Below are 57,671 nucleotides of genomic sequence, written 5' to 3'. Positions count from 1 at the left end.
GAGACCCCATGACCGACACCAAGCCTTCCGTCCTGTTCGTCTGCGTGCACAACGCGGGTCGATCTCAGATGGCCGCGGGTTTCCTCCGCGACATCGCCGGCGACCGCATCGAGGTGCGTTCGGCCGGCTCCATGCCCGCGGATCAGATCAACCCGATCGCCGTCGACGCGATGGCCGAACTCGGCATCGACATCACCGCCGAATCCCCGAAGGTGCTCACCACCGAAGCGGTGCAGGCATCCGACGTCGTCATCACGATGGGCTGCGGCGACGCGTGCCCGATCTTCCCTGGCAAGCGCTACGAGGACTGGGAACTCGAGGACCCGGCAGGCCAGGGCATCGATTCCGTGCGTCCGATCCGCGATGACATCCGGGCGCGCATCGAAGAGCTGGTGGCGGAGCTGGTCTGAGCAGTCCGCGCATAGATAACCCGCCTAGACTGGGCTCGTGGCAAGAGTACTGATCGTAGGCGGCTTCCTGGCTCTCATCTTCTGGGTGTTCAGCATCGTCGACTGCGCGGTTCAACCGGCAACCAGGCACCGCGGAGTGCCCAAGGGCACCTGGATCGTGATCGTCGTGCTGATTCCCGTGCTCGGCGGGATCCTCTGGTTCGCACTCGGACGTCGAAACCGCAGCGATCAGCAGCAGACACGCAGCATGGCCCCGGATGACAACCCGGACTTCCTGCGCACCCTCGGCAAGAACGAGCAGGACGAGCGCATCCGCCGCCTCGAAGAAGAGCTCGCGCGCCTCGACGACGAAACAGACGGGCCCGCCCCGGACACACGTCCATGACGGCATCGCCGGCAATGGATGCTGCGGCATCTCTGCTCGCAGAACTTGTCGAGCACGGCATCCGTGATGTGGTGATCTCACCGGGGTCTCGTTCGCAGGCTCTCGCGCTCGCCGCCACCCATCTCGCGCGCGAGGGCGCGCTGCGCGTGCATGTGCGCATCGACGAGCGCGTCGCCGGTTTCACTGCTCTCGGCCTTGCCCGTGAGACGCGTGTTCCGACCGTGGTCATCTGCACCTCCGGCACGGCTGCGGCGAACCTGCTGCCCGCGGCGATGGAGGCCTTCCACTCCGGCGTTCCGCTGCTGCTGCTCACCGCCGACCGTCCGCCGGAATTGCGCGGCGTCGGCGCGAATCAGGCGACCACTCAGCCCGGCCTTTTCGCGCCGTGGGTGCGCTTCGCCGAGGATGCTCCGGTTCCCGGTGATGGCTCGTGGACGGGACTGGGTGTCCAGGCGGTTCGCGCCGCGATGGGGGCGGATGCTGCGCCCGGCGCACTCGCCGGCATCGCCGGACCCGTGCACCTGAATCTGCCCTCGCGGGAGCCGCTTTCGGGTGCGCTTCCGGCGGGATTCGCGCTTTCGAGCGGGACGGTACCGACACCGGATGCCGGTGAGCCGCTCGTTCTGGAACGGGGCCTGCGCACCGTCGTGATCGCCGGCGCGGATGCGGGAGCAGCCGCAGAAGAGGTTTCGCATGCGGGCACCTGGCCGCTGGTCGCAGAGATCGTCAGCGGCTCGCGGTTCGGCCGTCACGTTGTGCACGGCTACCGGGAACTACTGCGCGATGCCGCGCTCGGCGGACGGATCGAACGCGCTGTTGTGTTCGGGCATCCGACGCTCAGCCGAGAAGTTGCGGCGCTTCTCAGTCGTGACGATGTCGAGGTGATCGCGGTGCGATCCGGTGGCGAGGCGCTGAATCTGAACGGGCGGACGGTGGCTGCGGCATCCGTTCGTGTCGCCCCGGGGGAGTCTGACCGGGCGTGGATGGGGGAGTGGATGCGGGCATCCGCAGCATCCCTCGTCGATCTGAGCGAGTCGGCACCCGACCAGGACGCGCTCAACTCGAAGGATTTCGCGACCCGCCGCGATGCCGTGCGCGCAGAGCTCGACGCGGTGCGCCGGCCGCTCGATCGCGAACTGCTCGCGGATGCCGTGTGGCGGGCGACCTGGCCGCACGATCGGCTGATGTTCGGGTCGTCGCGCATCGTTCGTGTGGCCGATGCGGTGCTGGCCGGCAAGAAGGTCCCGGTGCACGCGAATCGCGGCTTGGCCGGAATCGACGGCACGATCGCGACGGCAATGGGAATCGCTCTGGCGAGTCAGGCCGAGGGATCGCCCGGCGTCACCCGCGTTCTCCTGGGGGATCTGGCGCTGCTGCACGATGTCGGGGCGATGTTGCTGCCGCCGGATGAGCCGGAGCCGCGCCTGCAGGTCATCGTCGGAAACGACGGCGGCGGCACGATCTTCGACTCGCTCGAAGTCGCCTCTTCCGCGCCGCGCGAGGATCTTGACCGTGCCTTCTATACGCCGCACACGACACAGCTTGAGCAGTTGGCGCTCGCCTACGGCTGGGAATACCAGCGGATCACGACCCGCACGGCCCTTGACCAGGCGCTGACATCTCCGGTTGCCGGTCGGCAGTTGATCGAAGTTCCGCTGCCGCGTTAAAGTTCTGCCGGCGTCGCATGCGGCAGGATGGGCGCATGGCGAAACGTGGCTGGACAAGCGAAGCATCCGACATTCTGCGCGCAGGGGAGGGCTTCCGACTGGCGGACGTCGACCCCGACGCTCACCCGGGGTATGAAGGCGACAAGAAATCTGGCGCCGAGGACCTCGCTGTCGGCATCGAGGCGTTGGGTGAGTTGCAGGAGCGGCTTTTTGCCGCGAGCCGCGCGGGTGTGGCCACGGATGCTGTGCTGCTCGTGCTGCAGGCGATGGATACCGCAGGCAAGGGTGGTGTGGTTCGGCACGTTGTCGGCGGCGTGGATCCGCAGGGTGTGGAGCTGGCCGCGTTCAAGGCGCCGACGGCGGAAGAGCTCGAGCACGACTTCCTCTGGCGCATCGAGAAGCGGCTGCCCGAGCCCGGTTTCATCGGTGTCTTCGACCGCTCGCACTACGAGGATGTGCTGATCGGCAAGGTGCGCTCGCTCGCATCTGCGGACGAGATTGAGCGGCGCTATGACGCGATCAATGCGTTCGAGGCTCAGGTCGCGGCATCCGGTGTCCGCATCATCAAGGTCATGCTGCACATCTCGCCCGACGAGCAGAAGCAACGGCTGACGGAGCGGCTCGACCGGCCCGACAAATACTGGAAGTACAACCCGAGCGACGTCGACGAGCGGCTGGTCTGGCCGGAGTACATGGATGCTTATCAAGCGGTGTTCGATCGGACGTCGACTGCCGTCGCACCCTGGTACGTCGTGCCCGCGAATCACAAATGGTACGCGCGGCTGGCCGTGCAGGAGCTGTTGCTCACGGCGATGGAAGACATCGATCCGCAGTGGCCTGCGGCCGATTTCGACGTCGAGGCCGAGAAGAAGCGGCTCGCTGCGAGCTGAAGTGCCGGCTGACCGTCGCGCATAACTCCTGAAGAACACGGCCGGTGTGGCTGGAATCGCTCGGTTTCCGCGGGATCAGCAGAAGTTTTCAGGAGTTGCGCGCGCGGGGCAGCGGGGCGGCGGCTGGATTTGGGCGGCCTAGGCCAGGGCATCCACCAGCGGGCGGAACTTCACCCGTGTCTCGAGCAGCTCGGTCTCGGGATCGCTGGCCGCCACGATGCCCGCGCCGGCGTACGCGGTGACGGCGATGGCGTCGGAAGACGTCACGCTTGCGCGCACCGGACCTGTCTCGAACTGGGCGCAGCGCAGTGCGATTGCCCACTCGCCGTTGCCGTTGCTGTCGATCCAGCCGACGGGTCCGGCGTAGCGGCCGCGGTCGAAGGGTTCGATCTCCCGGATGGCAGCGACAGCGGCATCGGTCGGGGTGCCGGCGACGGCGGCAGTCGGGTGCAGCGCCCCAACGAGGTCCAGCGCCGAGCTGCCGTCGGAGAGTTCACCCTCGACGTCGGTTGCGAGATGGAACAGGTTCGGCAACTTCAGTAGGAACGGCTGCTCGCTCGAGGCCATCGCCCGCACGTGCGGACGCAGGGACGTCAGCAGGCTCTGCACCGCATACTGGTGCTCGTCGAGGTCTTTGGTGCTGGAGGCCAGGTGTGCTGAGGCTTCGACGTCCTCATCAGCGTCGGCTCCTCGGCCGATGGTGCCCGCCAGAACGCGCGCGGTGACGGTACCGTCATCCACGGTGACGAGGGTCTCGGGGCTTGCGCCGATCAGTCCGTCGACGGCGAAGGTCCAGGTGTCGGGGTATCCGGTCGAAAGCGCTCGCACGAGCCGGCGCAGGTCGGATCCTGCCGGGATGGTGCCGGCAAGGTCACGAGCGAGAACGACCTTGCTGACCTCGCCGGCGCCGATGCGGCCGAGAGCGGCGTGCACCGAAGCCTGGTATCCCTCCGGCGTCTGCGCGCCGGGGCCGAGTGTGCCCGCCCAGTGCGGACCGTATGGCAACGATTCGAGGGTGGCATCCGGCTGGTCCTGGGGGAGGTCTTGCCCTGCCAGCGCGATGCGGGTGATCCAGCCGCGTCCCTGGTGCTTGCCGAGAATGATCGACGGCACGATCAGGACGCTGTCGGCGACCGAGCCCTCGTCGAAGGTCAGCGCACCGAACCCGACCAGGCCGGTGCCGGGCAGGTTCACGGAGTCGTCGATGTCGGCGGCATCCGATAGCGCTCGCCATTCCTCCGCGATGAGCGCGCTGCGCATGGACCCGGACCCTGCCGGAACGCGGATGAACGCAGGCATGCCGTCGCCGACCGCGACGATGCCGTCGCCGCGGCGCAACCACGCGAGGGGAGTGGTGGGGTGCCCATAAGCCAGCAGATCCTCGACCGGGTCGATCTCGCGGGTCTCTACGATCAGTCGCACCTTCCCAGGATAGCGAGTGGCCGCGCGTGGCTCGGTTTTCGCGGTTTCTCGAGCCACGCGCGCCCACTCGCAACGGGCGGGGACGGGCGGGGACGGGCGGGAACCGGCGGGGGAGAGAAGGGACAAGGGGCGGACCCCGCGCTTAGACTTGAAGGGTGACCTCCAATCGCGCCGACCTCGGCAAGAACCCCCAGCGCGTCAGCGGAATGTTCGACCAGGTGGCGGCCGGATACGACCGCACGAACACCGTCATGACGTTCGGCAATGACGCCTTCTGGCGTGCGGCGACGACCCGTGCGGTCGCCCCCCAGCGCGGCGAGCGGATTCTCGATTTGGCCGCGGGCACAGCATCCTCCTCCGCATCACTGGCCGGCAGCGGAGCCGACATCGTCGCGGCCGATTTCTCGCCCGGGATGCTGGCCGAAGGCAAGCGCCGCCACGGCCACCTCGCGAACCTCTCCTTCGTCGAAGCGGATGCCACGAACCTGCCGTTCGCCGACAACGAGTTTGACGCGGTCACGATGTCGTACGGCCTGCGCAACGTGCAGCAGCCGAAAAAGGCGCTGGCCGAGCTGTTCCGGGTGACCAAACCCGGCGGACGCCTCGTCATCAACGAGTTCTCCACCCCGCCCGGCAAGCTGTTCCGCGGCCTGTACCGCTTCTACAACGCCCAGATCCTGCCGCGCGTGGCGCGCGTCGCCGGAACCAACAGCGACGCCTACGACTACCTCAACGAGTCGATCCGCGACTGGCCAGACCAGAAGCAGCTGTCGGCGTGGATCCGCGAGGCCGGATGGACGAACGTCGCCTACCGAAACCTGTCGATGGGCATCGTCGCACTGCACCGTGCTGAGAAACCGCGTGTTGGAAAGCCGCGCGCGGAAAAACCGATGGCACAGCCAGCGGTAGGGTAGAACCCGTGACTTCGAGCCCTGCCGCCCCGGGTTCGCGACTCGCGAACCGGCTCGGCTTCAGCGACCGTGTTTTCATCGGCCGCGCCGCCCGCCGCGTCGCCGACGAGATCGAAAAGGGTCTCGACCTGGTCGAGAGCGGCCTGGCTGTAGACCTCCGCGTCGCCGATTCGATTGCGGATGCCGCGAGCCGCTACCTGTACGAGGCCGGGGGCAAACGCATCCGCCCCGTGCTGACGCTGCTGACCGCGCAGCTCGGTGATGGAAACATCCCGGCGGTCATCGATATCGCCAAGGCGCTGGAGATGACTCACCTCGGTTCGCTCTACCACGACGATGTCATGGACGGCGCCGACCGCCGCCGCGGGGTGCCTGCAGCACACGCCGTGTGGGGCAACAATGTCGCGATTCTCACCGGCGACATCCTCTTCTCCCGTGCCAGCCAGCTCATGTCGCGCTACGGCGACCGCGCGATCCGCCTGCAGGCCGACACCTTCGAGCGTCTCGTCCTGGGGCAGCTGCACGAGACGGTCGGGGCCCAGCCCGGCGACGACCCGATCGAGTTCTATATTCAGGTGCTCGCCGACAAGACCGGCTCACTGATCGCCGCCGCGACGCAGGGCGGGGCGATCTTCTCGAATGCTCCGGCCGAGTACGAAGAGCCGCTGCGCGTTTACGGCGAAAAGGTCGGTGTCGCCTTCCAGTTACTGGATGACGTGATCGACCTGTCGGCGAAGCCGGAGGAGACCGGCAAGGTTCCCGGCACTGATCTGCGCGCCGGCGTGCCGACGATGCCGTATCTGCTGTTGAAGAACGAGTCGGATGCCGCGGCTGCTGAGCTCGCCGCACGCATCGACGACGGGGTAGCGGCGATCGCTGAAGGCGGGGATCCGGCGATCCTCGATGAGCCGTTGGCCGAGCTGCGCGACCACGCCGTGACTGGGCAGACGATGGAGCTCGCGCGCCAGTGGACGCGCGACGCCATTGATGCTCTGAAGCCGTTGCCCAAGGGGCCGGTGCTTGAGGCGCTCACCCGCTTCGCAGAATCTCTCGCTGACCGCAGCAGCTGATCGAACTCTCATCGCTGCAGCTTCCGAAAGGACACTCATGACCAAGCTGAATTTGGCCATCGTCGGGGCCGGCCCCGCGGGCATTTACGCTGCTGACATCCTGCTGAAAACCGAGCGCCCGTTCGAGGTGTCGATCGATCTTTTCGAGCAGCTTCCGGCACCCTATGGTCTGGTTCGGTACGGCGTCGCCCCCGATCACCCGCGCATCAAGGGCGTGATCAATGCGCTGCGTGATGTGCTCGATCGCGGTGACATCCGCATCTTCGGCAATGTGCGCTTCGGCGAGGACATCACCCTCGACGACCTCAAGAAGCATTACAACGCGGTGATCTTCGCCACCGGAGCGGTGCGCGACACGAAGCTCGATATTCCCGGCGCCGATGCCGAGGGGTCGTTCGGTGCGGCTGATTTCGTCAGCTGGTTCGACGGTCACCCGGACGTGCCGCGGGAGTGGCCGCTGGATTCGGAGTCGGTCGCGGTGCTCGGAAACGGCAACGTCGCACTCGATGTGGCACGGATGCTGGCCAAGCACGCCGAAGACCTGCTGCCGACGGAGATTCCAGACAACGTTCATGCCGGACTTGCGGCTTCGCCGGTCACCGATGTGCACATCTTCGGTCGCCGCGGACCGGCGCAGGTGAAGTTCACCCCGCTCGAGCTGCGTGAACTCGGCGATCTGCGTGATGTCGACATGGTCGTGTACGACGAAGACTTCGATTACGACGAGGCCTCGCTGAACGCGATCGCCAGCAACAAGCAGGTCAAGGTGATCGACCGCGTGCTGCAGTCGTGGCGTCAGCTGCCCTCGGCGAATAACGCGGGCGGCACAGCATCCCGTCGCCTTCATTTGCACTTCTGGGCCAAGCCCGTCGAGATCAAGAAGGATGCCGACGGCAAGGTCGCCGCGATCGTGTACGAGCGCACGCGTCCGGACGGCTCGGGCGGGATCGTGAGCACCGGTGAGCTGCGCGAGGTGGCGATCGGTCAGCTGTACCGCGCGGTCGGATACTTCGGTTCGCCGCTGAAGGACGTTCCCTTCGACAAGCGTCATGGTGTGATCCCGAACCACGAGGGGCAGGTGCTCGCGAAGGATTCGAACGAGCGCGTGCCCGGCGTGTACGCGACCGGCTGGATCAAGCGCGGACCGGTCGGCCTGATCGGCCACACGAAGTCTGATGCCATGGAGACCGTGCAGCATCTGGTCAACGATCAGGGTTCGTGGTGGCATCCGGAGAACAGCGCCGAAGAGGCGATTCCTGCTTTGCTCGCGGAACGCGGCGTGAAGTGGACCGATCTTGACGGCTGGCACCGGCTCGACCAGCACGAGCTCGCACTGGGTGAGCCGCACGAGCGTGTGCGCATCAAGGTCGTCCCGCGCGACGAGATGGTGCGGATCTCGCGCGGGGAGTGAGCTTCGCCCTGCATCTCCGACCGACGGCGTCCACCCGACGGCGTCCACCCGACGGCCTCCACCTGACGGCCTCCACCTGACGGCCTCCACCTGACGGCCTCCGCCCGACGCCGTCCGCCCGACGGCCTTCCGGCACACTTGCAGTGCCATCGAACGGATGCAGGGCGACACGCCGTAGTTTCGCCCTGCATCCGTGCATCCGCACTGCAACTGTGCCGGGGCAACAGGCGCTGACTCAGTGAGCGGGCTTGGTCACTTCCACCGTGAAGGTGACGGAGTCGCCACTGGAGGAGTTGTCGAGGGTGACGTCGGTCTCGCCGACGCTCAGTCCCTCGATGCCGGGGTTCGTTGTGAAGTCGCCGTTGTCGCCGCCTGGGGTGAACTTCGCGATCGCTGGGTCCGAGAGCTTGGCGCTCCAATCTGCGAAGGTCTCGTCGTCACCCGTCAGGTCGATGACGTTACCTTCCGCAACCTGCACCGTGGTTCCATCGATCTCGTTGATGTCGGCCAGGACAGGGGCGATCACATGCGTGCCGGTTTCGCCGCCATCGACGGCGCCGTCGTCTGAGCTGGCGCATCCGGCGAGCGTGAATGCGGCGCCAATGACGGCGATTCCGATGACTGTACGAAACGCGAAACTGCGAACCTGCGACATGGATGAACCCCTCCGGTTGTGATGCGCCCAGCATAGGGCCCTTCTCGCCGGATGCACCGGGCAGTCAACGCCGCCGCAGTTCAGTGATGCCTCACCCTGAGTAGGGTGGTCAGTATGGCGCAGTGGGTTCCGGACGTCCTCGGTGACGAGTTCGAGCAGTGCACCCTCCCGCTGGGTGAAGACGATCAGGGCGAGGCCGTTGCGACGCTGGTGCGGGCGCTACCTGAGGCGGCGCAGCCCGTTTCCGGGTGGGAGCGGTTCGTCCGCCGGTTGCGCGGACGGCCGACCACGGATGCTCCGCCGCTGCTCGATGGGGTCGATGTGCTGTACGTGCACGGCTGGTCGGACTACTTCTTCCAGAAGCGGTTGGCGCGGTTCTGGTCATCGCGCGGCGCGCGCTTCTACGCGCTGGATCTGCGCAAGTATGGGCGCAGCATCCGTGACGGTCATACCCCCGGGTACGTTGCTGATCTGCGGACCTACGACGAGGACATCGCCGCGGCGCTGGATGTGATGGCCGAGGACGCCGACACCTCGCGTGGCCCACGCCGTTTGCTGCTGATGGGGCATTCGACGGGCGGACTCGTGCTGAGTCTGTGGGCGAACCGTCATCCGGATGTGGCGGATGCTGTCATATTGAACTCCCCGTGGCTGGAGTTCCAATTAGCGCCGCTGCGTGCCGCGATCGCTCCGGTGGTGGAGTTGCAGGCGCGGCTGCGGCCCTTGGATGCTGCGCCGCAGATCGACCTCGGCTTTTACGCGCGAGCGCAGGCCGAGGTGGCCGATGCGGACGACCTGATGGAACCGAATCCGGCATGGCGGCCGACTCCGGCGATGGTGGTGCATGCCGGGTGGTTGCATGCGATTCTCGACGGACATCGCATGGTGGGCGACGGGCTCGCGATTCCGGTTCCGGTGTGCGTGCTGCTGTCCGCACGTTCGGTGCTGCCCACGCGATGGTCAGAGGAGCTAACTTCGGCCGACACTGTTCTGGTAGTTGACGACATCGCGCGGCGTTCGCTGAAGCTCGGGGCATCCGTCACTGTCGAACGGGTGGACGGCGCCCTGCACGACATATTCCTGTCGCGCAAGCAGGCGCGCGATGATGCCTACGCGCGGTTGGAGCGCTGGGTAACTGGGTGGGTTCGCTCGCGTCCTGCGCCGTAGCGGCCAGAGCAGCACAGGTCAACGGGGTGTTCAACGCGCTGGATGACGGTCAGGATGCCGGTATGTGGACACTACTGATCGTGCTTCTGGTCGTTTGGGCGGGACTGTCGATTCTCGGCTTCGTCGTGAAGGGCCTGCTGTGGCTGGCCATCATCGGCCTGATCCTGTTATTGGTGACCCTCGCCGTCGGCTTCTTCCGTCAGCGCTCGAGCAGAGGTTGACGTCCACCGTTGCCCCCAGCAACGCGTCCCAGCCCCGCATCTCCGTGAACCACGGGGAGGCGGGGCTTTCGCGTGCGGGGTCTGACTAGGTGGTCAGTATGCGGGCGGCTGATCCAGCCCGAATGCCTCACGCAGGCTTCGCCGGACTAAACCGGGAACGTCCAGTTCACCGGGGTGGAGGGCGTCGTACAACTGGAGTCCGTCCCAGGTCGCGATCACGAGCGCCGCTCGTTGCTCAGGGGTGAGGCCATCATCAGGCAGATCATGTTTCGCACGCTGTCGTCGGATCATCAGCGTGAGTATCGTGCGGATCCGGTTGTGCCGCCGTTGGAGTGTGGCTCGTGCCGGGTGCCCCTCTGAGCCGGCCTCTGCCGTCAGCATCGACAGCAGCTGCGTCAGGCCGGGTGTGTTCTGGTTACTCGCCGCAGTGCGCGTGAAGGCGTCGACGAGTGCCTCGGCGCTGAATCTGCGCGGAGTCGCTGCGCGAAGTTGCTGCTGATCGTGCCATTCGATGACAGCGAGCAGGAGGGCGGTCTTGTTTCCGAAGTGGTGCAGAAGGGTGGAGTGATCTACGCCGGCTTCGCGTGCGATGCCTCGAAGAGATGCGCCGTAGAAGCCCCGCTGCGCGAACGCTGCCGCTGCGCTTGCCACGATCGCCTTCTTCGTGGCACGTCCGGTGGCGTAGCCGCTGGTGGAGGCATTTTTCTTCTGTGAGTCGGCGGGCACGTCGTCCATCGTATTCGAATCGAGATGTCCAAACATCCACCACGTGGTGGAGATTCGGGTACACTTCTGGGCATGCCTACTCCAGAGAAGCTCGTCGATCTGCGCGCTGCCATGACGCTCACTGAGAAGGCCTCCTTGATGTCGGGCGAGAATTTCTGGAACACGAAGCCGATCACGCGACTCGGTGTTGCGTCGATCATGCTCACCGACGGACCTCACGGGCTCCGCAAGCAGGGCGGTGCGGCCGATCACCTGGGGCTGAACGCCAGCCTCCCGGCGACGTGCTTTCCGCCAGCAGCCACCCTCGTGAATAGTTGGGACCCGGCGCTGCTTGAACAGGTCGGAGTCGCGCTCGGAACCGAAGCCGCTGCCGCGCAGGTCAGCGTGCTTCTCGGCCCGGGCATGAATATCAAGCGCAACCCTTTGGCAGGTCGAAACTTCGAATACTTCTCGGAGGACCCTGTCGTGTCCGGCAAGATGGCTGCCGCACTGATTCGCGGCATCCAATCTCGTGGCGTTGCCGCCAGCCTCAAGCATTTCGCGGTGAACAGCCAGGAGACGCACCGAATGAGCATCGACGAGATCGTCGACGAGCGTGCGTTGCACGAGATCTACCTGGAAGGGTTTCGGATCGCGGTGACTGAGGGCGAGCCGTGGACGGTGATGAGCTCGTACAACAAAGTTAACGGCACGTACGCGAATGAGAATGTTCAGTTGCTGCATTGCGTTCTGCGCGGTGACTGGGGCTTCGACGGACTTGTGGTCACGGACTGGGGCGGCAACAACGACCGCGTTGCAGGGCTGATCGCCGGCAACGCCTTGGAGATGCCCTCGTCCAGCGGCGTGACCGATCAGCAGATCATCGATGCCATCGAGGCCGGAACCCTCGACGAGCGTGTGCTGGACGCGCGTGTCGACGAGGTTCTCGCCCTGATCGCACGCACCGACGCCAGCGCGCAGCAGACGACGGTCGATCTCGACGCGCATCACGAGTTGGCCGTCGAGGCGGCGCAGCATTCGATCGTCCTGCTGCGCAATGAAAATCATGCGCTGCCGTTGGGCCCGGCCAACGGGAAGGTTGCCGTCATCGGCGACTTCGCTGAAACGCCGCGCTACCAGGGTGCAGGCAGCTCTCTCGTGAACCCGACCCGAGTGGACTCGGCACTGGACGCACTGCGAAGCAGCGACATCGACATCGTCGGCTACGAACGGGGCTTCACTCGGCGAGACACGTCGTCACGGCGGCTTCGGCGTCGTGCGCTGCGCTTGGCGGGCCGTGCTGACACGGTGCTGCTATTTCTGGGGCTCGATGAGTCGGCTGAAGCCGAGGCTGTGGACCGCACCCACATGCGACTGGCAGCGAACCAGCTGCAGCTGACGCGCGAACTGATCGCACTGAATGTTCCGGTCATCGTTGTGCTGGCCGGTGGCGCTCCAGTCGAGCTGCCATTCGCCGACGACGTGGATGCGATCGTGCACAGTTATCTCGCCGGTCAGGGCGGTGGGCGAGCGGTCACCGATGTACTCACCGGACGCGTGAACCCGCGCGGGAAGCTCGCAGAGTCGTATCCGCTGCGCTATCGCGATGTTCCTTCCTCAGCGACATTCGGCCGTACCGAGGCGACGAGCGAGCATCGCGAGAGCATCTACATCGGGTACAGGTACTACGACAAGGTTGGCCTGCCGGTGCGCTATCCCTTCGGGCACGGACTCAGCTACACGCAGTTCGCGTACTCCGATCTCGTGGCAGATCACTCATCGGCCACGGTGACTGTGACGAACACCGGTGATCGGACAGGAGCTGAGATCGTGCAGCTGTACGTCGAGGCTCCGGATGCCGCGGAAGGTCAGTTCCGGGCACCGCGTGAACTGGGCGGCTTTGCGCTGGTGTCACTGCAGCCGGGCGAGAGCGCCACTGCGACGATCGACTACGCCGAGCATGCCTTCGATGTCTTCGACGCGGCAGCATCCGAATGGCGCACGGTCGGCGGGCAGTACACGATCATCGCGGCGGCATCATCACGCGATCTTCGACTGCGCAGCCTGCTGGAAGTGGACGGCGGGCCGGCGCCGGATGCGCCCGCCGAGCTGGACCACTACCGGACCGGTCAGGTGAGTCGGGCGACGGATGCGGAGTACTCCGCGCTGCTCGGCCGCGCGCTGCCCGCTGCGGCGTGGCCGAGGGCTCGACCGCTGACGCGAGACGACATCATCGCGCAGACGAAGGGACGCGGGGGCTTCGCGAGTCTTCTCCACACGGTGATCGATCGCAGCAGCGATCTGTTCCTGCTGCTGGGGCGACCGCACGCGGCCAACAACACTCGATTCGCCCTAGATCTGCCGTTTCGCTCGATCGAGCGCATGTCCGGCGGACTCGTCGATAAGGCGATGCTCGATGCGCTCCTGGTGATGGTGAACGGGCATTTCTGGCGAGGATCGCGGCAGATGCTGTCTGCCTGGCGAGCGCACCGACGCGGGCGTCGTGCGCGCCGCGACATCGATACACAGAACTGACGTGCTGAAAGGGAAGCAACGTGGCAACTCGTAAAGAAATCAAGCAGGATGCTCTCGCACGGGCGGCGGCGGAGAAAGCAGCGCGCCAAGCGCGTCGCGCCGAGCTCAAGGCGATGTCGCCGGCCGACCGCAAGGCGGCAAAGGCCGAGGATCGCGCCCTGGCGAAGGCAGCGAAGAAGCAGGCCAAGGCCGATCGCAGGGCGCGCCGCGCAGAGATGACGCGCGCCGAACGCCGTGAGGACAAGCGTCGCGAGCGCGTCTACCGCAAGGTCGCGCATCGTCCGCGCCGGCTCATCGGCTGGGGCATCGCCGCAGTTGCCGTGATCGTCATCGCCGTTCTGGTCGCACCGACCGTCAACGACATCCAGCGTCTGCTGTCGGTGAAGGTGGACTCCTCCACGGCTGCGGGAGTCGCCGCGCGAGAGTATGGCACGGAGCTTGCCGGACAGATCTCGGACGAGGGCATCGTCCTGCTCGAGAACGACGGCGCGCTCCCACTTGACGATGAGAAACTCAACGTGTTCAGCTTTGCGTCGTTCAATCTGCGCTATGGCGGAGGCGGCTCTGGCGGTGCCGATCAGTCGGCTGCCGTGTCGCTCTACGACGCGCTGCAGAACGAGGGCATCGAGTACAACACCGAGCTGTATGCGACGATGCGTGAGGCGGGCGCTGAGACGGCCGAAGGATCGCAGAACTTCATTCAGCAGATGATTGGTCTGTTTACGGGCAGCGCCAAGAAGTCTGAGCCGGAGCCGGACTATCTCACCGACAGTGTGCTCGCTCAGGCGAAGGAGTACTCCGACACGGCTGTCATGGTGATTGGAAACGACGGAACCGAGGGCGCTGATTTCACCGCCGATGAGCTGCGGATCACGGATGGCCAGCACCAGCTGCTCGAGGTCGTCACGAGCAACTTCGACAACGTGATCGTGGTGATCAACTCTGGAAACCAGATGGAGCTCGGCTTCCTCGAGGAGTATCCGCAGATCACGGCGGCGCTGTGGATCGGAACGCCGGGACCGCAGGGCGCTGTCTCGCTCGCGGAGATCCTGAGCGGCCAGGTGAACCCCTCCGGCCATCTCGCCGACACCTACGCCTACGACGTGGAGAGCGCCCCCGCCACGGAGAACTTCGGCAACTTCCAGTACGAGAACGTCTCCCGTGGTCTGTACGACTACGAGGAGGGGATCTATGTCGGATACCGGTACTACGAGACCCGTTACGACGGTGATGAGGCCGGATACGAGGACGTCGTGCAGTATCCCTTCGGCTACGGCCTGAGCTATACGGACTTCACTTGGCAGGCGGATGCCCCGATCTTCGACGGGGAGACGATCAGCGCAGATGTGACGGTGACGAACGCGGGGGAGATCGCCGGCAAGGACGTCGTGCAGGTCTACTACTCCGCGCCGTACATCCCCGGTGGCATCGAGAAGTCGTCGATCGCGCTCGCCGGATCCGCCAAGACCTCGCTGCTCGAGCCTGGCCAGTCAGAGACCGTGAACGTCACGTTCGCCGTGCGGGACATGGCATCGTGGGATGCTGCCGAGCGCGAGGGCTATGTTCTGGATGCCGGAACCTACGAAATCATCGTCGGTACGGACGTGCACACGCCCGCTGCCGTCTTCCCCCTGGAGATGAGCGAGGAAGTCATCTACGACACGGATGCTGTCACCGGCGTTGCGCTCGAGAACAGGTTCGGTTTCGCCGACGGTGACCTGACCTATCTGTCGCGTAGCGACTGGGAGGGGACGTACCCGGACTCTTCGGACATCAACACCACGGCATCCGATGAACTGCTCGCCTTCATGAACCCCACGTTCGAGGCCACTGAAGGTGAGGAGCCGCTCTACGGTGTCGACAACGGACTCCGTCTCGAAGACATGGTCGGGCTCGATTTCGACGACCCGCAGTGGGAGGCGTTCCTTGACCAGTTCACGCGGGAGGAGCTCACCGCGCTCTTCTCCAAGGGGGCGTACCAGACCGAGCCGGTCGAGCGCCTCGGCGTGCCTTCGGCCATCCTGCTGGACGGTCCCGCCGGGCTGAACTCCTTGTTCAGCGAGGTCACCGCCGCTTCCTTCCCGACACAGGTGGTGATCGCATCCACGTGGAATGAGGAATTGGCCTACGAGATGGGCGCGGCCGTCGGCGCTGAGGCCAACGCCTATGGCGTGCAGGGCTGGTATGCCCCCGGTATGAACATCCACCGCACACCGTTCGGTGGCCGGAACTTCGAGTACTTCTCGGAGGATCCGGAGTTGTCGGGCTCGATGAGCGCTGCGATGGTGTCGGGCGCGCAGAGCAAGAACGTGCTGACCTTCATGAAGCACTTCGCGCTGAACGAGCAGGAGACCAATGCGCGCAGCGGCGTGAACGTCTTCGTTGACGAGCAGGCTATGCGCGAGATCTATCTCCGACCGTTCGAAATCACGGTCAAGGAGGCCGACGCGCACGGTGCGATGTCATCCTTCATCAACATCGGCGGGCGCTGGGCAGGCGGCAACGAGGCGCTGTTGGAGGACGTGCTGCGCGGTGAGTGGGGCTTCGACGGCGTTGTGTCATCGGATGCTGTTCTCGGCGGGTTCATGGATCCCGCCCTCGGGCTGCGCTACGGCAACGATCTGATGCTGGCGATGCTCGGCAACACGACTGTCGGCCAGGTGAATGCGGCGTATGACGTCGACCCAGTGGGCGTCGGCAACGGGCTGCGCGATCGCGGACACGCCACGCTGTATGCCCTGGCTCGGACCGATCTGTTCAACTGACCCTTAACCAGACAAAGGTGCCGAGATGACGAAGACGTCTGAACTCCCTAACGAACTCACTCAGGCGCGCCGCCCGGCGGCGTTGCTGGGGTGGGCGCTCGGACTTACTGCCGTGCTCGTGGTGATGGGTCTGCTCATCGCAATCGACGCGGAGCATCCGTTCACGCAGACCGTCGATGACGGTTGGCGCGCGCTCGTGGGTGCATCGCCGGACAGCGCGGTGTACCAGCAGCCTCTTGCGATGTTCTTCCAGCAGCTCGGCGCGGAGGCAGGTGGGTTGTTCATGTTGATCCTGCTCCCCGCAACGCTCGCCCTCGTCGGTCGGTGGCGATCCGCGCTGTTCTTTTTCGCCGCGTGTCTAACTGGACTCGGCCTGTATTCACAGGTGATGAAAAACCTGGTCGATCGGCCACGCCCCTCTGCGGACCAGGTCAGCGGGTTGTTTGGCCCGCTATTCGAGGTGGACCATGGATCATTCCCTTCCGGACACTCGGTCGCCGCGGGAGTGCTCGTCGTCGGCGTGCTCGCGCTCATCCCGCACAGCTGCCGAACCCTGCGGATCGGCTGGGCGATCCTCGGTGGGCTGATTCTCGTTGGAATGATCTGGCAGCGCACACTCATCAACGCGCACTGGCTGTCCGATGCTGTGACTGGCGTGATGGCGGGCGCAGGGGCCGCGCTGCTGATCTGGTGGGCGTTTTGGCCGTGGGTCCAGAAGGACTATGGGCGTCCTGTGTGGTTTCTGCACCTGAAGCGTCGGGCAGCGCTGACCGACTGACCCGAGGTCATTTCAGGGACAGGTGAGGTTAGCTAGAGCCGCCCGAGGTTTCGCACCGCGCGCACCTAAGCTTCGAGGTCCGCGCGGTAGCCCCCACGGCGACCGCCTGAATGCGAGGGCCGAAGATGAGAATCTCGGCGCCCGCATTCTTGACTGACGCTCAGCTGCGCCTACCGCGTTTCCGCGATCGCACCCGTTTCCTAGCGGTAGTTGATGAACTGCAGGTCGACGTCGAGGTCGCTTCCCTTGAGGAGCGCGATGACACCCTGCAGGTCGTCGCGGCTCTTGGACTGCACGCGCAGTTCGTCGCCCTGGATCTGGCTCTTGACGCCCTTGGGGCCCTCGTCGCGGATCATCTTCGAGATCTTCTTCGCGTTCTCGGAGGAGATGCCGTCCTTGAGCGTGGAGACGATGCGGTACTCCTTGCCGCTGGCGAACGGGTCACCCGTCTCGAGGCTCTTCAGCGAGATGCCGCGCTTGATGAGCTTGGACTGGAACACGTCGAGGACGGCCTTCGCGCGGTCTTCGGTGTTCGCCTTGATCAGGATCGATTCGCCGCTCCACTCGACCGATGCTCCGGTGCCCTTGAAGTCGTAGCGCTGCTCGATCTCTTTGCGCGCCTGGTTGAGGGCGTTCTCCGCCTCCTGGTGGTCGACCTTGCTGACAATGTCGAACGATGAGTCTGCCATGGCGCCAGTCTAGCCAGCGCCCGCCGTATACACATTTTCTGAGATTTTGGTCGCCCCGTCCGGGTCGGGAGAGTTGTCCGGTACGAGCGTGAAAGCGCCCGCGACGCCGCGCGCTGAAAGCGCGACCACCCGTCAATGATGAGACCGCAGCTTTGAGCTGCCCAGTGATCGCGCGAGATTCAGCCGAATTCGACCTTGACGTCGGCGAAGGAGGCGACTTCGTCTTGCAGTCGATCTGCCAGCCAGCGACCGTCGCGTAGCCATTTCTGCGCGTTCGCTTCGCTGTTCCACCCTTCGAGCGGATCGCAGTGGGTCTCCCAGAGTGCTTGCCAGCCTTCGAGGTCTTGTGCGAGTTCTGGCGATAGGCCGTACGTCTCAGGGGTCGTGGTGTAACCGGCATCCCACGTCGGCGTCGAATTCTCCCAGAGCGGGTAGCGACGACCATAGTCCGGAAACAGGCGAATCACCCTAGTGTCAGGCGGAACCTGCGGTAACCGATTCATATCCATCTGGTCCCATGCTCTACGGCTGCTCAGCGGTGCTTGTGAACACGTTGTCTGATATCTGCGTCATTCCGTCCGGGCTGGGCGCGCCGTCCGGTACGACGGTGAACGCCCCGGCGACTCCATCCGCACCGAACGACGAACCACTCCCGCCGCAGCTGAGTATCCAGGCATCTTCGTCCACGTACGCGAGGAGGCAAGCATTGGCCTTGTCGCCGCCTCGCGCGAGCCAAAGTGACGTTCCGTCATGCTTCCCAACGAATCTCGCTGTTGTCGGATCGGCCGTATCCCAGGCATAGGCGGGTAGCGCTTCTGGAACCTCATCCGCTGGTTGGGCGTCGCGGTCAAGCACGGCGTAGGCGGAGTCAGACGGCGCACAACCGGTCAGGGTAAGCGCCGCGCAGGTAGCGATGACGGCCATTCCGACGCGGAGACCTGAGCGTCGAGGGGCGCGGCCTGTGGCAAGCGGTCCGGATGGCTGATGCTTCTCTGCGCTACTCAAAACATCCATGCGGTTCATCTTGGCGCATCGATGCGAAACGCGACAGCACCCTGCGTGGTCACTGGTGCTTCTCGGGGCCAGGAAAGACGGCGCTTTCGTGCGTCATCTTCTCGATGTCTCCGTGGGGCCTATCGAATCAGAGGCGTTCTTGGAAGCGCTTCCAGACCAGTGGATGCAGCGTTGCCGCAGATTACATATTGATATCAGCATCCCGAACCATTGCGCATGTGGAAGATTTCATTGCATACTGTAAGCGCTTGCAGTTGCGCAGGTCTTCCGTACTCAGAGAGGCATACACCAATGAAGGTGCACAAGAAGGGCATCGTCGCGTTCGGCGCATTTGCCGTAGTTGCGACGCTGACGCTCGCTGGCTGCTCATCGAGCAGCACTCCCACCGATGACTCCGACGCAGGCGCCGAGTTCTCCGGCCAGATCACCGTCTGGGCAGACACGAACCGTGCCGCGGTCCTCGAAGACGCCGCGAAGAAGTTCACCGCCGATACCGGCGTGAAGGTCACCATCGTCGAGAAGCAGATGGACGAGGTGCGTACGCAGTTCGTTCAGCAGGTGCCGACCGGCAAGGGTCCTGACGTAGCCGTCGGCGCACACGACTGGCTGGGCGAGCTCGTCACCAACGGCGTCGTCGCTCCAGTCGAGCTGGGTGACCGCGCCGATGAGTTCCAGCAGGTCGCTCTGGACGCATGGAACTACGAGGGACAGAACTACGGCATCCCCTACGCGATTGAGAACATCGCGCTGCTGCGCAATGCTGACCTGGCGCCCGAAGCCGCCACCGACTACGCAGACATGATCGCTAAGGGTCAGGCATCCGGCGCTGAGTACCCCTTCCTGGTCGGTCTTGACCCCGAGGCATCCGACCCGTATCACCTGTACCCGTTCCAGACCTCGTTCGGTGCTCCGGTGTTCGGCACCACCGCCAACGGCGCCTACGACTCGACCGACCTGCAGATCGGAAACGCCGGCGGCGAGCAGTTCGCAGCCTGGCTGGCCGAGCAGGGTGCCGCGGGCGTGCTCAACACGAACATCACTCCCGACATTGCGCGCGAGAGCTTCCTCGCTGGCAAGTCGCCGTTCTACCTGACCGGCCCCTGGAACGCCGCTGACGCGATCGACGCCGGCCTCAACATCGAGATCGACTCGATCCCGGCTGCGGGCGACCAGGAAGCGCAGCCATTCGCCGGTGTGCAGGGCTTCTTCCTCAGCTCCGAGAGCGAGAACCGTCTCGCCGCCAACGAGTTCCTGCTGAACTACATCGGTAGCGAAGAAGTGCAGACCGCCCTCTACGAGGTCGGCGGACGCACTCCGGCGCTGACCGCGTCATACGAAGCAGCCGTCTCGTCAGACCCGATCACCGCCGGCTTCGGCGAGGTCGGTGCGAACGCCGTGCCGATGCCCTCCATCCCCGAGATGGGATCGGTATGGGAGTACTGGGGCGTCACCGAGGTCGCACTGATCAACGGCCAGGGCGACCCCGCCGGTCTCTGGTCGAAGATGGCCGCAGACATCCAGGCCGCCATCGGCTGATCTGCCACAGCGGTGGAGTGACCTCGAATCTCGAGCGTCACTCCACCACCGGCATCCGCCACCAACGGCCACGAGCATGCGAAGCAGAAGGAACCGATGAGCACGCCGACCAACGCAGACACTGTCGAGTCCGCAGCATCCAGTCGCAGATCCCGCCGCGCGGGGCGGATCGCGGATGCCGCGAGCATCGGCTGGAAGCTGATGCTGTTCAAGGTGATCGCCCTGGGCATCATCGACGCACTCGCTGTCTACGCGATCTTCGTCCTGCTTCAGAGCGGACAGTGGCTGCCGGCATCCATCGTCGCGGTCGTCACGATCGTCGCGAACTGGATCTATTTCAGCCGCGGCAATCTGCCCGCCAAGTATCTCGTCCCGGGCCTCATCTTCCTCTTCGTCTTCCAGGTGTTCGCTGCGTTGTACACCGGCTATATCGCCTTCACTAACTACGGCACCGGGCACAACAGCGACAAAGACAGCGCTGTCAACGCACTCATGCTGTCGGCCCAGGAGCGTGTCCCCGACTCCGCCGCATATGAACTCACCATCGTCGAGCAGCTCGGCGAGTTCTCGTTCCTCGTCACCGCGCCCGACGGCGACGTCTCCATCGGCGGCGAGGAGCGTCCGCTCGACGAGGTCGATGGCGCCCAGATGGAGGGTGACAAGGCTGTCGGCCTCGCCGGTTACAACACGCTCGGTTTCGCGCAGATCGTTCAGAATCAGCAGGCCATCTCGGATATGGCCGTGCCGATCAGCGATGACCCGAACGATGGCGCGCTGCGCACACCGGACGGCTCGATGGCATACGTCTACGTATCGTCGCTCGTATACGACGAGGCCGCCGCGACCATGACCGACACCGGAACAGGCGTCGTCTACTCCGACATCGGCACGGGTGCTTTCACTGCTGACGACGGCACTGAGCTCATGCCCGGCTGGCAGATCAACGTCGGCGTCGATAACTTCGTCCGGGCGTTCGGCGCCGAGTCAATCCGCGGACCGTTCCTGTCGGTGCTGGTGTGGACCTTCGTCTTCGCGGTCCTGTCGGTCGCCACGTGCTTCGCGCTCGGCCTGTTCATCGCGGTGGTCCTCAACGACCCGCGGATGCGATCGAAGAAGTACTACCGGGTCATCATGATCCTGCCCTACGCGTTCCCGGGGTTCCTCTCCGCGCTGGTGTGGGCAGGAATGATGAACCAGGAGTTCGGATTCCTCAACGCCGTCCTCTTCGGCGGAGCGGAGATTCCGTGGCTGACCAACGAATGGTTGGCGAAGATCAGCATCCTGCTGGTGAACCTCTGGTTGGGGTTCCCCTACATGTTCCTGATCTGCACCGGTGCCCTGCAGGCGATCCCGGAAGACGTGCAAGAGGCTGCTCGAGTCGACGGTGCAAGCGCCTGGCGAGTGTTCCGATCGATCAAGCTGCCACTGCTGTTCGTGTCGGTGGCGCCGCTGTTGATCTCGTCGTTCGCCTTCAACTTCAACAACTTCAGCCTGATCTACATGCTCACCGGCGGTGGGCCGCGCGATGTCACCGCCGGCATGAACGTGGGTGCGACCGACATCCTCATCACGATGGTCTACAAGGTCGCCTTCGTCGGCTCGAACTCCGATTACGGGCTGGCGAGTGCCTTCTCGATCATCATCTTCCTCGTCGTCGCCGCGATCTCGATCGTCGCCTTCCGACAGACCAAGTCTCTTGAGGAGCTGAACTGACATGACTGCCGTGAAGCCCGATTCGACCACCGCGATCGTGACCGCGGATGCGGGAGTCCCCGGTACCGGGAAAGAATCCCGCCGCCCGTTCAAACGCTATTTCCGGGAGACCGGCTGGCGTCACATCGTCGGCATCGTGGTGGGCGCGTTCGCGCTCTTCCCGCTGCTGTACATCCTCAGCGCATCGCTGAACCCCGGTGGCACGCTGCTGACGGCCAACTCCCTGTTCAGCAACGTCAACTTCGAAAGCTATGTGACGCTGTTCAACAGTCCGCGCAGCCCCTATGCCGCGTGGTTCATCAACACCCTGATCATCGGCCTGGTGACCTCGGTGTTCACAGTGCTGCTCGGCGCGCTCGCCGCATACTCGTTCTCGCGCATGCGCTTCACCGGTCGGCGCTTCAGCCTCACGGCGCTGCTGGTCGTGCAGATGTTCCCGCAGATGCTGGCGATGGTCGCGATCTTCCTGCTCATGGTTGCCATCGGTGATGTCTTCCCGGCGATCGGGCTGAACTCGCAGATCGGCCTGATCATGGTCTATCTCGGCGGCGCGCTGGGCGCGAACACCTACCTGATGTACGGCTTCTTCAACACCGTTCCGGCATCCATCGACGAGGCTGCGAAGATCGACGGCGCCGGACACGCGCGAATCTTCTTCACGATCATCTTGCGCCTGGTCGCTCCGATCCTGGCTGTGGTGGGGCTGCTGAGCTTCATCGGCACCTCCAGCGAGTTCATCCTGGCGAGCCTGATCCTCGTCGACCCCGAAAAGCAGACGCTCGCCGTCGGCCTCTACAAGTTCGTCTCCGACGAGTTCTCGAAGAACTGGAGCGTGTTCGGAGCCGGTGCTGTTCTCGCCGCGATCCTGCCGGTGGCGCTGTTCCTGGCGCTGCAGAAGTACATCGTCGGCGGGCTGACGGCGGGTAGTGTGAAGTAGTACTCCGCGCACCAACGCGGCGCACAAGTGAAGAACAACTCAAGGGCTCTGTCATGGCGACTGCCGTGCAACCACGTCGATTCCGGCGATGGTGCATCGCCGTCAACGAAAGGCCCATGACATGACGATCCTTCTTCCACACCACGACGGCTCCCCGCTGTATGTGTCGAACTCGGCCCCCGCGCTCGGCGACCAGGTCGCTGTGCGGCTGCGAGTCCCCGCCGGCTACGGTTCACTGACGGCTGTGCGTGCACGGTCCAATCCCGACCACGAACCGGATTGGGCCGAAGCGCGCAGCATCGGCAGCGCAGACGGCTGGGACTGGTGGGAAGCTGACATCACCGTCCGTAACCCCCGCCACGGTTACCGGTTCATGCTGTTGCACGCCGACGGACGTGTCGAATGGCTGAATCAGGCCGGTCTTCATCGGATCGACACCGTGGATGCCGACGACTTCGCCCTGGTCGCGAACGAAGCGCCGCCAGCCTGGCTGAACGAATCAGTGATGTACCAGATCTTCCCAGATCGCTTCGCCCGGTCAGCGCAGGCCGACGAGCACGACGCGCCCGACTGGGCGATGCCAACCGACTGGAACACGCCCGTCGATCCGGTGATGCCAGCGCGCTCGCGGCAGTTCTACGGCGGTGACATCCCCGGCATCATCGAGAAGCTGGACCACCTCGTCGAGCTGGGCGTGAACCTGCTCTATCTCACGCCGGTGTTCCCTGCAGCATCCAACCACCGCTACGACGCGTCCAGCTTCGACCGCGTCGACCCGCTCCTGGGTGGCGACGAGGCGTACATCCGACTGATCGAAGAGGCGCATGCCCGGGGCATCCGCGTCATCGGTGATCTCACGAGCAATCACTCCGGTGACCGACACGAATGGTTCCAGGAGGCGCTGGGCAACCCCGGCGCCGAGACCGAGAGCTTCTACTACTTCACCGACGAGGGCAACACCGAATACGAGACGTGGCTGGGTGTTCCCTCGCTGCCGAAGTTCAACTGGGAATCGTCGGCACTGCGCGAGCGTTTCGTCTCCGGTGATGACTCGATTGTCGCGAAGTGGCTGAACCCGCCCTACAACGCCGACGGCTGGCGGGTCGATGTGGCGAACATGACCGGTCGCCTGGGCGCTGTCGATCTGAACGCCGAGGTGCGCGCGCTGCTGCGCGAGTCGATCCGCCGCATCAACCCTGACGCGATCCTGCTCGGAGAGTCGACGAACGATGCAGTCAGTGACCTGCAGGGCGATGGCTGGCACGGCGCGATGACCTACCCACCGTTCACCCGTCCGCTGTGGGCGTGGCTGAGCGAGGCGACCTATACGCCGTATCTGACGGCTCAGGGCGACGAGCAGACTGAGCCGTGGTTCTTTGGGCTGCGGGCAGACGGTATCCCGCGGTACACAGCCCGCGACTTCGTCGACAGCATGACCGCATTCACCGCTGGCGTGCCGTGGCGAGTGCGGCTCGGCAACATGCAGCCGCTCGATACCCATGACACCGCCCGCTTCGCGACGAACGCGGCGCCGGGCACAGTGCCTGTGGCGGTCGGTCTGTCCATGACGATGCCGGGACTGCCGGTCGTCTTCGCCGGCGACGAGTTCGGGCTCACTGGTGTGGACGGTGAAGCGAGCCGTACGCCGATGCCGTGGGGAACCGAGCAGGAGCCTGACGTCGCCGAACGGCTGGCCGAGTACCGTTCGCTCATCGCCTTGCGCCGCGCGCACCCCGTGCTCGGCACCGGCGGTATGCGCTGGCTGCATGTCGACGACGAGACGATTGTGTTCGTCCGGGAATCAGCTGCGGAGACGGTGCTGGTGTTCGCAACGCGCAGTGGCGCGGACATCGTGCTGGATGCCGCATCCATCCCTGGTCTCGAGAAAGCGCGATCGTTGTTCGGGTCGGCGTCGCTGACGGAGGTGGCGTCCGGGGCAGCCTCCATCACCGCTTCAGGTGCGTCGTTCGCAGCGTGGTCGCTTCCGGGAACTCCTCTTCCCGACTGAGCACCCTTAACCGCTTGCGAGTGGGCGCTGGTGGCTCACTTTTCGCGCGAAACCGAGCCACGCGCGCCCACTCGCACGCAGTGAAGGGGGCGGGGCGCGTGTCTGCTGGGGGCGGGGGAGATTGCGTCGTAGCGTAGAGGCATGGCAGGGGTAGCCGGACGCAGTCGGGTGGTCAGCTGGATCGCCGCAATCTTCTGCGTGGCCGTCATTGTGGGGCTGCTGTGGTTCGCGTCGCCCCTGTGGCTGGAGCTGTTCAACTTCGTTGGCGATCTCCTGCGCGGGACCGCGACGGCTGCTGCCGAAGCATCCTGAGTTTTCGCGGGTCGAGCGACACGTCGGCACGCCTCCGCAGCCGCATGGCCGCGCGGCGATACCCTCACATTGCACATATCCGACGAGAGGCGCCCCCATGAGTGACCACGAGGTTCCCCGGTCCGAGCAGCCGGAAGACGCGAACGACGCCGTCGACAGCGCTAACGCTGGTGGCGCTGAGGTCGACGCGGCCGCGGTCGATGCGCCGGGTGCGACAGGTGATGTGCGTGACGACGCTTTCGTCGAATCTTCCGCGCTGACAGATTCTTCCGACGATTTCACCGCCGCTGACACGGTCACCGCCGCCGACACGGCTGCCGACACAGACACAGCAGCCGCCGACACCACCACCGCAGAGACCGCCGCAGACGCAACCACCGCAGATGCGAGCGAGTCGGCGAGCACGAGCAGTGTTTCGGATGCTGTTGACCCTGATCTTGCCGCCTTCGAAGAAGCCGAGCGCGCTCATCCCGGTACGTTCGTTGCGCCGGAGCCTGCCCCGGCACCGCCGGCGCCTGTCGCCGCGGACCCTGTCGAAGCACCGGCTTCGACTCCTACGCACGCGGACTCCTTCGATGCTCCCGAGATGAGCGACGAGCGCATCGACGCGGCTGCTGCGGTGGCCAATGCGGATGCGACGCTGGCTGAGGTCAACGCGGCATCCGAGGGTTCGATCGCCGACACCGCGTACCAGCCGTCCGACGTCGACGCCGATGACACAGCGACGCGAGTCGTTCCGTCGGAGCCCGTTGCGTACTCGGAGCCCGTTTCATACTCCGAGCCGACGGTTGCGTCAGAGCCCGTGGTCGCACCGCCGGCATACGCGCAGCAGCAGCCGATCTTCGTGCAGGCTCCCGAGCCGCCGCGCGAGCGCAACAACCGCGGAACCGCCGCCGGCATCGGCCTGCTGGCTACTCTTTCGTTCGCGATCCTGTACCTGGGCACCGCGCTCGGGCTGGGCGCGCTGGCGGGCGATGTGACCGGTGAGAACTTGGTCGATGCACTGATCGCGCCGCTGACGACGTGGGGCTTGTGGGTTCCGGTTGTCGTGTTCTTCATCGGCTTCTGGCTGCTCGGTGCGATCGTCAACCGCGGGCGCTGGGGACGCTGGGTCGTCTTCGGCATCATCGTGGGTCTGTTCGCGTATGTCGGACACATTCTCGGTCAGCTGTTCGAGGCTCCGTTCTGGATGCTCACGGCCTCTGAAGGCAACGAACTGGTCGGCTCGCAGCTGCTGGCTCCGCTCGCGATTGCGGCTTTTGTGTTCGGTCGCGAGCTCACGATCTGGTTCGGTGCGTGGGTTGCCCGCAGCGGTGCACGCAAGACCGAGCTCAACGCCGAGGCTCAGCGTGAGTACGAGCGCACGCTTGAGGCCGGCCCGACTCTGCCGAGGTAGCAATCACTGACAACTTCTCGCCTGACCCCCGCGGCCCCGTGCCTGCGGGGGTTTCGGCCATCCTGGCGACGGTGATGACGACGATCGGATTCTTCGCGCTGGCCGTTTTCGGGCTGGGTGCGTTGAGCGTGGCGACGGATGCTGACATCATCGCGACTCCGGGACTAGGCCAGGCTCCGGGCGTCGTCGGTATGGCTCTCGCTGTGGCGCAGTTCGCGGTGCTGTTGTGGATGGCCGTGCGGATCAAGAACCCGCGTTATCGCTCGGTATGGACCATCGCAATCGTGACGGCCTTTGTTCATTTGCTGGGTGTCGGTCTGGTCGCGGCAGTGGTTTCGGGCGAGTTCGTGACGGGGCTGTCGGTGATCGGTGAACTGATTACCGGGGGAGCGAGCCTGGTCATTTTCGTCGTAGCCGTGCTGGCTGCGTGGGCCGGGGTGGCCCTGCGCCGCACCAGGGCCAAGCGGCCGCAATGGCCGTGGGAGCGCGACGAGCCCGGCGAGTAGGAAGTCGCATTGCGCTGCCTGCGGGCATTGCGCTGCCTGCGGGCATTGCGCCTGCCAGCGGGCAGAGTGGTGCCTGGGGTCCGTCAGACGAACATGACGCGGAGCTGCGGCTCGTCGCCGTAGGTGCGACCGAGCGGGCTGGTCCAGAGGATGACGCCGTTCTCGAGCTGTTTCGCACTCCAGCGATCTCGCTTGTCGACGTCAGGATGCTTCAGCGGATGATGACTGGTGCAGAAATGCGCGAGGTTGCAGAGCTCAGTCGCCCCGCCCTGGGCGTGGTCATGGTTGTGATCGATCTGGCACCGGTGTACGGGCGCACGGCAGCCGGGAAAGCGGCAGTGCTGGTCGCGAGCGCGGAGATAGCGCTTCATATTCGCGGTCGGGGTGTAGTTGTCTGTTGCGACGGCCATCCCGGCAGGATCGAGGAAGATTCGGTCCCAACTGGACGCGTAGCCGGCGAGAAGTCGGGCAGTGTCGGGGGACAGGGGGCCGTGGCCATCGAACTCAGCCATGCGGTTGTCGGCACCGGTGAGAGTGGTCGCGGCAAGGGTGATCTGGACGGATGCGCGGATGGATCCCAACGCGGTGCCGAGATTCCCCTCGGGGCTGGTGGGAACGCCGGTGAGAACCAGGTCGGCGAGGATGTCGGCGCGCAGTTCGTCCATCGACCGGGTGTCGGTTTCGACTGGTCCGTACCCGTCATGCATGGGGGTGCCCTCATCGGCCGTTGACCCGAGACCAGCGACGCGATCGGAGTCCGCAGCGAGACCAGCCTCCGCAATCAGGCCAGCAGCTTCGACGACGTCGGAGTCGTCGATCAGATCTGCGTTGCGGAGGGCTGCTTCGTCGCGAGCGGCTTGTTCGTCGGCGGAGACGGGGCTGTCGGGCTCGAGGGTGTCCGCTCCGGGCTGGCTGGCGGGGTTCGTCTCCCACGGGGCTGGAGTGCCCATCGCGTAGGCGAAGTCCTCATCGAGCGCGGCCGGCGGCTCCGGATCGGATGGTGTCTGTGCGGCAAGGGCAGCTTCGCGTTCGGCTTGAATGGCCTTCAACGCCGCGTTGCGTGGACGGCGCTTGCCCTTGGGGCGGGCTTCGATGAGTCCACGGGACATTTCGGAAAGCCGGTCATACATCGCGTAGGCGAGCATCTCGGGCTGCAACGTGGACAGCATCGCCGTCCCGTCGCCGCAGGGACGCACGCCCACATTGCGTTCCCGGCGTGCCCGGCGGTGGCGTTCTTCGACCGTCTCGGGAGAGATGACCGCGGCCACGTCCCGAGCATGCGCACGGGTGCGAGCAGCGGTGTCGCCTTCTGCGAAGGGAAGCACTTTCTCCTCATACTCGGCGCGCAAGCGCGCAGCATCCGGATGCCCGCTGAGCAGCGGTGCCTCGGTGACGATCACATCTGCGTGCCGGCGGCTGATCTTTCCGTCCGCGAGCGCCCGCAAGGTCGCCGGGTACAGCCGCACCAAACCCCAAGCATCCGTGATCTGCTTCGATGCCGTCGTGGGCGAGATATGACCGGCCGCTGCGTACTCATTGAACAGAGAGCGAAACGCTATCTCATCGGAACCTGGATCCAACGATCGCTCCGTGGCCATGAGGTCTAACCGCTCTGCCAGCAGCTCGGCACGCTGTGCTTCCAGCGCCGCGATCTGCTCACCGACCGTCACCCAGTTATCCAGCAACGACTCTCGCCGCGCGAGGGAGTCCTCGCGGGTCTGGGTGTCGGCGCTGATCGGGGTCATGCATCCAGAATAGAACGAAGATACCATTGTGTCAATGGTTTTGAGTCGTTAAGTCAGGTTGATATGGGAATATATAACCTACTCTACTGATCCGTATCGCTTGTTCCGCGTGTGATCCGCTGAAATCTCGGCTGTTTGGGCAGATCGCCGTACGCTGGGACCGTGGAGCGGTCAATAGAGACGCAAGTCGACCGGGCGGTGGATGCCTGGTTGCGCTGGGTGCCGCGCTGGGAGCCGGCCACCTACCGCGGACGTGTCGCGCCGTGCCGTCTCTGCCTCGGCTCGCCCGTGCTGTCTGCGGCGGGGATCGGGGCGAATGCTCCGCACGGCGTGCAGCACGGCCTGTCCACGCGCATCAAACGGATCGTCGATCATGCCGTTGCCGCGTACACCGCTGGAAATCTGCCGATGCTTCAGTCGGAGCTGGATCAGCAGGCGGCGCGGAATCGGGCGCGCAGCTACCGTCCGGCCGAGGACTTGTCGCCGGAGTTCGAGGGCATGCCGCTTGATCCGGAGCCGACGCCCGGGGCGCCGTTCCTCTTCACCATCGCGGGTCTTGCGGACGTCGACAGCCAAGAGTTGCCGCCGCTTCCGCCGCTGAGCGAGGAGGCGAAGGCCGCGCTGCGGCAGGAGGTCGGCCTCGCCGATGAGTACGCGAATCTGGTCGGTCGCGAGATCTGCGGCATCCTGCTTCGTCATCGCCTGCACGTTCAGGCCGCCATCTCGCAGTACGTCGAGCCGCAGATCGAGGCGATGCTCGCCGAGCTGACGGACTCGCTGGACTCTCCGTTCGGGCCGGATACCCCGTAGCGCGGACCCGGCGCTCGCGCGGGCAGGTCGCCGCGCGTCAACGCTTCGGCGCGAGTAAGTACCTCGACGCGAGTCGGCACTTCGGTGAGTCGGATGCTGCGTCGCGAGTAAGCACTTCGCCGTGAGTCGGCACTTCGGCTGCGAGTCGGATGCTACGTCGCGAGTCCGCACTTTGGCCGCGAGTCAACGCTTCGCCGCGAGTAAGCACCTCGGCGTGAGTCGGCACTTCGGCCGCGAGTCAACACCTCGCCGGGAGTAGGCACCTCGTCGCGAGTAAGCACTTCGCCGCGAGTCCGCACTTCTGCCGCGAGTCGGATGCTGCGTCGCGAGTCCGCACGCCGCAGTGTGTGATTGGTGCTGCAAGCAGCGACTCGCGGGTGCGGCCCCGCGCCGTGCAGTGCCGCCCCGCGCCGTGCCGCGCCGCGCCGCGCCGCGAGCGAGAGGCGACCGGATGCTGCCGCACCTGACACTTCCCTGGGAACGTGCGTGCGGGCTTGGGGTCTCCAGCATCCACAGGCTATCGTTTTTCGATAGATACCAGCCGCTTATCGATAGGTAGATTGATGCAACCCCGTGTGACCGCCGCGCTCAAAACTCTTATCGCCGTCATGCTCGGGCTCCTCCTGACGAGCCAGGTGCTGGTGATCCCCGAGGTCGCCCGCATCACGGCGATCCGAAACCCCGACGTCGATCACCTCGAGATTCCGGGAATCATCGGCGCTGTCATCTTCCTCGCCCTCGTCGAAGTGACGCTGATCTGCGTATGGAAGCTGCTCTCGCTCGTGCGTGCCGAGCGGATCTTCAGCCCTGACGCCTTCCGATACGTCGACATCATCCTCTGGGCATTGGCTGCGGCTGGCGCGCTCATCGCCGTCTCGTACGCCGTGATCATCGCCAGTCGCGCCGTCTCGTTGTCGCTCACCCTGCTCGCGATCCTCGGCATCGTCGTGAGTGCCGCGCTCGCATTGCTCGTCCTGGTCCTGCGCGGGCTCCTACGCAAGGCGCTCGAGCTCGAGCAGGACATGTCCGAGGTCGTCTGATGCCCATCGTCATAGACCTGGACGTGCAACTCGCGCGCAAGAAGATGAGCGTGCAGGAATTCGCGGATGCCATCGGCATCACCCCCGCGAACGTCGCCGTGCTCAAGAACGGACGCGCCAAAGCCGTCCGCTTCACAACACTCGAGGCCATCTGCCGCGTGCTCGAATGCCAGCCCGGCGACATTCTCCGCTGGATCCCCGACGAGGAAGAGGGATTGTGATGACTGCCGTTTCTGAAGTTGTCAGCTGGGGCGAAGCCGTCGCCCGCCATCTCCTCGACGGCGCCGTTTGCCCGGTGTGCGCCTCGCGGCGCTTGGAGAGTGGATGCTGCGCCCACTGCGGCGCGGACCTCCGCGGCTCCGCCGCATCTGAGGTGTGGGCGGCGTCGGTATCGGCCGCCGCCGCGATCCGCGGACGCAATCAGCTGATCGAGCGCATCCCGCGCGTGGGCGCTTCAGTGGATGCTGTCGCGGGTGCTGTGACTAGGGACGCTGCCGCTCGGGGTGCTGTCGGCGGCGGACTCCATCCGACGCTTCGACAAGTTCAGCGATCGAACTTTGAGGCTGATGCGGCGGCCGCGGCTGCGCCTGTCGCTCAGCGATCGGGCTTTGACGCTGCGGCCACGAGCCCCGCTGGCAACGCTCAGCGAGCGGACGTTGGCACTGCCCCCGCCGCCCAGCGAGCGGATGCTGCCGCTCCACGCCAGAGCGCGACGGTGCAGTCGGTCCTGGCGATCGCGGGCGCCGGGCTCTTCGCGATCGCTGCACTGATCTTCACCTTCCTCAACCCCGAGCTCTCTGACCGCGCGACCCGCAGCGTCGTGGTGGGCCTTGTGACGTTGATCTTCCTGGGCGGGGCGTGGTTGCTCGCCCGCCGCGGGCTGCAGTTCTCCGCCGAAGCCGTCGGCGCGCTCGGGCTCGTCTTCGTGGTGCTCGATGTGTATTCGTTTGCGCAGCTCGGGGGCTCGGCAGCATCCACCTGGCTGATCTCTGCGGGTGTGACGGCGGGCGCGAGCGGCGTGATGTTCGCCGCCGGAAAGCTGTCGCACGTGCGCGTCTGGCGGTGGGCCGCGCTGATCGGAGCGGCCCTCGTGCCGGCGCAGCTCGGATACGCGGCAGGTTTCGCGAGCGGCGCAGGTTCCGGATTCTTCGCTGCCGTCGGACACCTCGGCACCGCCTTCCTCGCCGCCGTCCTCATCGAGTTCTGGCCGCGCATCGCACCGCGCATGCTCACGGCCGTGCAGATCATCGTGACGCTCACCGCCGTGCCGCTCGCGGTGGTGGGTGCCTGGTCCACCTTCGGAGGGATCGGGATGCTGCTGAGCATCAGCCTCGTGCTCGCCCTGGTTGCCGCGCACGCGGTGTTCGCGTCGCGACACCTGCTGCGGCACTGGTGGAGTCTGGTCGCCGGAGGTGCCGCGACGACGGCCCTGACGGTCGCGGTCACATCCCCGGTCGCTGACCTCGCGGCGGTCTGGCTGCCCGCTGCCGTCCCGGCAACTGCCGCATTCGGACTCGCCCTGCTCGCGGCAACCCCGCTGCCGCGTTCGGTTGTGCGCTTCGCGCTCTCGCTCGGAAGCCTCATCGTCATCGGCGCGATCGCACTGATGCCGCTGGTCTACGCCGCAACCACAGCCGTCGATGCTCTCGCCGATGTGGTGCGCGGTTCCGCACCTGTGGTCAGGAACGACACCTGGGGGATGGCCGCGCTGATCGGCATGGTCGGCATCGCCGCGGGCCTCGCCCTGTTCGGCGGGCTCACCCGCGATCGGGTGAGCATGCTCGAGGCCGCGGATTCGGATGCCGCTGCCGGTGTCGCGCCGACCGCCGCCACCTCAACCCCAACCCGGCACCCGCTCCTGCACTTCACCGCGTCCACCGATGTGCTCGCGATTGCCTCGGCCGCACTCGCCGCCCTGACCCTGGCGTGCAGCAACCTGTTGCCGCTCCCGGCGCGCCTGGTGGTCGTCCTCGGCGCAGCCGCGGCGGCCGCCGCAACCCTCATCGCCGTCCGGGCCAGGCGCGCAGCATCCGCCAACACGGCCACGCGGCCCAAGCCCGCAGCATCCGCCAACACGGCCGCCCGGCCCAGGGACACGGTCACCGCCAACACGGTCACGATCATCGCGGCAATCCACGCGGGCATCGCCGTTGCAACTCTCATCTCGTGGCTCGACCCCGTGTCAGCTCCCGTCGCTGGCATTGGCATCCTCGCGGTCCTCGTGCTGGCGAGCTGGACTCTGCCCTCCGGCATCCGATTCCTGCACGTCGGCGTCGGCTTCGCCTATGCGCTCATCTGCCTCGCTCAGGCGCTCGCGCAGAGCCTGCCGCAGGCGCTCGGATTCCCACCGCTCGGAAGCATCGCCGTGCTGTGCCTCGTGGCATCCGTTGCGCTGGTGAGCGCGATCGTGGTGACGTTCATCCCGCGCATCGGCTCGCGCAGCTGGCATGCGGTGCTGGTGGTGACGGCCGTGCCGTTCGCCGCCGGAATCGTGCAGGTGGTCTTCGAGCGCAGCGGCTGGACCGCCCTGTCGACCGCCCTCATGTTCGCCCTCGCGCTGTCGTTGCTGCTGACCCGGCGGCCAGGCCTCGGCATCGTGCTGCGCACCGTCGCGGCAGGGGTGCTCGTACCCACGGTCGCCGTCGTCGTAGTCTGCCTCGGGGCACAGGTGCTCGCGGTCAGCGCGTCGCCGGTGACGCTGCCGATCATCGCCGCGATCGTCGCGCTCGTGTTGCCGAGCACCACGCTCATCCGCGACGCGCTGCGGACGAACGGTTTGCCGGCGGATGCTGCGGCATCCGTACGCATCGCGATCGAAGCATCCGCCCTGCTGACCGGCGTGATCGCCACCGGCCTCGCGCTCGCCCGCGAAGCCGCGGGGTTGGGGACGACCTTCCTCGTGCTGGTGATCCTCGGTGTCGGCTCGGCGGCCAGTGCCGCATTCACCCGCCGTCGCTACGGATGGTGGGTGGCTGGAGCCGCATTCACCGGAGCGCTGTGGTGCGTGTGGACCATGAACGGCGTCGATCTGCTCGAGGCATATCTACTGCCGCCCGCGCTCGCCGCAGCAGTGACCGCTGCGATCCTGGCCGCGCGCGGTGTGGAAGTCCGCGGCCTCTACGCCACGGGCCTCGCCATTGCGCTGCTGCCCGGCCTCGCGCTGCTCGTGCTCATCGAACCGGATGTTCGTACTGCCGTGGAAGTCTTGTGGCGCGCAATCGCACTGCTGGCAGCCGGGGGAGTGCTGCTCGGCCTCGGCTGGGGGCTCGCCCGGCTCGGGCGCCGGTTGCGCATCGCCCGACTCCGGATGCTCGTACGCCCGACCCTGGTCGCCGCCGGCGTTGCCGCGATCGCGGGCCCGGTGCAGGGCATTCGGATGCCTGAGATCACCGTGCTGCACGGGACGGCACTGTTCTTCGCATGCTTCGGAGTGTCGGCGCTCGCGGCGATCATCCTGGCGCTGGCGGGGCGCGGCATCCGTCGCTCATCGCCGGCATCGTCCAGGCTTCGCCGCACGCGATGGATGCTGGCACCCGCAGTCCTCGCGCTCGCCGCAGGAACCTGGAACGCGATCGAACGCGACTGGGGATCGATCTGGCTGATGTGGGCGCTGATGATCGGGCTGCTCGCGTTGATGCTCGTGGCTGCGGTGCGGGCCGGGCGGAGTGGGCGGGCCGGGCGGACGACACTGCCGCCGGTGTGGTTCCTGTTCGGCGTCGCATTCGTCACGGCGGTGGTGGCGTGGAGTCCGCGCGATCTGCGGGTGGAGTGGTTCTCGCTGCCGCTGGGGCTGTTCCTGCTGGCCGCGGGTGTGCACGCGCTGCGGCACGCGCCGGCGGATGCGGGCGGTGGCAGCGTGAACTCGTGGCCGCTGGGGTTCCGGTCATCGTGGGTGCTGCTGGCCCCGGGCATCGTGACGATGATGAGCGCCTCGATCGTGGCGACGTTCACCGATCCGCTGACGTGGCGCGCGATCCTGGTGATGGTGCTTGCGCTCGCTGCGATCATGGTCGGAGCAGGGCGCCGCTTGGCCGCACCGTTCATCCTCGGGATGCTGGTGCTGCCGATCGAGAACATCTTCGTCTTCGCGGTGCAGATCGGCCGCGGCGTGGAGTCGATGCCGTGGTGGATCACCCTCGCCGTGATCGGAGCGGTACTGCTCATCATCGCCGTCACGTACGAGCGGCGCAGTGGGGATGCCTCGACCGTGGCCGCCCGCATCCGCGACCTGCGGTGAGTTGGGCCGCCGCCGCGACCCCTCCCGCCGACCCCTCCCGCCGCGAGAAACGCCTAACTGCATGAGAAAGGTGTTCCTACGACGTTTCTCATGCGGCAAGCCATGTCTCGTCGCCGCACCATTGACTCGCACTGTTGGTGCAGGCACAGATAGGAATATTGGGGCTGTGGATGGATGTGATGCCGCTTTCGCGATCGGCGCTAACGTGAACGGATGCCGCCGCTGGAACCCTTCCGTGCGTTCATCGACGAATCCTCGGCTGCGCGCGGGGACGAACTTCAGGAGTACATGATCGCGGCCGTGCTCATTCCGGCTGACCGATGTGATGCCGTGCGTGAGGCTCTTCGTCCACTCCTGCTTCCTGGGCAGATCAAGCTGCACTGGACAGATGAAAGCGAGTCGCGCAGGCGAGTGATCATCCAACGGCTGTGTGAGCTCGAGACGGTGAACGTTGTGGTCACTCATGTCAGCAGACGCCAGCGGAAGACCGAACGGTTCCGGCGCAAATGTCTTGAGGATCTCTACTACGAGATGGTTGGCATGAAAATCTATGACCTGACTTTGGAGAGCCGCGGGCGACATCAAGACAGCAGTGATCGAGGCCACATCGTGGCCTTGCAAGGTCAAGGGCTGGAGCAGCGGGTGCGCATCAAACATCTTCGCGGGGGCGACGAGCCATTGCTATGGATCGCGGATGCGATTCTCGGTGCGATCAATTCCACGCATCTGGGGATTGAGGAGCATTTGGAGGCGCTGTCTTCGACGTTCCTCATCCATAAGTCGACTGGGGAATCGCTTTTGTCCTGAAGCAAGCGAAAGGCCCTAGATCCAGTCGTCCGGCTGGGTTTCTAAGGCCTTCTTCCCGACCCGTCGTAACGGGAGGCGCTACCAATATAGCTTGTCGACCCTGACTCGGCAATGGCTCAGAGCCTGCGGGGCCGGGGTCACTTCTCACGGCCACCGCGGCGCCAGCCGCGAGTCGGCCCACCGCCGCCCGGACCCCTCCCGCTGCGAGAAACACCTAACTGCATGAGAAAGGTGTTCCTACGACGTTTCTCATGCGGCAAGCCATGTCTCGTCGCCGCCAGCCCCACCACCAGCCCCGCCCCCGCAGGCCGTAGCACATCTCCCCTCCCGCCATTTGACCGCATCCATTACGCGGCATTACACTTGATCAGGTGTGTGCACGTCTCGGCGTGCCTGCACACGGGCTCCGGTCCATACCGGTCAGCCCCCACGGCATACCCACCACACCAAAAGCTCAGGCGGTTCCGCCTGCGCCGGTGGGTTTGATGTGAAACCCATCACGCTGTCACCGTGCAGCACTATGAGGAGAGAACGTGCCAACTATTCAGCAGTTGGTTCGCAAGGGACGCTCGCCCAAGGTCACTAAGACCAAGGCGCCAGCGCTCAAGTCGAACCCGCAGCAGGCCGGGGTATGCACCCGCGTCTACACCACCACCCCGAAGAAGCCGAACTCGGCGATGCGCAAGGTCGCTCGTGTGAAGCTTCGTAACGGCGCAGAGGTCACCGCTTACATTCCCGGTGAGGGCCACAACCTGCAGGAGCACTCGCTCGTGCTCGTCCGCGGCGGTCGTGTTAAGGACCTCCCCGGTGTGCGTTACAAGATCGTCCGTGGCGCCCTGGACACCCAGGCTGTCAAGAACCGTAAGCAGGCTCGTTCCCGCTACGGTGCGAAGAAGGGTTGAGTTAGATGCCTCGTAAGGGTCCCGCCCCGAAGCGCCCCGTCGTCAACGATCCCGTATACGGCGCACCGATCGTCACCTCGCTCGTCAACAAGATTCTCGTTGACGGCAAGAAGTCGCTCGCTGAGTCCATCGTCTACGGCGCCCTCCGCGGCGTCGAGGCGAAGAACAACGAGGACGCTGTCGCCACCCTGAAGAAGGCGCTCGACAACGTGCGCCCGACTCTTGAGGTTCGCAGCCGCCGCGTTGGTGGCTCGACCTACCAGGTGCCGGTTGAGGTCAAGCCTCACCGTGCCAACACCCTCGCGCTGCGCTGGCTCGTCAGCTACGCCAAGGGTCGCCGTGAGAAGACGATGACCGAGCGTCTCCAGAACGAGATTCTGGATGCCTCGAACGGCCTGGGCGCTGCAGTCAAGCGTCGTGAGGACACTCACAAGATGGCCGAGTCGAACCGCGCGTTCGCTCACTACCGCTGGTAATCCTTCAACAGGCTCAGGGGCCGGGCTTGCCCTACCTGAGCCTGTTGAAGCCCCCAAACTTTCGCAGTTGCACTGCTAGATAGAAAAGGACACTCCTGTGGCACAAGACGTGCTCACCGACCTGAGCAAGGTCCGCAACATCGGCATCATGGCGCACATCGATGCTGGCAAGACCACGACGACCGAGCGCATCCTGTTCTACACGGGCGTCAACCACAAGCTGGGCGAGACGCACGATGGTGGCGCGACGACTGACTGGATGGAGCAGGAGAAGGAGCGCGGCATCACGATCACGTCTGCCGCCGTGACCTGCTTCTGGAACAACAACCAGATCAACATCATCGACACCCCCGGCCACGTCGACTTCACCGTTGAGGTGGAGCGTTCGCTGCGCGTGCTCGATGGCGCTGTTGCCGTGTTCGACGGCAAGGAGGGCGTTGAGCCCCAGTCCGAGACCGTGTGGCGTCAGGCTGACAAGTACAACGTTCCGCGTATCTGCTTCGTCAACAAGATGGACAAGCTCGGCGCTGACTTCTATTACACGGTCGACACGATCGTCAACCGCCTCGGCGCAAAGCCCCTCGTCATCCAGCTCCCGATCGGTGCAGAGAGCGACTTCCTCGGGGTCATTGACCTCGTCGAGATGCGTGCACTCGTCTGGGAGGGGGACTCCAAGGGTGACGTGACCATGGGTGCTTCTTACGAAGTGCAGGAGATCCCGGAGGACCTCAAGGAGAAGGCTGCGGAGTACCGTCAGCGCCTCCTCGAGACCGTCGCCGAGACCGACGACGCACTTCTGGAGAAGTTCTTCGGTGGCGAAGACCTCACGGTCGCCGAGATCAAGGGCGCCATTCGCAAGATGGTCGTCAACAGCGAGATCTACCCGGTGCTGTGTGGTTCGGCGTTCAAGAACCGTGGCGTTCAGCCGATGCTGGATGCTGTCATCGATTACCTGCCGAACCCCCTCGACGTCGGTGCCATTGAGGCGCACGACCCGAAGGACTACGACACGATCGTCAAGCGCAACCCCAGCTCCGAGGACCCGTTCGCGGCCCTGGCGTTCAAGGTTGCTGTGCACCCGTTCTTCGGTCGCCTCACCTACATTCGCGTGTACTCGGGCCACCTGGACTCCGGCTCGCAGGTCACCAACTCGACCAAGGGCAAGAAGGAGCGCATCGGGAAGATCTTCCAGATGCACGCCAACAAGGAGAACCCGGTTCCCTCGGTCACCGCAGGTAACATCTACGCGGTCATCGGTCTGAAGGACACCACCACCGGTGACACCCTGACTGACATCGCCGCTCCGGTCGTCCTCGAGTCGATGACGTTCCCGGATCCGGTTATCGAGGTTGCTATCGAGCCGAAGACGAAGGCCGACCAGGAGAAGCTGGGTGTTGCCATCCAGAAGCTCGCTGAAGAGGACCCGACCTTCCGCACCGAGCTCAACCCCGAGACTGGTCAGACGACCATCAAGGGCATGGGCGAGCTGCACCTCGACATCCTCGTTGACCGCATGAAGCGCGAGTTCAACGTTGAGGCCAACGTCGGAAAGCCGCAGGTGGCTTACCGCGAGACGATCAAGAAGGCCGTCGAGAAGCACGACTACACGCACAAGAAGCAGACCGGTGGTTCGGGTCAGTTCGCGAAGATCCAGTTCAACATCGAGCCGCTTGCGCTGGATGCTGACAAGACCTACGAGTTCGTGAACTCGGTCACGGGTGGTCGCATCCCGCGTGAGTACATCGGTTCGATCGATGCTGGTTTCCAGGATGCGATGAACGTCGGCGTGCTCGCCGGCTTCCCGATCGTGGGTGTCAAGGCGACCATCGTCGATGGTGCTGCACACGATGTTGACTCGTCTGAAATGGCGTTCAAGATCGCGGGCTCGATCGGTATGAAGGAAGCTCTGCGCCGTGCCAACCCGGTTCTGCTTGAGCCGCTGATGGCCGTTGAGGTTCGTACGCCCGAGGAGTACATGGGCGACGTCATCGGCGACCTGAACTCGCGTCGTGGCCAGATCCAGTCGATGGAAGATTCCACCGGCATCAAGATCGTTCGCGCACAGGTTCCGCTGTCCGAGATGTTCGGATACATCGGCGACCTGCGCTCGAAGACTTCGGGTCGCGCTGTTTACTCGATGGAGTTCGACTCCTATGCTGAGGTCCCCAGGGCCGTAGCGGATGAGATCATCCAGAAGATCAAGGGCGAGTAACCCTTTCGTTCGGATGCTGCGCCCTGAGCCTGTCAAAAGGCAAGGGGCGCAGCATCCGGACAACACACAACTTCACACGCAATCTCTCTACTAAACTGAGAATTAAACCCCGTAGCGAACCGGTTACAAACCAGTGCCCGGCAATCACTACACGAACGTCCTGAGGAGGACCCAGTGGCCAAGGCCAAGTTCGAGCGGACCAAGCCGCACGTCAACATCGGAACCATCGGTCACGTTGACCACGGCAAGACGACGCTGTCCGCAGCCATCTCCAAGGTGCTCGCTGACAAGTACCCGTCGGCCACCAACGTGCAGCGTGACTTCGCTACCATCGACTCGGCGCCGGAAGAGCGCCAGCGTGGTATCACGATCAACATCTCGCACATTGAGTACGAGACCCCCAAGCGCCACTACGCGCACGTTGACGCTCCCGGCCACGCCGACTACGTCAAGAACATGATCACCGGTGCCGCTCAGATGGACGGCGCAATCCTCGTGGTTGCCGCTACCGACGGCCCGATGGCTCAGACCCGTGAGCACGTTCTGCTCGCCAAGCAGGTCGGCGTGCCGTACCTGATGGTCGCGCTGAACAAGTCCGACATGGTCGACGACGAAGAGATCCTTGAGCTCGTCGAGCTCGAGGTTCGTGAGCTGCTGTCGAGCCAGGGCTTCGACGGCGACAACGCTCCTGTCGTTCAGGTCTCGGCGCTGAAGGCGCTCGAGGGCGAAGAGAAGTGGGTCAACTCGATCCTCGAGCTCATGCAGGGTGTGGACGACAACGTTCCGGACCCCGAGCGTGACCGCGACAAGCCGTTCCTGATGCCCGTTGAGGACGTCTTCACGATCACCGGTCGTGGAACCGTCGTCACCGGCCGCGCCGAGCGTGGAACCCTCAAGATCAACTCCGAGGTCGAGATCGTCGGCATCCGCGCGACGCAGAAGACCACGGTCACTGGTATCGAGATGTTCCACAAGCAGCTCGACGAGGCATGGGCCGGCGAGAACTGTGGTCTGCTGCTTCGTGGTCTGAAGCGTGAAGACGTTGAGCGTGGCCAGGTCATCGTTCAGCCGGGTTCGGTTACCCCTCACACCAACTTTGAGGGCACCGCGTACATCCTTTCCAAGGAAGAGGGCGGCCGTCACAACCCGTTCTACACGAACTACCGCCCGCAGTTCTACTTCCGCACCACCGACGTCACCGGCGTCATCTCGCTGCCTGAGGGCACCGAGATGGTCATGCCTGGTGACACCACTGACATGACGGTCGAGCTGATCCAGCCGATCGCTATGGAAGAGGGCCTCGGCTTCGCCATCCGTGAGGGTGGACGCACCGTCGGCGCCGGTACGGTCACGAAGATCAACAGCTAAGTTTCTTTAGTTGTCAAAGGGGTCGAGCCTTCGGGCTCGGCCCCTTTGTCGTTCCTGGATGCCGGATGCTGCGCCCTGAGCCTGTCGAAGGGTGCCGGATGCTGGACGCTACGCCCTGAACCTGCGTGCGCGTTGCTCGGCATGGCGTGCCATGACGCGCAGCATCCGTGTGCCTATGGCATCACTCGCAGGCGAGTCCGTCGCCGTCGCCGTCGCCGTTGTTGCCGGTGCCGTACGCGAACCACTCATAGGCTTCTGCCTGAGCGGGATCGTCACGGTTGAATGGCCCGACGGGAAATCCTGCGGTGTTTTTCTTGAGCTTGGTGCAGGATGAAAATTGCTCCCACCAGCGATCACCCGCAGTGGGGGCCACAGGCTGTGGAGCGCCACTCTGGCAGGAGGTGGTGATGACGGTACCGGCTGCATCCATCGAGGCAAGCTGGGCGGAACGGTATGCCTCCTCATTGGGGTGCGCGGGGTAGCCGTCCCAAGAGTCGTATCTGGCCAGCGCGTAGCCGGACTCCAGCTGCATCATGCCGAGGTCGATACCAGCGTTCGTGGTGACGTAGCGGAGGAGCCTTCCGTGTCGGTCGGTGTCGTTCTGGCCCGGTGGCAAAGCCAAGGTAAGACTGTCACCGGACGAGAGCTGGTACCCGATCTGCATCGCGGCTTCGTCGTAGCCGCACTGCCCGCGCTCAGGGGTGTCGATCCCGATGATCCGGACGGTTCCCTCGCTGGTTTCGATGGTGTCGCCATCGATGACCGACACAAAGGTGGTCGCAGCTGCTGGAGGGAGTTGCGGTGAATCCGCCGGCTCAATCGCCGGAGACTGCGGCGCACCTTCGGCCACGGCGGGTTCGGGTACGCAACCGGCGAGCCCGACGATGAGCAACACCGAAATGGTTGCGGTTCGCAACGTGCCTGCGACTGTCATTCGTTCGTTCTCTTCCATTGTCAGTGGCACGTCATTCGTCGCCATAGCTATTGGATCATGTATTTCGCACAGCTCAGTGCGCAGGAGATTGCCGCCACTAAGCGGTTCCCCATCTGCGCTGGATACGATGGCCCTCGCCCTTCATCACACCGCTCCCTGAGCCACACCACCGATCCCTGAGCCTGTCGAAGGGCACGACACTGAGGAGCACCATGAGCGAAATCTACGTCGGCCCACCGCCGCCGCGAAGCTACGCCCGCATGTGGGTGTCAACGCTCCTGCTGGCGATTTACTCTGCGTTCGTGCTGCTGGTCACGATGTGGCCGAACCCGCAGCAGTTGGAGTTCGGAAGCATCTCGTCGCGTCTGCTCCAGGTGCTGCACAACTTCGGTGTTCCGGAGTGGTTCGGCTACGACAAGCTCGAGTTCACGGCGAACATCGGCATGTTCGTGCCGCTCGGGTTCCTTCTGGGCCTGGCGCTTGCGCGCAAGGCGTGGTGGCTGGCGATCTTCCTGCTGCCGGCGTTCTCGGGAGCCATCGAGTTCACGCAGGGGATGGCTTTGGACGAGCGTGTCTCGACGTTGCAGGACGTCGCCGCGAACACGATCGGCGGATACATCGGCCTGATGCTGGCGATGATCATGCGGGCGATGATCTACGCCCGCGACCGCACCAAGATTGAGCGCGAACTCTGGGAGCGCCGTGCGGCCGCGGCGGCGATTCAGCGCCAGCGTGCTGAGCAATACCAGCAGTCGTATGCGCCGGCCGAGCCTGACCCGGTGACTCGCGTTTTGGATGCTGATTTCTGGGCAACCGGCGACGCGCCGACGGTGCGGTTGCCGCTCTGACGGACGGCGGACACCTGGGACCGCTCACAGAGCCCAACCGTGCTGATTAGCGGTTAGGATCCGAGTAAGTCTCAAAGGAGCCGATCATGATTCGACACCTCCGCAACAGCGACACGCATCGCTCGCACCGCGCGCGCTTTGTGTCACTTGCGGGTGTGATCGCGTTGTCGGTGACCGGACTGTTCTTTGGGGCTCCCGCGCACGCCGACTCGACGGATGCTGGGACAGCCACTCTTGCCGTGCAGTGCGAAGACGAGGGCTTCTGGCTGGAAGCCCGTGGCACGTTCGTGCTGGATGCGACAACGGCGGAGTCTTTCATCGCTGTCGACGGTGAAGCTGGCGAGTCTGAACACTGGGTCGCCGAGCCGGGGATCGCGTTCGAAGGCCGCGCGAAATCGGTGGAGATCACTGACGACGTTGCACACCATGTCGAGTGGTTCGTCAACGGCAAGGGCGTCGCGGAAGGCGATTTTTCTCGTGCTGAGTCTTGCGATGAGGCAACACCGACACCAACCGATTCGCCCGACCCGTCTCCAACTCCTACCGAGTCACCGGAACCCACGAAGTCGCGTGAACCAACACCCGCTCCGACGACTTCGCCGGAGCCGACGCCCGTTCCTACTGACAGCCCAGCCCCGACCAAGACGCCCGTTCCGTCTGAACCGACCGAGACACCACAGCCGGTAGAGACGCCTGCCCCCGCTGCGCCGGATACTCCGGCACCAGTGCAGGTGAAGCCGACGGTGAGTCTTTCGAGCGCGTCTGTGCCGGCAGCGACGAGTGTGACGGTGAACTCCAGCGGCTTCCAGCCCGGTGAGAAGCTCGAGCTCTGGTTGCGCTCTCAACCATGGAAGCTGACGGATGCCACGGCAGACGCCAACGGTGATCTCTCATTGTCGGTGGGAATCGCCGGTGGTACCGAGATCGGTGCTCACACGATCGAGGTGCGCGGCGCGACTAGCGGTTCGGTATTCGTCGACATCGTCGTGACAGATGATCTGGCTATCACCGGAATCGACTCCGCGTTCGCTTCTGGCGTCGCGACCACGGGTCTTGCGCTGGTCATTGGCGGGACCACCGTGGTATTGCTGGGGCGTCGGGCGAGCCGGGAGGCGGCCTCGTCGATGTGACCGCCACGTCGCCTGGACGCGCCCGATGACCGCCTTGGTGCGACTGATTTCGATCGCTTTGTTTGACAATAGGACAAGAAGGAGTCCTGCTGACGGGTTTGGGCTGTCGAGGTGCCGGTTCTCGGAGATCGGGCATGGGTAAGGTCATCTGCGCGCCGTAGGCGCCTTCGGCCTCTGTTAGCCTGAGCTTCAACCTGTGTCGTACCCGTGTCTGTATATCTCGGCCAAGTGAGCTCGCTACGCCCGCTCCGCTGCTGAATGCCACCCCGTCGGGCGTGCCGCCGCGCCCTTTCTCTTCCGGAGGACCCGAACTCATGATCTTTCGACGCATCAAGAACTACGACGCGGGGAGCGAGCTATCAACGCACGACCTCGAGGCCGAACTACGCGGGTTATTGAAGCCCCGAGTCGGCATCACTGGTTCGCTGGGCCGTGGAAACTACGGTGACGAACTCTTCGTGCGGGTGTACGAGCATTGGCTCGGACAGTGGGCGGATCTGACGCTTCTCACTGCCCTCCACAGGCCGTGGTATTTTCGGGAACTCCGTACGACCCAAGTCGACATCATGGATGCAGTTGTGCTCGGTGGGGGTGACCTGCTCTGTCCGTATCGCACACAGATCGATCCTGATTTCATCAATCCGATGTATCTCCGGCGGCCAGTCCACGTCGCAGGCATCGGTGTCGAGAACGACCTGCCGGAAACTGACCCGTCCGTAGTCGAGAAGTGGGCAGAGTTTCTCACTCACCCGAACGTGCGCTCGATTTCAACTCGCGACCTGGGCTCAGCCGGCTGGATTACGAAGCACATTCGCCCGAAAGTGACCGTCGTCGCTCACGCAGACCTTGTCTGCGCGCTGCCGTTGCCACCCGTCGAGCGGAGCGAGGGCAGACCCATTTTGGGCATCGTCACGCGATACGCACGAGATCCGAAAGACTATCGACTACTCGAGGAGATCGCCGCTTCTTACATCGAGAAGGGCTGGCGGGTTCGCCACATCATCGGCGGCATCGAGGGACACGGCAAGCGTGATTTCGAGAACGGGGAAGAGCTCAAGATCGAGGGTAAAGAGACTCTTTACACAAAGCAACTCGATGAGATCACCCGCGCGCTGGGTGAGTGCTCACTTCTGCTGAGTATGAAGTTGCACACGACGATCGTCGCAACTATGTACGGTGTGCCGACGGTGTGTGTCAATCCTGTCGTCAAGATTCGAGCATTTATGGCCGCCATCGGGCGAGAGGAGTTGGTAGTCGAGCCGACTGATCCCCGGCTGATTAAAATACTTGAGGATGGCGTTCCGGACGTTCCGATGGACAAGGTCGACAAGCTTCGTGCCCAGGCCGTCGGCTATCTCAAGCAGCTCAGCCAGCGAATCTGGGATGACTATAGGAACACGTCGGCTGCCCGCCGGCACATCCTTCCCGAGACGATGGTTTGGACTGACTGACCCGCCTCAAGGTTTGATGCTGCTGGAGACGAGCAACGGCGTCGACCCCGCCGAATGCATCAGCACCACGGCGTTCCACGACGGCTGGCGGCTGGGCTGATTGGCATTACCGCTGACGGCTCCCGGCAATATCGGCACAGTTAGCCCGAACGAGTTCGCGCAGGCCCGCCACCCGACGCTCACCCGAGAGTCGCTCCTTGCGTAGAGGCGGCAGAGAACCTGTGTCGGTTCACTGCCCAGTGAGCGGCTTGGGTGTGAGCGTGCAGAGAATCAGCGGTAGCGTGCGGACGTCTCCATAGGAAGCTGGCGCGACCGTAGAAGCGTGAGTTATGAACGCAGGTACGCAAGAACCTCGGGCTTTGGCAGAGGCTTGTGGCCAGCCACTATGTCAGTAAGTGTGAGCTGCTGATGACCCAAATGCGGACACTTTAGAGCGGCAACATCATCCATAAATGACAACTGTTGATCATAGGTGGCGTCTGCTGTGTTCGTAATTAGCGTGAACGGGGGGACGAAATCCGCGTAGCGGAGACGATCGAGCACATTGAGACGTTCTGGGTGCTTTCTCCGGAGTTCTGAGAACGTTTGGCCGAAGTGTGATTCGATGATGACTTGTGAGCCCTTGAACGGCCACAGTTCGACGTCAATTTGTGGGATCTCTGATAGTGCCGAAGAGCCCTTGAGGTGTGCGGCCATACCGATCGCAGCGAAGCCGCCGATCGATGAGCCATGGAACGTCACGTTCTCATGCGACGTTCCTAATGTGTCCGCGATCCGGCCGGCAATGGACGCGAGCTCGGCAATCAGGTCGTACGTGTCATGGATGAACCAGCCGCCACGAAGATTCTCATTGATAGTGATGGCCGGGTCGCCTAATGCGATCACATGTGCGTCGGGAAGGTCTTCTTGCCAGGTCCAACGGTGAAAAAACGGTATTCTGCGTTCTGATTTCGGGCCTTGAGCGCCAGGGAGGAATACGACGATACGCTCGGCCTGAGCGCGAACAGCGACGTTTGCGTGCGTAACGAGCTGTCTGCCGATCTGGCCCTCCAGCGCGTAGAGCCCAGGCGTCGGTCTTGACGACAACCATGTGCTGAGATCGGTCGCGACTGTTGGATACAGGGCCATAGGGCTTGATCGTAACAGCCGCTACTCGTGCGGCTGACTCCTACGCAAGTGGAGGGGATTAGCGGCCGATAGCGTACGTTGCCGCAGGTAGCGCTTGGCACCTTGGGGGCGCCTCTTGTCCCAGACGCCGGAGTAAGCCGCTGGCCGGGGAATCCTTGCGCCTCTGACTACAAGTCACCTCGCACGCAGACAGCATGTACGCACTCCCGCCACCGCCGGTTCAACGTCCCAAAGGTAAACTGATCCAGGCATTTGTTGCTCGCTCCATCCGAGAATCGACTGCTCGGTGGGTTCGCGGCTTCCTACACGACGAAGGGCGGCGGGTTCGCGACATCATTTCGCGGTATCGACGACCGCGGCAGGTGCGATTCCGAGAATGCGGAGAATCTCAAGTCGGAGGGGAAGGTGATCTTCTTCACCACCCAGTTCGAGATCGCCCAGGCGCTGCTGAGTATGAAGCAGCACACCACGGTTGTGGCGACGATGTGTGTGGTGTGCTTACGCTAGGTAACCATTCTGATGCGAAGACGCGCGTCTTCAGTCGATTGAGTGCGAGGAGCTTGTCGTCGCCCTGGCTGATCGCCGTGCCGGCTGACCGAGATTCTGGAGGCGGGGCGCCGGACGTGCCGACGCACAAGGTCGAGTAACTCCGTATCGAGAGCATCGCAGCGCTAAGGGAACTCAGCTGGACGGAGTGACCTCGGCCGTCGTGCTTGTTCCTAACCGTGTGTATTGCCGTGAGTTGTCAGTGGTCGATTATGCTTGCGGTCATGGATCTTCTCGTTGTGGGCTCTGGTTTCTTCGGCCTTACCATTGCAGAGCGTGCCGCGGATGCTGGCCGTAAGGTGACTGTGATCGAGCGTCGCTCTCACATCGGCGGTAATGCCTATAGCGAGGCGGAGCCGGAGACGGGGATCGAGGTGCATCGTTATGGTGCGCACCTGTTCCACACGTCGAATCAGACGGTGTGGGAGTACGTGAACCGGTTCACGACGTTCACGAACTATGAGCACCGGGTGTATACGAACCATAAGAGTGTCGTGTATCCGATGCCGGTGAACCTGGGCACGATTAACCAGTTCTTCCAGGCTGCGTATTCTCCGGATGAGGCGCGTGCGCTGATCCGTGAGCAGGCGGGGGAGTACGACGTGAAGTCGGCGGCGAACTTCGAGGAGAAGGGGATTGCGCTGGTGGGGCGTCCGTTGTTCGAGGCGTTCTTCCGTGATTACACGGCTAAGCAGTGGCAGACCGACCCGCATAAGCTTTCCGGGGACATCGTTAGTCGCCTCCCTGTTCGTTACAACTATGACAACCGGTACTTCAGTGACACGTGGGAGGGTTTGCCCACGGACGGGTACACGGCCTGGTTGGAGCGGATGGCGGATCACCCGAATATTGAGGTGAAGCTGAACGTTGATTTCTTCGATGAGTCGCAGCCGCTGAATCGTAAGGCGCTCGTCGGGCAGGTTCCGATCGTGTACACCGGTCCGGTGGATCGGTACTTCGACTATGCCGAGGGCGAGCTGAGTTGGCGCACCCTGGACTTCGAGCAGGAAGTGCTCAATATTGGTGATTTCCAGGGCACTCCGGTGATGAACTATCCGGACATGGATGTCCCGTTCACTCGCATCCACGAGTTCAAGCACTTCCACCCGGAGCGCAAGGACGTCTACCCCACGGACAAGACCGTCATCATGCGGGAGTTCTCCCGTTTCGCGGAGAAGACGGACGAGCCGTACTACCCGGTGAACACTCCGGCGGATCGTGAGGGGCTGCTTGCCTACCGCGAACTACAGAAGGGCGAGCAGGACGTTCACTTCGGCGGACGTCTGGGCACCTACCAGTATCTCGACATGCACATGGCAATCGGCTCGGCGCTGACCATGTGGAACAACACCCTCGCCTAATTCGCGAGAGGTCGCTTGTCGACCGGTTTTGGGTGAGAAGGTCCCATTTGTGCTTGGGACGCGTGGTGCATCGCTAAGGTACCGGGAGCGACTAGGCTCGTTTTGTGATTGATGCATCGATGGATCCGACCGCTCAAACCTGGCACACCGAGAACTTTCTCGTTCGAATTGCTCGTGGAGAATCGATAAACCCGAGTGCTGAAGATGAGGGTGCCACATGGGCGAGGCGCGACACCCCGGCCGATGCTGAATACGGTGTCGCTACGCTCGCGCTACTTTCCGGTGATCCGAAGCGGCAGGAACACTTGGCAGTGCTCCGCGATACCACCGCTCCCGAGCGCGACATTGCTGTGTTCGGGGCACGTACTAAGTCGAGCTGGGCTCTGAACGTGCTAGCTGGGCGATTCACTGGCCATGCGCACACCTGGGCGTCGCTACGCGCAGCGATTCTTGACCTTGAGGCTTTGAGCAACAACGATATGCCGCCTGTCGTTGGTGGAATCACGCTAAACCAACTGTCCGAACTCTCAGGGGTTTTGTATGAGCGTGATCTTGACCCCGAAGCGTTCCAAGCACTGGCCGAGTACATTTCGGCGCAAGTTGTGGCCGGACAGAACTTGCACGAGCAATTCATGGAACCGCTGGCCGAACGGCTGTTGCAGCACGGCCGTGCAGAGTCCGTGCGCGCTCTGATGCCTCGTCTAACCAAGAGCACATGGGTGCGTCACGCGCTGGCGATGGAGTTGCAGCATCCTCGCTTCGGCGGCTCCATCGACTCGATGTTCCGCCTCCTGAACGAGCCATACTACCGGGCGGGGCTTGAACCCATTGAGCGCAACGACGCTGAGGGTGAAAGCTTGTTCCAGCAACTGACCGCATCTGCGCGGTCCGAAGCGGTGGATGGCCCGCTCGTGACCGTCATCATGGTGACGTCCGAGCCGGGTCACGAAATTTTCGTTGCGGTACGTTCGCTCATCGCGCAGAGCTACACGAACTGGGAACTCGTCATTACTGATGATTCCTCCTCTTCAGGGGCGTCGGTGCTGCTTGACGAGGTAGCGGCTCTTGACGAACGTATTCGCGTTGTTCGCAACGACGAGGACGCTGGTGAGTTTGTTCGCCGTAACGAGGCGTTGCAATCGGCAGATGGCGTGTTCGTAACGATGCGCGACGCAAATGTGTGGTCGCACCCGCGCACCCTCGAGATTCAAGTGGTCGACTTACTCACGATGCCGTCTCGTCTCGGAAACGTGATCAAGGCGGTGGGAGTCTCAGATGATCTTTCCTTCGTCGATCGTCCAGGCGCTGAACTCTTCATTGCGGAATCCTCGCTGATGTTCCGACGGGAAGAAGTGCTGAGTACGATTGGGTACTTTGATTCTGTTCGTGTTGGCGCTGGAGCTGGAGCCGAGTTCCGGCAACGCCTCGAATGCGCCACTGGATTGAAGGTTCCCGTACTGCTGCCCGGTGCTCCGCTCGAGTTTGTTAGAGAAACGAGCGAAGCCTACGCCGAGCGAGACCCCAAGGCGACCTTGTGGAACTCACCTGACCGCATGATGTATTGGAGTGGCACGCAGAGCAATCTTGCACGTGTTCAGGGCGATCATTCTTCGCCGTTTGTGGCATTCCCTCTCGCTGATCGGCAGTTCGCCGCTCCCGCACGATGGGTGGAAGCGTCGCCCGAGGTTCAGCGTTTCGACCTCGTGCTCGTACTCGACGGCCGCGAATTCTCGAAGCTTCGCGACTTCCACACGACTGTTGCATCTGAGCTTGAGCATGCCGCGTCCAAGGGCATGCGTATCGCATTTCTTCAGTCTTACTCGGTGGGGGGGCCGCGGGGACTCGCCCCGCTCGCGCCGGCGTTGCAGAATCTCGTTGATTCGCGTGTTATCTCACGAATCCTCGAGGAAGATGAAGTTGAGACCGGTGTCGTTGTGGTGCGCCACGCAGGCGCCGCGCAGGGACATCAGCCAGAGCGTCGTTCGATTACGGCTTCGCGGGTGGTCGTCGTCGAAGACTCGGCCGCGCGAGACGCGCGCGGACAGACTTTCGCGCGGGGTGACGTTGACGAAGTCGTCACCGCCTGGTTTGAGGTTGAACCGGAATGGGAAGTGGCTGCACCAACGTTGCCCGCTGCTCAAGTTAAGATGCTTGATTTCGACGGCGGTCGCCTCGAGATCACGCTCGCGACAGCTGTGCCCCGACGCGTGCGCAGCGTGCGCCTCACCAACGAATCCGCCACGGTTGTTCTTGAATCGAGTAAGACTGCTGCAGAGGCGCTCATCTGCTACGCAGATATCGCGGTGCTGACTGGGCGTGAATGGGCTGTGAGCATCGAATACGACGCCGGGTCAGGCCAGACTGTCATTTACGATTGCGCTGTCACGATCAGTACGGTCATTCTAAACGCGCCTCATCAAGTGGCTGTGAGGACGGCGAACGACGGATTCGTTCTTCTTGCGCAGCAAGCGGTTGGTGATCTCCCAGGCAGAGATGACTTCGTGAATACATTCCTGAATGCCTCTGCGGAACACTCCACCGTTGTCGGGGAGAAGTTCCAGGTCGGTCTTGCACAGGGCAACGCTGCTTCGGTGTCTCGGGTGTACGGTCTTCGAAAAGTAGATGCCGGAGCCGTGCGGCGCCGCGACTTTACTGTTGGCCGAAACGCGGATTCTGCGATGGTGTGGGAGCGTCCTTTGGCTAAGTTCACGGACGCGCGCTGGCGTTTGTACGGCACATTCCGCACCCCGCTCGGACTCGTTGAGTATCCGATCCACGTCGACGCTGAGATGAAGCTCGTCGGAAACCAAGCTTGGGCACCACAGTTGCGCCCGAGCAGCGCGATTCTTGTCGCGCCGCCGGTTCCAGGTCGCGTTACGCGCGCAGCCCGACGGGTTGCTAACTCGCTCTCGGAGAAGATCCTTGGCTTGCGCGCTGCAGCCGGCCGCAGCAGCAATGCGGGCACCGTTTCTGAGAAGATTCATTTCGACGCGTCACACGGGGAACCACGGATTGAAGCGACCCCGACTGTCACCGTCGTCATGCCGGTCTACAACGTCGAGCCGTTCCTGGATGTCGCCATCTCGTCGGTTCTCGACCAGGAGTTCGCCGATCTTGAGCTCATCCTGATCGATGACGCGTCGACCGACGGTGGGCGCCGCATCATCAGGAAGTACTGGCAGAGCGATCGCAGAGTTCGTGTGTTCGCGCTTGACCACAACACCATCGGCGGAGCTGGCGTACCCAGCAATATCGGTATTCGCGCCGCGCGCGGTGAGTACGTGGCCTTTGCAGATAGCGACGATCATGTAACGCCAGCGGGTCTCGCTCGAATGGTCAGCCTTGCAGAGACGCACGAGGCTGAGCTCGTCATCGGGGATTTCAAGACATTCTCTGAGAGTGCACAGGAAGGTGCAGAGTCGTATGATCGGCGTGTTTGGGGCGAACTCGCCTTGAACGCGCCAATCTCGGCGTTCACAGATCCTGCGCTTTTCCGACTGTCGCCGGTGCCGTGGCGTAAGCTCTATCGTCGTTCGTTCCTGCAGAAGCACGCGATCGAGTATCCCGAGGGTGACTACTTCTACGAGGACAACCCGCTGCATTGGTTCGTGTTGTCGCGCGCCACTAAGGTCGTGATGTGTGACGAGGTGATCAGCTATCACCGAATGGAACGCGAGGGTCAGACTATGAGCGCGGCGACGTACAAGCTGGGTGCGTTCGTCAACCACATGAATACGATCCTCAATTTTCTTGCGGCAAGCACCCACAAGCATCGCGATGTGTTGTTTGAAGCGTTTTACGACTACCTCGCACGCACAAACTGGGTCGCAAAGGACCAGACGCAGCAGGCCGCCGCCGAGCTGATCCGTTTCGGAATTAGCGGTGTGTATAAGCGTGCGCGCGCAGCTGCCCCAAGCGCGGCCGTGGCTCCAAAACTGCGGGCACGTCTCGCTGCGTATGACGATGCGTACCCGGATCTCGATTTGAGTGTCGTGATCCCAGTATTTAATAGTGCAGACCTGCTGAAGCAAACCCTCGACTCGGTTCTTGCGACCGCTGGTATTCGCTACAACGTGTTGCTCGTCGACGACGGTTCGACGGATGATTCGCTGTCGATCATGCAAGAGTACGAAAATAAATACGACAATGTGCATGTTTTTGCGCAGGGAAACCGAGGGGCGGGGCGAGCCAGGAACTCGGTCATCCCGCTCGCAACGGGACGATACAGCTTCTTCCTGGACGCAGACGATGTCATCGATCCCGAGGCTCTTGCAGCCGCCGTTAAGCATGCTGATGCAGAGTCGGCAGACCTGCTCTTTATGAAGTACAAGCTCGAGTACGCAGATGAGGGCCGCCATGAAAGGATGCTCAAGGCTGACCGGGAGATCTGGCGCCAGTTGCGCGGCGTCACGAGTAATGCGGCTAAGCAACGTGTCGTAGCCCAATTGGTGAACTACCCATGGAACCGAATAATCCGCACGTCTCTTCTTCACGACGCAAATATCTTCTTTGGTGCAACGGTTGTTCACAACGACGTTCAGTTCCACTGGCACACGATTGTGAGCGCGCAGAAGATCGCCTTCGTGGAATCAGCCGTCACAACGCACCGTAAGTTCGCGACGCGGGCTCAGGTTACGAATATCGAAGACGCTCGCCGGATAGCTGTGCTGGAAGCGCTGCGGAGCACGCACGAAAGGATCGCTGGATCCGACGGATACGAGAACATCCACGAAGAATGGCAGAAGTTTGCGCTCCACCTGTTGGAATGGGCGAAGAGCCGTATCCCCGAATCGCTGCACTCTACGTATGAGGCGCGACGTCGTGAGCTCGAAGGGTCTTTCAACCGCTGACTCGTAGGATGGGGAGACGCTGCCACGGCGTCTCCCCGATTTGCATCCCGGAGGCTAGCATCGGGGCTGTAGTAGTGTGCAGAGAAATACTTGGCCTGGTGCGCCATGGCCGTGCTGAACCGCTGATTCTTCCCGATGCCATATAACACTCGCTGCCCAGGCTTGCGCTAAATGGATAACGCTGCGCCTCGCAGTAACCAGACTTGGAGTCAACTCACGATAACGCCTCCGCTAACGGGGATACCCAAGCGAAAGAGGGGGAGACCGTCGGCTACGTGAGCGTCATCGCTCCAAGCTCGGTGATGCTCGACGAGCGGACTTGGGCCGGGGTCAGGAACATGTTGTGCGCGTGCGGCTCGACTACCTTCAGAATCCCTAGCGGGCCTGCGTCGACGCAGCTTGCTTTTCGATGTACTTCTCGACGTGTTGACGGTCCCAGCCAATGTTGCGGCGCACGACTTTGGCTGGCACTCCGGCGATGGCAGTGTTCTCGTCTTCGAACTTGCGCGACACAAGAGAATGTGTGCCGATCACCGTGTTGTTGGCGACTTGGCTGCCTTTAAGTATGGTTGCGTTTGCGCCGATCCATACGTGATCACCAATCATAATTGGTTGAGCTTGGTTGAGAACTTCGCCTGAATCGAGGTCGAAAATCGCGTGGCCGTCGCTGGCGCGGAAGATAATGCCGGTGCTCATCATGCAGTTCTCACCAACAGTGACTGAACGCGGCCCGTCGCCGGCCATCGCGAACCTGCAACCCTCGATCGAAGTTCCACGGCCGATCGCTAAGACACGTTCCTTGCCGTTTCCGCTGAGATTCACGACCACCCCAATCAGCCCGCGGTGGTGTGTCGTGCCAATGCTCACATGAGCGTTTGAACCCATTACAAAGCGACATCCGTGGAACACCGAGCCTTCGCCGATCTCGACGCTGCTGTTCCGTCCTTTGAAAGTGACAGTGAGTCCTTCGAACTCGTCGATGAGCGTCTTAGCGCCGTCGGCGGAGACGAGCACGATTTGGTTGTTCGACATAAGCACGAGTCTACGTTGACTTCGAGATGGCATCGGTGCGGGGCGATGGCATCGAGCGCAGAGGCGTGGTAATGGCTGTACTGGCGGTGACGAGCTGAAGTCGCAACCAGTTGAAACCGGTGGCTGATGCGCGGTCGGGTCGGAGGTGGCACGTGAGGTATCTGGTGCGGAAACTGGTGAAAGAGCATGCGAAACGGCAACGGCCAGGGTCTAAGAATCAAAGGGAACGCAGGCATCGTGACTGAAGCTTTCCAAACCAGTAGTGCGTGCCTCGTTCTGAATCGAAGGCACGCAAGCTGCGGCGTGTGCGGCGCGATACGATGATGATTGCGGTCGTATTTGCTTTGATCGCGAAGGTGCGCGCGGGCCGTGACTGTCGGTCCGTACCTTGACGCCTGGCATTGCGTTTGTCGTGACGTGACTGAGCGTGATCTGACCACAGGAGAAACCCAGATGATTTTTCGACGGAAGCGCAAGAGCGATCTCGTGACAATCACCCAGAATCGTGAAGTCGCGCTGGCTGTTGATGAGTCGCCGTCCCGAGAAGCATTGGAGGCGGAGCTCCAGTCACTGCTGAAACCACGTGTCGGAATTACCGGCTCGCTAGCGCGGGGCAATTACGGTGACGAATTGTACGTTCGCGTCTATGAGCATTGGCTCGGGCAGTGGGCAGATCTTACGCTCCTCACAGGAATTTTCCGCCCTTGGTATTTTCGCGCGATCCGTAACAATCAGGTTGATCTTATGGATGCCGTGGTTCTCGGTGGCGGTGACTTACTCTGCCCATATCGACCGGAGATCGATCGAGACTTCACGAACCCGATGTATCTTCGTCGGCCGCTCCACGTCGCTGGTATCGGAGTCGAACGCAACCGCCCGGATATCGATCCGTCTGTCCTTGAGCAATGGACCGAGTTCCTTACCCACCCCAACGTGCGGTCGATTTCTACGCGTGACCCGGGCTCCGCAGAGTGGGTCTCCGAGCACATTCGCCCTAAGGTTTCGGTGGGGTCTCATGCGGACCTTGTGTGCGCGTTGCCGCTGCCCCCTGTTGAGCGCGACGACGCTAAACCAATTCTTGGAATCGTCACTCGGCACATCAAGAGTCCAAAGGAGTATCGGCTGCTCGAGGAAATCGGCGCCTCTTACATCGAGAAGGGATGGAGAGTTCGGCACATCATTGGCGGCGTTGCTGCCCACGGTAAGCGGGACTTCGACAACGCGGAAGAACTCAAGGTAGACGGTAAAGAGACGTTCTATACCGAGAACTTGGATGAGATTACCCGTGCGCTTGGCGAATGCTCGCTGGTACTCAGCATGAAGCTACACACAACACTCGTCGCCACGATGTACGGGGTGCCCACGGTCTGTGTCAATCCCGTCGTGAAAGCACGTGCGTTCATGGCGGCCATTGGTCGGGAAGAGCTCGCGCTGTCCCCAACTGATCGTCGTCTGGTCAAGATTCTCGAAGACGGCGTCCCCGCCGTGCCTATGGACAAAGTTGAAGAGCTTCGTAACCAGGCTATCGAGCGGCTTAAGAGCCTCAGTCAGCAGATCTGGGATGACTACCGCAATACCTCAACTGTCCGTAGCCACCTCCTCCCTGAGACGATTTCGTGGTCTGAGTAGGCAGAGGTCGCGTGCGGGGGTCAAGCCCCGGGTAGTGGTGTAGCGGCGTCCTTCGGTGTGAGGGTTAGGCGCTGAGTTCGAGGGTGGGTTCGTCTGCCACCTCCGCTCCGTTAGCGGAGACGAGGGTGAGGTGGGATTTGGTGAGGATGTCGAGTCCGAGATAGCGGCGTCCTTCGGCCCATTCATCGGTCTGCTCGGCGAGGACCGCTCCGACGAGGCGGATAATCGCGTCGCGGTTCGGGAAGACCCGACGCTGTCGGTGCGGCGGCGGATTTCCCGGTTCAGTCGCTCGTTGGGATTGTTGGACCAGATCTGCTGCCAGCGGCCCTCGGGGAACTGTGTGAACGCGAGGATGTCCGCTCTCGCAGTGTCGAGGTGCTCGTGCACGTCGGGGAGATTCGCGGCGATCGCCTCGACCGGCCCCTGGTAGGCATCGGAAGTGACCAGGCGGACTCCGGACAGCCCGCGGGCGACGAGAGCCGCGAAGAACTAGTTCCAGGCCGCGCCAGTCTCGCTGGTGGCGACGCGCAGCCCGAGCACTTCACGGCGCCCGTCCGCGTTGACGTCGGTCGCGACGAGGACGACGGCATTGATGACCCGCCCGCCTTCGCGGACCTTCATGGTGACCGCGTCCGCGGCGGCGAACGTGAACGGCCCTGCATCGCCGAGGGGTCGGTGGCGGAACTGGTCGACGTGCTCGTCGAGGTCCGCGGCCATCCGGGAGACCTGTGACTTGGAAAGCGAGTGGATACCGAAGGTCCCCACGAGCTTGTCCATGCGGCGAGTGGAGACCCCGGCGAGATAGCAGTCCGCGACGACAGCGATCAGTGCCGTCTCCGCGCGTTCGCGACGCTCGAGCAGCCACTCCGGGAAGTAGGTGCCCGTGCGGAGCCTTGGGACGGCGACGTCGATCGTGCCGACCCGCGAATCAAGGTCGCGGTGCCGGTAGTCGTTGCGCTGCGTCACACGGTCAGGGCTGGGATTTCCCCATTCCGCGCCGACGACCGCGTCCGCGTCCGCGGACAGCAGCGTGTTGATCATTGTTTGCAGCAGCTGCCGCATCAGATCGGGCGACGCGTCAGAGAGCGCTCCGGAAAGAACCTCGGGAGGGATGCTCCTATAGAAGTCAAGCCGCAAGGATCTGGGGTGGGGAGGCGGCGGTGACAGATGTGGGCGGCTTGTGAGGAGACGATACATCTCGCGTGCGATGGCGCGTTTGAGGCAGCGGATGATGCCCTTCTTCGAGAGGCCTTCGGCGGTTCGGCGTTGGACGTAGGCGCGCGTGGGCTCGTAGTAGCGCATCCGGACGATCGCGACGGTGTAGAGCGCGTTGTTTGCGGCGCGGTCTCCGCCCCGGTTGAGGTGATGTCGGTTCTGACGTTTTCCGGAGGAGGCGGGAATGGGGGTAACGCCGGTGAGGTGCGCGAACGACGCTTCGGATCCAAGCCGGTCGGGGTTATCTCCAGCAGTGATGAGCAGCTGCGCCGCAACCTGAACTCCGACGCCGGGCCGCGCGAGCAGTTCTGGCGCCACTTGCCTCGTGAGCTCGCTAATCGCGCGGCGGAGTTCTTTGATCTCGTGATTCAAGTCCGCGTAGCGTCGTGCGAGGGGCCTCAGTGCGTGAGAGAGCCGCTTCAGCATCTGCATGGTGGATATCGAGCTCATCTCTTCCCGAAGTTCGGCCGGGCCGTTGATCAACAGTGCACGGATCTGGTCGATGCACTGGGTTCGCGCCTTGATCGCCGACTGTTGCGCAAGACGGAAGCATCGCAGCGACTCGACGATGCCGTCGCGCGACTTCGGGATGCCCGTCGCCCTGCCCGAGGCTACGGCCCGAGCGGCGGCGCACGCATCCAGGGGGTCGGACTTTCCTTGTGTTCGTCGCGCAGTCCGATCAGGGCGGTCGACTTCGACGACCCGGGTCCCGACGCTGCTGAGCAACCGTGTCGGCGGCGCTTGAAAACTGGACAGTAGCGGCGCTTGAAAAGTGAACACTCAACTATTGGAGAGTGATCACTTTGGAAGATTGGGCATTGATTCGGAGGCTGGCCGCGGAGGGCGA

At 63.6% G+C, this 57,671-nt stretch carries 46 protein-coding genes and 2 pseudogenes (1 of these 48 running past the window's edge); 36 read left to right on the top strand and 12 right to left on the bottom strand.

Going from position 1 to position 57,671, the window contains the following annotated elements:
* The 5 genes in view from ACSS7Z_RS15225 to ACSS7Z_RS15205 are tightly spaced (at most 37 nt apart) and all read left to right on the top strand, a layout consistent with a single transcriptional unit that may run on beyond the window.
* Positions 1-12, top strand: the 3' portion of a protein-coding gene (locus tag ACSS7Z_RS15225) for a metalloregulator ArsR/SmtB family transcription factor (RefSeq protein WP_438255720.1). The gene continues 990 nt to the left of window position 1, outside the view; the window shows 12 of its 1,002 coding nt (coding positions 991-1,002); its start codon lies off the left edge, out of view; its stop codon occupies positions 10-12.
* On the top strand, positions 9-410 hold the full coding sequence (locus ACSS7Z_RS15220; protein WP_438255719.1) for an arsenate reductase ArsC: 402 nt from the start codon (positions 9-11) through the stop codon (positions 408-410). Before ACSS7Z_RS15225 ends, ACSS7Z_RS15220 begins: the two co-directional genes overlap by 4 nt.
* Before the next feature lie 37 nt (positions 411-447).
* Positions 448-795 carry a PLD nuclease N-terminal domain-containing protein gene (locus tag ACSS7Z_RS15215; protein ID WP_438255718.1) on the top strand — a complete coding sequence of 116 codons (348 nt, stop codon included), beginning with the start codon at positions 448-450 and terminating at the stop codon, positions 793-795.
* Complete coding sequence (gene menD, locus ACSS7Z_RS15210) at positions 792-2,462, top strand: 2-succinyl-5-enolpyruvyl-6-hydroxy-3-cyclohexene-1-carboxylic-acid synthase (protein WP_438255717.1); 1,671 nt, start codon at positions 792-794, stop codon at positions 2,460-2,462. The genes ACSS7Z_RS15215 and menD overlap by 4 nt, the downstream gene beginning before the upstream one ends.
* A 35-nt stretch (positions 2,463-2,497) precedes the next feature.
* Entirely contained in the window at positions 2,498-3,352 is an 855-nt protein-coding gene (locus tag ACSS7Z_RS15205; protein ID WP_438255716.1) for a PPK2 family polyphosphate kinase, read from the top strand.
* Positions 3,353-3,490: 138 nt separating this feature from the next.
* On the opposite strand, the gene ACSS7Z_RS15200 is transcribed toward ACSS7Z_RS15205, so the two are convergent.
* Positions 3,491-4,765, bottom strand: a complete 1,275-nt coding sequence (locus ACSS7Z_RS15200) for an isochorismate synthase (RefSeq protein ID WP_438255741.1) — start codon at positions 4,763-4,765, stop codon at positions 3,491-3,493.
* 164 nt (positions 4,766-4,929) lie between these two features.
* Here ACSS7Z_RS15200 and ubiE point away from each other — a divergent pair, with 164 nt between their 5' ends.
* From ubiE to ACSS7Z_RS15185, 3 genes are read left to right on the top strand one after another with little or no spacing between them, the layout of a single operon-like run.
* Positions 4,930-5,688: a bifunctional demethylmenaquinone methyltransferase/2-methoxy-6-polyprenyl-1,4-benzoquinol methylase UbiE gene (gene ubiE / locus ACSS7Z_RS15195; RefSeq protein ID WP_438255715.1), complete on the top strand. Its 759-nt coding sequence runs from the start codon at positions 4,930-4,932 to the stop codon at positions 5,686-5,688.
* A gap of 5 nt (positions 5,689-5,693) precedes the next feature.
* A complete protein-coding gene (locus tag ACSS7Z_RS15190; protein ID WP_438255714.1) occupies positions 5,694-6,755 on the top strand; it encodes a polyprenyl synthetase family protein in 1,062 nt (353 codons plus the stop codon).
* Between the two features lie 37 nt (positions 6,756-6,792).
* Positions 6,793-8,166, top strand: coding sequence for an FAD-dependent oxidoreductase (locus ACSS7Z_RS15185; protein ID WP_438255713.1), 1,374 nt, complete (start codon positions 6,793-6,795; stop codon positions 8,164-8,166).
* Positions 8,167-8,401: 235 nt separating this feature from the next.
* Here the strand turns inward: ACSS7Z_RS15185 and ACSS7Z_RS15180 are convergent, their stop codons facing one another.
* Positions 8,402-8,821 (bottom strand): hypothetical protein, encoded by a 420-nt coding sequence (locus ACSS7Z_RS15180; RefSeq protein WP_438255712.1) that lies wholly within the window; start codon positions 8,819-8,821, stop codon positions 8,402-8,404.
* A 114-nt stretch (positions 8,822-8,935) separates the two neighbouring features.
* On the opposite strand from ACSS7Z_RS15180, the gene ACSS7Z_RS15175 reads away from it, so the two are divergent.
* Together ACSS7Z_RS15175 and ACSS7Z_RS15170 are read left to right on the top strand one after the other, a co-directional pair.
* On the top strand, positions 8,936-9,988 hold the full coding sequence (locus tag ACSS7Z_RS15175) for an alpha/beta hydrolase (protein ID WP_438255711.1): 1,053 nt from the start codon (positions 8,936-8,938) through the stop codon (positions 9,986-9,988).
* Positions 9,961-10,209 (top strand): hypothetical protein, encoded by a 249-nt coding sequence (locus ACSS7Z_RS15170; RefSeq protein ID WP_438255710.1) that lies wholly within the window; start codon positions 9,961-9,963, stop codon positions 10,207-10,209. Before ACSS7Z_RS15175 ends, ACSS7Z_RS15170 begins: the two co-directional genes overlap by 28 nt.
* Positions 10,210-10,302: 93 nt before the next feature.
* On the opposite strand, the gene ACSS7Z_RS15165 is transcribed toward ACSS7Z_RS15170, so the two are convergent.
* A complete protein-coding gene (locus ACSS7Z_RS15165) occupies positions 10,303-10,935 on the bottom strand; it encodes a TetR/AcrR family transcriptional regulator (RefSeq protein ID WP_438255709.1) in 633 nt (210 codons plus the stop codon).
* Positions 10,936-11,007: 72 nt separating this feature from the next.
* Between ACSS7Z_RS15165 and ACSS7Z_RS15160 the strand changes: the two genes are divergently transcribed.
* From ACSS7Z_RS15160 to ACSS7Z_RS15150, 3 genes are read left to right on the top strand one after another with little or no spacing between them, the layout of a single operon-like run.
* The gene (locus ACSS7Z_RS15160; protein WP_438255708.1) at positions 11,008-13,449 is read left to right on the top strand and encodes a glycoside hydrolase family 3 C-terminal domain-containing protein; all 2,442 of its coding nucleotides are present in this window, start codon (positions 11,008-11,010) and stop codon (positions 13,447-13,449) included.
* Between the two features lie 20 nt (positions 13,450-13,469).
* On the top strand, positions 13,470-16,214 hold the full coding sequence (locus tag ACSS7Z_RS15155; protein ID WP_438255707.1) for a glycoside hydrolase family 3 protein: 2,745 nt from the start codon (positions 13,470-13,472) through the stop codon (positions 16,212-16,214).
* A gap of 25 nt (positions 16,215-16,239) precedes the next feature.
* Positions 16,240-16,992 carry a phosphatase PAP2 family protein gene (locus ACSS7Z_RS15150; protein WP_438255706.1) on the top strand — a complete coding sequence of 251 codons (753 nt, stop codon included), beginning with the start codon at positions 16,240-16,242 and terminating at the stop codon, positions 16,990-16,992.
* 200 nt (positions 16,993-17,192) lie between these two features.
* Here the strand turns inward: ACSS7Z_RS15150 and ACSS7Z_RS15145 are convergent, their stop codons facing one another.
* From ACSS7Z_RS15145 to ACSS7Z_RS15135, 3 genes are all read right to left on the bottom strand, one after another.
* A complete protein-coding gene (locus tag ACSS7Z_RS15145) occupies positions 17,193-17,681 on the bottom strand; it encodes a YajQ family cyclic di-GMP-binding protein (protein ID WP_438255705.1) in 489 nt (162 codons plus the stop codon).
* Positions 17,682-17,860: 179 nt separating this feature from the next.
* Positions 17,861-18,148, bottom strand: coding sequence for an immunity protein CdiI family protein (locus tag ACSS7Z_RS15140; RefSeq protein WP_438255704.1), 288 nt, complete (start codon positions 18,146-18,148; stop codon positions 17,861-17,863).
* Positions 18,149-18,203: 55 nt separating this feature from the next.
* The gene (locus tag ACSS7Z_RS15135) at positions 18,204-18,695 is read right to left on the bottom strand and encodes a hypothetical protein (RefSeq protein ID WP_438255703.1); all 492 of its coding nucleotides are present in this window, start codon (positions 18,693-18,695) and stop codon (positions 18,204-18,206) included.
* Between the two features lie 291 nt (positions 18,696-18,986).
* Here ACSS7Z_RS15135 and ACSS7Z_RS15130 point away from each other — a divergent pair, with 291 nt between their 5' ends.
* From ACSS7Z_RS15130 to ACSS7Z_RS15100, 7 genes are all read left to right on the top strand, one after another.
* On the top strand, positions 18,987-20,231 hold the full coding sequence (locus ACSS7Z_RS15130; protein ID WP_438255702.1) for a sugar ABC transporter substrate-binding protein: 1,245 nt from the start codon (positions 18,987-18,989) through the stop codon (positions 20,229-20,231).
* Between the two features lie 96 nt (positions 20,232-20,327).
* Entirely contained in the window at positions 20,328-21,944 is a 1,617-nt protein-coding gene (locus ACSS7Z_RS15125; protein WP_438255701.1) for an ABC transporter permease subunit, read from the top strand.
* A 1-nt stretch (position 21,945) separates the two neighbouring features.
* Positions 21,946-22,881 (top strand): sugar ABC transporter permease, encoded by a 936-nt coding sequence (locus ACSS7Z_RS15120; protein WP_438255700.1) that lies wholly within the window; start codon positions 21,946-21,948, stop codon positions 22,879-22,881.
* Between the two features lie 121 nt (positions 22,882-23,002).
* Positions 23,003-24,889 (top strand): glycoside hydrolase family 13 protein, encoded by a 1,887-nt coding sequence (locus ACSS7Z_RS15115; RefSeq protein WP_438255699.1) that lies wholly within the window; start codon positions 23,003-23,005, stop codon positions 24,887-24,889.
* Positions 24,890-25,030: 141 nt separating this feature from the next.
* A complete protein-coding gene (locus tag ACSS7Z_RS15110; RefSeq protein WP_438255698.1) occupies positions 25,031-25,201 on the top strand; it encodes a hypothetical protein in 171 nt (56 codons plus the stop codon).
* A gap of 97 nt (positions 25,202-25,298) precedes the next feature.
* A complete protein-coding gene (locus ACSS7Z_RS15105) occupies positions 25,299-26,597 on the top strand; it encodes an ABC transporter (protein ID WP_438255697.1) in 1,299 nt (432 codons plus the stop codon).
* A gap of 74 nt (positions 26,598-26,671) precedes the next feature.
* A complete protein-coding gene (locus ACSS7Z_RS15100; protein ID WP_438255740.1) occupies positions 26,672-27,103 on the top strand; it encodes a DUF6121 family protein in 432 nt (143 codons plus the stop codon).
* An 83-nt stretch (positions 27,104-27,186) separates the two neighbouring features.
* On the opposite strand, the gene ACSS7Z_RS15095 is transcribed toward ACSS7Z_RS15100, so the two are convergent.
* Positions 27,187-28,848: an HNH endonuclease signature motif containing protein gene (locus tag ACSS7Z_RS15095; RefSeq protein ID WP_438255696.1), complete on the bottom strand. Its 1,662-nt coding sequence runs from the start codon at positions 28,846-28,848 to the stop codon at positions 27,187-27,189.
* A 162-nt stretch (positions 28,849-29,010) separates the two neighbouring features.
* Between ACSS7Z_RS15095 and ACSS7Z_RS15090 the strand changes: the two genes are divergently transcribed.
* The 9 genes from ACSS7Z_RS15090 (at position 29,011) to tuf (ending at position 40,700) form a co-directional block, all read left to right on the top strand.
* The gene (locus ACSS7Z_RS15090) at positions 29,011-29,658 is read left to right on the top strand and encodes a spermidine/putrescine ABC transporter substrate-binding protein (protein ID WP_438255695.1); all 648 of its coding nucleotides are present in this window, start codon (positions 29,011-29,013) and stop codon (positions 29,656-29,658) included.
* A gap of 563 nt (positions 29,659-30,221) precedes the next feature.
* Complete coding sequence (locus tag ACSS7Z_RS15085; RefSeq protein ID WP_438255694.1) at positions 30,222-30,698, top strand: DUF2975 domain-containing protein; 477 nt, start codon at positions 30,222-30,224, stop codon at positions 30,696-30,698.
* Complete coding sequence (locus ACSS7Z_RS15080; protein ID WP_438255693.1) at positions 30,698-30,919, top strand: helix-turn-helix domain-containing protein; 222 nt, start codon at positions 30,698-30,700, stop codon at positions 30,917-30,919. The genes ACSS7Z_RS15085 and ACSS7Z_RS15080 overlap by 1 nt, the downstream gene beginning before the upstream one ends.
* The gene (locus ACSS7Z_RS15075) at positions 30,919-34,935 is read left to right on the top strand and encodes an SCO7613 C-terminal domain-containing membrane protein (RefSeq protein WP_438255692.1); all 4,017 of its coding nucleotides are present in this window, start codon (positions 30,919-30,921) and stop codon (positions 34,933-34,935) included. Before ACSS7Z_RS15080 ends, ACSS7Z_RS15075 begins: the two co-directional genes overlap by 1 nt.
* A 213-nt stretch (positions 34,936-35,148) precedes the next feature.
* Positions 35,149-35,742: a hypothetical protein gene (locus ACSS7Z_RS15070; protein ID WP_438255691.1), complete on the top strand. Its 594-nt coding sequence runs from the start codon at positions 35,149-35,151 to the stop codon at positions 35,740-35,742.
* A 533-nt stretch (positions 35,743-36,275) separates the two neighbouring features.
* Positions 36,276-36,644 carry a 30S ribosomal protein S12 gene (gene rpsL, locus ACSS7Z_RS15065; protein WP_033106047.1) on the top strand — a complete coding sequence of 123 codons (369 nt, stop codon included), beginning with the start codon at positions 36,276-36,278 and terminating at the stop codon, positions 36,642-36,644.
* 5 nt (positions 36,645-36,649) lie between these two features.
* Entirely contained in the window at positions 36,650-37,120 is a 471-nt protein-coding gene (rpsG, locus tag ACSS7Z_RS15060) for a 30S ribosomal protein S7 (RefSeq protein ID WP_438255690.1), read from the top strand.
* A gap of 97 nt (positions 37,121-37,217) precedes the next feature.
* Positions 37,218-39,332, top strand: coding sequence for an elongation factor G (gene fusA / locus ACSS7Z_RS15055; protein ID WP_438255689.1), 2,115 nt, complete (start codon positions 37,218-37,220; stop codon positions 39,330-39,332).
* A gap of 174 nt (positions 39,333-39,506) precedes the next feature.
* Positions 39,507-40,700 carry an elongation factor Tu gene (gene tuf / locus ACSS7Z_RS15050; RefSeq protein ID WP_438255688.1) on the top strand — a complete coding sequence of 398 codons (1,194 nt, stop codon included), beginning with the start codon at positions 39,507-39,509 and terminating at the stop codon, positions 40,698-40,700.
* 181 nt (positions 40,701-40,881) lie between these two features.
* Here tuf and ACSS7Z_RS15045 read toward each other — a convergent pair whose 3' ends face one another.
* Positions 40,882-41,679, bottom strand: a complete 798-nt coding sequence (locus ACSS7Z_RS15045) for a thermonuclease family protein (RefSeq protein ID WP_438255687.1) — start codon at positions 41,677-41,679, stop codon at positions 40,882-40,884.
* Positions 41,680-41,846: 167 nt separating this feature from the next.
* Between ACSS7Z_RS15045 and ACSS7Z_RS15040 the strand changes: the two genes are divergently transcribed.
* The 3 genes from ACSS7Z_RS15040 (at position 41,847) to ACSS7Z_RS15030 (ending at position 45,063) form a co-directional block, all read left to right on the top strand.
* The gene (locus ACSS7Z_RS15040; RefSeq protein ID WP_438255686.1) at positions 41,847-42,482 is read left to right on the top strand and encodes a VanZ family protein; all 636 of its coding nucleotides are present in this window, start codon (positions 41,847-41,849) and stop codon (positions 42,480-42,482) included.
* Positions 42,483-42,568: 86 nt separating this feature from the next.
* Complete coding sequence (locus tag ACSS7Z_RS15035) at positions 42,569-43,612, top strand: hypothetical protein (RefSeq protein WP_438255685.1); 1,044 nt, start codon at positions 42,569-42,571, stop codon at positions 43,610-43,612.
* 314 nt (positions 43,613-43,926) lie between these two features.
* Positions 43,927-45,063: a polysaccharide pyruvyl transferase family protein gene (locus ACSS7Z_RS15030; protein ID WP_438255684.1), complete on the top strand. Its 1,137-nt coding sequence runs from the start codon at positions 43,927-43,929 to the stop codon at positions 45,061-45,063.
* A 327-nt stretch (positions 45,064-45,390) separates the two neighbouring features.
* Here ACSS7Z_RS15030 and ACSS7Z_RS15025 read toward each other — a convergent pair whose 3' ends face one another.
* On the bottom strand, positions 45,391-46,191 hold the full coding sequence (locus ACSS7Z_RS15025; RefSeq protein WP_438255683.1) for a hypothetical protein: 801 nt from the start codon (positions 46,189-46,191) through the stop codon (positions 45,391-45,393).
* A 255-nt stretch (positions 46,192-46,446) separates the two neighbouring features.
* Between ACSS7Z_RS15025 and ACSS7Z_RS15020 the strand changes: the two genes are divergently transcribed.
* The 3 genes from ACSS7Z_RS15020 to ACSS7Z_RS15010 all read left to right on the top strand — a co-directional run bounded on the left by ACSS7Z_RS15020 (position 46,447) and on the right by ACSS7Z_RS15010 (position 52,948).
* Positions 46,447-46,698, top strand: coding sequence for a hypothetical protein (locus ACSS7Z_RS15020; protein WP_438255682.1), 252 nt, complete (start codon positions 46,447-46,449; stop codon positions 46,696-46,698).
* 263 nt (positions 46,699-46,961) lie between these two features.
* Positions 46,962-48,098 (top strand): UDP-galactopyranose mutase, encoded by a 1,137-nt coding sequence (glf, locus tag ACSS7Z_RS15015; protein WP_438253520.1) that lies wholly within the window; start codon positions 46,962-46,964, stop codon positions 48,096-48,098.
* 104 nt (positions 48,099-48,202) lie between these two features.
* A complete protein-coding gene (locus ACSS7Z_RS15010; RefSeq protein ID WP_438255681.1) occupies positions 48,203-52,948 on the top strand; it encodes a glycosyltransferase family 2 protein in 4,746 nt (1,581 codons plus the stop codon).
* A 375-nt stretch (positions 52,949-53,323) separates the two neighbouring features.
* Here the strand turns inward: ACSS7Z_RS15010 and ACSS7Z_RS15005 are convergent, their stop codons facing one another.
* Positions 53,324-53,980, bottom strand: a complete 657-nt coding sequence (locus ACSS7Z_RS15005; RefSeq protein WP_438255680.1) for an acyltransferase — start codon at positions 53,978-53,980, stop codon at positions 53,324-53,326.
* 417 nt (positions 53,981-54,397) lie between these two features.
* Between ACSS7Z_RS15005 and ACSS7Z_RS15000 the strand changes: the two genes are divergently transcribed.
* Positions 54,398-55,609 (top strand): polysaccharide pyruvyl transferase family protein, encoded by a 1,212-nt coding sequence (locus tag ACSS7Z_RS15000; protein WP_438255679.1) that lies wholly within the window; start codon positions 54,398-54,400, stop codon positions 55,607-55,609.
* A gap of 64 nt (positions 55,610-55,673) precedes the next feature.
* Here ACSS7Z_RS15000 and ACSS7Z_RS14995 read toward each other — a convergent pair.
* Together ACSS7Z_RS14995 and ACSS7Z_RS14990 are read right to left on the bottom strand one after the other, a co-directional pair.
* Positions 55,674-56,722, bottom strand: a pseudogene (locus ACSS7Z_RS14995) (IS256 family transposase).
* A gap of 165 nt (positions 56,723-56,887) precedes the next feature.
* Positions 56,888-57,250 (bottom strand): annotated as a pseudogene (locus ACSS7Z_RS14990) (transposase); the annotation flags it as partial.
* Positions 57,251-57,671: the final 421 nt, after the last annotated feature.

The organism is Microbacterium wangyouchuni (genome assembly GCF_051546305.1).
GTDB lineage: Bacteria > Actinomycetota > Actinomycetes > Actinomycetales > Microbacteriaceae > Microbacterium.
The sequence above is the reverse complement of the archived record's forward strand: the minus strand, read 5'-3'. Positions and strand labels throughout refer to the sequence as shown.

What these genes read in the sequence shown, in the direction of transcription:
- ACSS7Z_RS15025 (WP_438255683.1), bottom strand. Translation starts at nt 46,191, where the DNA reads ATGGCCCTGTATCCAACAGTCGCGACCGATCTCAGCACATGGTTGTCG.
- ACSS7Z_RS15070 (WP_438255691.1), top strand. Translation starts at nt 35,149, where the DNA reads ATGCCGCCGCTGGAACCCTTCCGTGCGTTCATCGACGAATCCTCGGCT.
- ACSS7Z_RS15160 (WP_438255708.1), top strand. Translation starts at nt 11,008, where the DNA reads ATGCCTACTCCAGAGAAGCTCGTCGATCTGCGCGCTGCCATGACGCTC.
- ACSS7Z_RS15205 (WP_438255716.1), top strand. Translation starts at nt 2,498, where the DNA reads ATGGCGAAACGTGGCTGGACAAGCGAAGCATCCGACATTCTGCGCGCA.
- ACSS7Z_RS15040 (WP_438255686.1), top strand. Translation starts at nt 41,847, where the DNA reads ATGAGCGAAATCTACGTCGGCCCACCGCCGCCGCGAAGCTACGCCCGC.
- ACSS7Z_RS15145 (WP_438255705.1), bottom strand. Translation starts at nt 17,681, where the DNA reads ATGGCAGACTCATCGTTCGACATTGTCAGCAAGGTCGACCACCAGGAG.
- ACSS7Z_RS15030 (WP_438255684.1), top strand. Translation starts at nt 43,927, where the DNA reads ATGATCTTTCGACGCATCAAGAACTACGACGCGGGGAGCGAGCTATCA.
- ACSS7Z_RS15115 (WP_438255699.1), top strand. Translation starts at nt 23,003, where the DNA reads ATGACGATCCTTCTTCCACACCACGACGGCTCCCCGCTGTATGTGTCG.
- rpsG (WP_438255690.1), top strand. Translation starts at nt 36,650, where the DNA reads ATGCCTCGTAAGGGTCCCGCCCCGAAGCGCCCCGTCGTCAACGATCCC.
- ACSS7Z_RS15035 (WP_438255685.1), top strand. Translation starts at nt 42,569, where the DNA reads ATGATTCGACACCTCCGCAACAGCGACACGCATCGCTCGCACCGCGCG.
- ACSS7Z_RS15110 (WP_438255698.1), top strand. Translation starts at nt 25,031, where the DNA reads ATGGCAGGGGTAGCCGGACGCAGTCGGGTGGTCAGCTGGATCGCCGCA.
- ACSS7Z_RS15045 (WP_438255687.1), bottom strand. Translation starts at nt 41,679, where the DNA reads ATGGCGACGAATGACGTGCCACTGACAATGGAAGAGAACGAACGAATG.
- ACSS7Z_RS15220 (WP_438255719.1), top strand. Translation starts at nt 9, where the DNA reads ATGACCGACACCAAGCCTTCCGTCCTGTTCGTCTGCGTGCACAACGCG.
- glf (WP_438253520.1), top strand. Translation starts at nt 46,962, where the DNA reads ATGGATCTTCTCGTTGTGGGCTCTGGTTTCTTCGGCCTTACCATTGCA.
- ACSS7Z_RS15185 (WP_438255713.1), top strand. Translation starts at nt 6,793, where the DNA reads ATGACCAAGCTGAATTTGGCCATCGTCGGGGCCGGCCCCGCGGGCATT.
- ACSS7Z_RS15075 (WP_438255692.1), top strand. Translation starts at nt 30,919, where the DNA reads ATGACTGCCGTTTCTGAAGTTGTCAGCTGGGGCGAAGCCGTCGCCCGC.
- ACSS7Z_RS15150 (WP_438255706.1), top strand. Translation starts at nt 16,240, where the DNA reads ATGACGAAGACGTCTGAACTCCCTAACGAACTCACTCAGGCGCGCCGC.
- ACSS7Z_RS15085 (WP_438255694.1), top strand. Translation starts at nt 30,222, where the DNA reads ATGCAACCCCGTGTGACCGCCGCGCTCAAAACTCTTATCGCCGTCATG.
- ACSS7Z_RS15135 (WP_438255703.1), bottom strand. Translation starts at nt 18,695, where the DNA reads ATGGATGTTTTGAGTAGCGCAGAGAAGCATCAGCCATCCGGACCGCTT.
- ACSS7Z_RS15120 (WP_438255700.1), top strand. Translation starts at nt 21,946, where the DNA reads ATGACTGCCGTGAAGCCCGATTCGACCACCGCGATCGTGACCGCGGAT.
- ACSS7Z_RS15130 (WP_438255702.1), top strand. Translation starts at nt 18,987, where the DNA reads ATGAAGGTGCACAAGAAGGGCATCGTCGCGTTCGGCGCATTTGCCGTA.
- ACSS7Z_RS15005 (WP_438255680.1), bottom strand. Translation starts at nt 53,980, where the DNA reads ATGTCGAACAACCAAATCGTGCTCGTCTCCGCCGACGGCGCTAAGACG.
- ACSS7Z_RS15105 (WP_438255697.1), top strand. Translation starts at nt 25,299, where the DNA reads ATGAGTGACCACGAGGTTCCCCGGTCCGAGCAGCCGGAAGACGCGAAC.
- ACSS7Z_RS15100 (WP_438255740.1), top strand. Translation starts at nt 26,672, where the DNA reads ATGACGACGATCGGATTCTTCGCGCTGGCCGTTTTCGGGCTGGGTGCG.
- ACSS7Z_RS15080 (WP_438255693.1), top strand. Translation starts at nt 30,698, where the DNA reads ATGCCCATCGTCATAGACCTGGACGTGCAACTCGCGCGCAAGAAGATG.
- ACSS7Z_RS15125 (WP_438255701.1), top strand. Translation starts at nt 20,328, where the DNA reads ATGAGCACGCCGACCAACGCAGACACTGTCGAGTCCGCAGCATCCAGT.
- ACSS7Z_RS15180 (WP_438255712.1), bottom strand. Translation starts at nt 8,821, where the DNA reads ATGTCGCAGGTTCGCAGTTTCGCGTTTCGTACAGTCATCGGAATCGCC.
- ACSS7Z_RS15175 (WP_438255711.1), top strand. Translation starts at nt 8,936, where the DNA reads ATGGCGCAGTGGGTTCCGGACGTCCTCGGTGACGAGTTCGAGCAGTGC.
- menD (WP_438255717.1), top strand. Translation starts at nt 792, where the DNA reads ATGACGGCATCGCCGGCAATGGATGCTGCGGCATCTCTGCTCGCAGAA.
- ACSS7Z_RS15095 (WP_438255696.1), bottom strand. Translation starts at nt 28,848, where the DNA reads ATGACCCCGATCAGCGCCGACACCCAGACCCGCGAGGACTCCCTCGCG.